Annotated in this window: 50 protein-coding genes and 1 pseudogene; 10 read left to right on the top strand and 41 right to left on the bottom strand. The window is 57.3% G+C overall.

Annotated features, from left to right (window positions below; translation table 11 throughout):
* The 14 genes and pseudogenes from BF99_RS20210 to BF99_RS0104665 form a co-directional block, all read right to left on the bottom strand.
* A pseudogene (locus tag BF99_RS20210) lies at positions 1-529 on the bottom strand (hypothetical protein); the annotation flags it as partial.
* The gene (gene nrfD, locus BF99_RS0104580) at positions 486-1,781 is read right to left on the bottom strand and encodes an NrfD/PsrC family molybdoenzyme membrane anchor subunit (protein ID WP_051482783.1); all 1,296 of its coding nucleotides are present in this window, start codon (positions 1,779-1,781) and stop codon (positions 486-488) included. The pseudogene BF99_RS20210 and the gene nrfD, both read right to left, overlap by 44 nt.
* Positions 1,782-1,961: 180 nt before the next feature.
* On the bottom strand, positions 1,962-2,864 hold the full coding sequence (dsrO, locus tag BF99_RS0104590) for a sulfate reduction electron transfer complex DsrMKJOP subunit DsrO (protein WP_025769947.1): 903 nt from the start codon (positions 2,862-2,864) through the stop codon (positions 1,962-1,964).
* Positions 2,827-3,405, bottom strand: a complete 579-nt coding sequence (locus BF99_RS22780; protein ID WP_025769948.1) for a hypothetical protein — start codon at positions 3,403-3,405, stop codon at positions 2,827-2,829. The genes dsrO and BF99_RS22780 overlap by 38 nt, the downstream gene beginning before the upstream one ends.
* Positions 3,406-3,453: 48 nt before the next feature.
* Positions 3,454-5,409 carry an NAD(P)-binding protein gene (locus tag BF99_RS0104600; protein ID WP_025769949.1) on the bottom strand — a complete coding sequence of 652 codons (1,956 nt, stop codon included), beginning with the start codon at positions 5,407-5,409 and terminating at the stop codon, positions 3,454-3,456.
* Positions 5,410-5,501: 92 nt separating this feature from the next.
* Positions 5,502-6,998 (bottom strand): sulfate reduction electron transfer complex DsrMKJOP subunit DsrK, encoded by a 1,497-nt coding sequence (dsrK, locus tag BF99_RS0104605; protein WP_025769950.1) that lies wholly within the window; start codon positions 6,996-6,998, stop codon positions 5,502-5,504.
* A complete protein-coding gene (locus tag BF99_RS0104610) occupies positions 6,995-7,777 on the bottom strand; it encodes a respiratory nitrate reductase subunit gamma (protein ID WP_025769951.1) in 783 nt (260 codons plus the stop codon). The genes dsrK and BF99_RS0104610 overlap by 4 nt, the downstream gene beginning before the upstream one ends.
* A gap of 291 nt (positions 7,778-8,068) precedes the next feature.
* Entirely contained in the window at positions 8,069-8,401 is a 333-nt protein-coding gene (locus BF99_RS0104625) for a TusE/DsrC/DsvC family sulfur relay protein (protein ID WP_025769952.1), read from the bottom strand.
* 105 nt (positions 8,402-8,506) lie between these two features.
* A complete protein-coding gene (gene tusB / locus BF99_RS0104630) occupies positions 8,507-8,815 on the bottom strand; it encodes a sulfurtransferase complex subunit TusB (RefSeq protein WP_025769953.1) in 309 nt (102 codons plus the stop codon).
* Positions 8,816-8,889: 74 nt separating this feature from the next.
* Positions 8,890-9,300, bottom strand: a complete 411-nt coding sequence (gene tusC / locus BF99_RS0104635) for a sulfurtransferase complex subunit TusC (protein ID WP_025769954.1) — start codon at positions 9,298-9,300, stop codon at positions 8,890-8,892.
* Positions 9,301-9,338: 38 nt separating this feature from the next.
* Positions 9,339-9,731, bottom strand: coding sequence for a sulfurtransferase complex subunit TusD (tusD, locus tag BF99_RS0104640; RefSeq protein WP_025769955.1), 393 nt, complete (start codon positions 9,729-9,731; stop codon positions 9,339-9,341).
* Between the two features lie 33 nt (positions 9,732-9,764).
* On the bottom strand, positions 9,765-10,838 hold the full coding sequence (gene dsrB, locus BF99_RS0104645) for a dissimilatory-type sulfite reductase subunit beta (RefSeq protein WP_025769956.1): 1,074 nt from the start codon (positions 10,836-10,838) through the stop codon (positions 9,765-9,767).
* 161 nt (positions 10,839-10,999) lie between these two features.
* The gene (dsrA, locus tag BF99_RS0104655; RefSeq protein WP_051482784.1) at positions 11,000-12,307 is read right to left on the bottom strand and encodes a dissimilatory-type sulfite reductase subunit alpha; all 1,308 of its coding nucleotides are present in this window, start codon (positions 12,305-12,307) and stop codon (positions 11,000-11,002) included.
* A gap of 433 nt (positions 12,308-12,740) precedes the next feature.
* Entirely contained in the window at positions 12,741-13,256 is a 516-nt protein-coding gene (locus BF99_RS0104665) for a hypothetical protein (protein ID WP_156013163.1), read from the bottom strand.
* A 377-nt stretch (positions 13,257-13,633) separates the two neighbouring features.
* Between BF99_RS0104665 and BF99_RS0104675 the strand changes: the two genes are divergently transcribed.
* Positions 13,634-13,855 (top strand): hypothetical protein, encoded by a 222-nt coding sequence (locus tag BF99_RS0104675; protein ID WP_025769961.1) that lies wholly within the window; start codon positions 13,634-13,636, stop codon positions 13,853-13,855.
* A 131-nt stretch (positions 13,856-13,986) separates the two neighbouring features.
* Here the strand turns inward: BF99_RS0104675 and BF99_RS0104680 are convergent, their stop codons facing one another.
* The 4 genes from BF99_RS0104680 to BF99_RS0104705 form a co-directional block, all read right to left on the bottom strand.
* Positions 13,987-14,352, bottom strand: coding sequence for a nitrile hydratase accessory protein (locus BF99_RS0104680; RefSeq protein WP_025769962.1), 366 nt, complete (start codon positions 14,350-14,352; stop codon positions 13,987-13,989).
* Between the two features lie 43 nt (positions 14,353-14,395).
* On the bottom strand, positions 14,396-15,073 hold the full coding sequence (nthB, locus tag BF99_RS0104685) for a nitrile hydratase subunit beta (protein ID WP_025769963.1): 678 nt from the start codon (positions 15,071-15,073) through the stop codon (positions 14,396-14,398).
* Positions 15,070-15,747, bottom strand: a complete 678-nt coding sequence (gene nthA / locus BF99_RS0104690; RefSeq protein WP_025769964.1) for a nitrile hydratase subunit alpha — start codon at positions 15,745-15,747, stop codon at positions 15,070-15,072. Before nthA ends, nthB begins: the two co-directional genes overlap by 4 nt.
* Positions 15,748-16,098: 351 nt before the next feature.
* Positions 16,099-17,103, bottom strand: coding sequence for a tetratricopeptide repeat protein (locus BF99_RS0104705; protein WP_156013164.1), 1,005 nt, complete (start codon positions 17,101-17,103; stop codon positions 16,099-16,101).
* 517 nt (positions 17,104-17,620) lie between these two features.
* Between BF99_RS0104705 and BF99_RS0104720 the strand changes: the two genes are divergently transcribed.
* Both BF99_RS0104720 and BF99_RS22380 read left to right on the top strand, forming a co-directional pair.
* Positions 17,621-18,139, top strand: a complete 519-nt coding sequence (locus BF99_RS0104720) for a glycine/sarcosine/betaine reductase selenoprotein B family protein (RefSeq protein ID WP_025769967.1) — start codon at positions 17,621-17,623, stop codon at positions 18,137-18,139.
* Positions 18,140-18,157: 18 nt separating this feature from the next.
* The gene (locus BF99_RS22380) at positions 18,158-18,577 is read left to right on the top strand and encodes a hypothetical protein (protein WP_025769968.1); all 420 of its coding nucleotides are present in this window, start codon (positions 18,158-18,160) and stop codon (positions 18,575-18,577) included.
* Positions 18,578-19,787: 1,210 nt separating this feature from the next.
* Here the strand turns inward: BF99_RS22380 and BF99_RS0104735 are convergent.
* From BF99_RS0104735 to BF99_RS0104745, 4 genes are all read right to left on the bottom strand, one after another.
* Positions 19,788-21,152, bottom strand: a complete 1,365-nt coding sequence (locus BF99_RS0104735) for an alpha/beta hydrolase (RefSeq protein ID WP_025769970.1) — start codon at positions 21,150-21,152, stop codon at positions 19,788-19,790.
* 186 nt (positions 21,153-21,338) lie between these two features.
* Entirely contained in the window at positions 21,339-21,752 is a 414-nt protein-coding gene (locus tag BF99_RS23985) for a DNA adenine methylase (RefSeq protein ID WP_197019042.1), read from the bottom strand.
* Positions 21,753-21,774: 22 nt separating this feature from the next.
* Positions 21,775-22,389 carry a DNA adenine methylase gene (locus BF99_RS23310; protein WP_197019043.1) on the bottom strand — a complete coding sequence of 205 codons (615 nt, stop codon included), beginning with the start codon at positions 22,387-22,389 and terminating at the stop codon, positions 21,775-21,777.
* Between the two features lie 190 nt (positions 22,390-22,579).
* Positions 22,580-24,100, bottom strand: a complete 1,521-nt coding sequence (locus BF99_RS0104745) for a CoA-acylating methylmalonate-semialdehyde dehydrogenase (RefSeq protein WP_025769971.1) — start codon at positions 24,098-24,100, stop codon at positions 22,580-22,582.
* Positions 24,101-24,381: 281 nt separating this feature from the next.
* Between BF99_RS0104745 and BF99_RS0104755 the strand changes: the two genes are divergently transcribed.
* On the top strand, positions 24,382-24,732 hold the full coding sequence (locus BF99_RS0104755) for a histidine triad nucleotide-binding protein (protein ID WP_025769972.1): 351 nt from the start codon (positions 24,382-24,384) through the stop codon (positions 24,730-24,732).
* 40 nt (positions 24,733-24,772) lie between these two features.
* Here the strand turns inward: BF99_RS0104755 and BF99_RS0104760 are convergent, their stop codons facing one another.
* Positions 24,773-25,876: an NAD(P)/FAD-dependent oxidoreductase gene (locus BF99_RS0104760; protein ID WP_025769973.1), complete on the bottom strand. Its 1,104-nt coding sequence runs from the start codon at positions 25,874-25,876 to the stop codon at positions 24,773-24,775.
* 558 nt (positions 25,877-26,434) lie between these two features.
* Between BF99_RS0104760 and BF99_RS22785 the strand changes: the two genes are divergently transcribed.
* Both BF99_RS22785 and BF99_RS0104795 read left to right on the top strand, forming a co-directional pair.
* Positions 26,435-26,632, top strand: a complete 198-nt coding sequence (locus tag BF99_RS22785) for a hypothetical protein (protein WP_156013165.1) — start codon at positions 26,435-26,437, stop codon at positions 26,630-26,632.
* 1,127 nt (positions 26,633-27,759) lie between these two features.
* A complete protein-coding gene (locus tag BF99_RS0104795; RefSeq protein WP_025769977.1) occupies positions 27,760-28,599 on the top strand; it encodes an ion transporter in 840 nt (279 codons plus the stop codon).
* A gap of 48 nt (positions 28,600-28,647) precedes the next feature.
* Here the strand turns inward: BF99_RS0104795 and BF99_RS0104800 are convergent, their stop codons facing one another.
* From BF99_RS0104800 to glmU, 3 genes are all read right to left on the bottom strand, one after another.
* Positions 28,648-29,151, bottom strand: a complete 504-nt coding sequence (locus BF99_RS0104800; RefSeq protein WP_025769978.1) for a DUF4411 family protein — start codon at positions 29,149-29,151, stop codon at positions 28,648-28,650.
* Positions 29,152-29,169: 18 nt separating this feature from the next.
* Complete coding sequence (locus BF99_RS0104805) at positions 29,170-30,390, bottom strand: XRE family transcriptional regulator (RefSeq protein WP_025769979.1); 1,221 nt, start codon at positions 30,388-30,390, stop codon at positions 29,170-29,172.
* 317 nt (positions 30,391-30,707) lie between these two features.
* Complete coding sequence (gene glmU / locus BF99_RS0104815; protein WP_025769981.1) at positions 30,708-32,159, bottom strand: bifunctional UDP-N-acetylglucosamine diphosphorylase/glucosamine-1-phosphate N-acetyltransferase GlmU; 1,452 nt, start codon at positions 32,157-32,159, stop codon at positions 30,708-30,710.
* A gap of 228 nt (positions 32,160-32,387) precedes the next feature.
* On the opposite strand from glmU, the gene BF99_RS0104825 reads away from it, so the two are divergent.
* Entirely contained in the window at positions 32,388-32,591 is a 204-nt protein-coding gene (locus BF99_RS0104825) for a hypothetical protein (RefSeq protein ID WP_156013168.1), read from the top strand.
* A gap of 15 nt (positions 32,592-32,606) precedes the next feature.
* Here BF99_RS0104825 and BF99_RS0104830 read toward each other — a convergent pair whose 3' ends face one another.
* The 10 genes from BF99_RS0104830 to BF99_RS21840 form a co-directional block, all read right to left on the bottom strand.
* Positions 32,607-33,026, bottom strand: a complete 420-nt coding sequence (locus tag BF99_RS0104830) for a F0F1 ATP synthase subunit epsilon (RefSeq protein ID WP_025769984.1) — start codon at positions 33,024-33,026, stop codon at positions 32,607-32,609.
* Positions 33,027-33,056: 30 nt separating this feature from the next.
* Positions 33,057-34,430: a F0F1 ATP synthase subunit beta gene (gene atpD / locus BF99_RS0104835; RefSeq protein ID WP_025769985.1), complete on the bottom strand. Its 1,374-nt coding sequence runs from the start codon at positions 34,428-34,430 to the stop codon at positions 33,057-33,059.
* Positions 34,431-34,569: 139 nt separating this feature from the next.
* Positions 34,570-35,106, bottom strand: a complete 537-nt coding sequence (locus BF99_RS0104840; RefSeq protein ID WP_025769986.1) for a hypothetical protein — start codon at positions 35,104-35,106, stop codon at positions 34,570-34,572.
* A gap of 22 nt (positions 35,107-35,128) precedes the next feature.
* On the bottom strand, positions 35,129-35,992 hold the full coding sequence (atpG, locus tag BF99_RS0104845) for a F0F1 ATP synthase subunit gamma (RefSeq protein WP_025769987.1): 864 nt from the start codon (positions 35,990-35,992) through the stop codon (positions 35,129-35,131).
* A gap of 36 nt (positions 35,993-36,028) precedes the next feature.
* Complete coding sequence (gene atpA / locus BF99_RS0104850) at positions 36,029-37,570, bottom strand: F0F1 ATP synthase subunit alpha (protein WP_025769988.1); 1,542 nt, start codon at positions 37,568-37,570, stop codon at positions 36,029-36,031.
* A 291-nt stretch (positions 37,571-37,861) separates the two neighbouring features.
* Positions 37,862-38,395, bottom strand: coding sequence for a F0F1 ATP synthase subunit delta (locus BF99_RS0104855; protein WP_025769989.1), 534 nt, complete (start codon positions 38,393-38,395; stop codon positions 37,862-37,864).
* Between the two features lie 39 nt (positions 38,396-38,434).
* A complete protein-coding gene (locus tag BF99_RS0104860; RefSeq protein WP_025769990.1) occupies positions 38,435-38,905 on the bottom strand; it encodes a F0F1 ATP synthase subunit B in 471 nt (156 codons plus the stop codon).
* A 24-nt stretch (positions 38,906-38,929) separates the two neighbouring features.
* Complete coding sequence (atpE, locus tag BF99_RS0104865; RefSeq protein WP_025769991.1) at positions 38,930-39,166, bottom strand: F0F1 ATP synthase subunit C; 237 nt, start codon at positions 39,164-39,166, stop codon at positions 38,930-38,932.
* A 78-nt stretch (positions 39,167-39,244) separates the two neighbouring features.
* On the bottom strand, positions 39,245-40,078 hold the full coding sequence (gene atpB, locus BF99_RS0104870; RefSeq protein WP_025769992.1) for a F0F1 ATP synthase subunit A: 834 nt from the start codon (positions 40,076-40,078) through the stop codon (positions 39,245-39,247).
* 131 nt (positions 40,079-40,209) lie between these two features.
* Entirely contained in the window at positions 40,210-40,620 is a 411-nt protein-coding gene (locus BF99_RS21840; RefSeq protein ID WP_156013169.1) for an ATP synthase subunit I, read from the bottom strand.
* 718 nt (positions 40,621-41,338) lie between these two features.
* Here BF99_RS21840 and BF99_RS0104890 point away from each other — a divergent pair.
* Both BF99_RS0104890 and BF99_RS22790 read left to right on the top strand, forming a co-directional pair.
* Positions 41,339-42,031, top strand: a complete 693-nt coding sequence (locus tag BF99_RS0104890) for a hypothetical protein (protein ID WP_156013170.1) — start codon at positions 41,339-41,341, stop codon at positions 42,029-42,031.
* A gap of 1,377 nt (positions 42,032-43,408) precedes the next feature.
* Complete coding sequence (locus BF99_RS22790; protein WP_156013171.1) at positions 43,409-43,696, top strand: hypothetical protein; 288 nt, start codon at positions 43,409-43,411, stop codon at positions 43,694-43,696.
* 90 nt (positions 43,697-43,786) lie between these two features.
* On the opposite strand, the gene BF99_RS0104910 is transcribed toward BF99_RS22790, so the two are convergent.
* The 4 genes from BF99_RS0104910 to rsmG form a co-directional block, all read right to left on the bottom strand.
* The gene (locus BF99_RS0104910) at positions 43,787-44,653 is read right to left on the bottom strand and encodes a DNA-methyltransferase (RefSeq protein ID WP_197019044.1); all 867 of its coding nucleotides are present in this window, start codon (positions 44,651-44,653) and stop codon (positions 43,787-43,789) included.
* A gap of 193 nt (positions 44,654-44,846) precedes the next feature.
* Positions 44,847-45,728, bottom strand: a complete 882-nt coding sequence (locus tag BF99_RS0104915; RefSeq protein ID WP_025770000.1) for a ParB/RepB/Spo0J family partition protein — start codon at positions 45,726-45,728, stop codon at positions 44,847-44,849.
* 19 nt (positions 45,729-45,747) lie between these two features.
* On the bottom strand, positions 45,748-46,545 hold the full coding sequence (locus tag BF99_RS0104920) for a ParA family protein (protein ID WP_025770001.1): 798 nt from the start codon (positions 46,543-46,545) through the stop codon (positions 45,748-45,750).
* 442 nt (positions 46,546-46,987) lie between these two features.
* Complete coding sequence (rsmG, locus tag BF99_RS20235; protein ID WP_231471307.1) at positions 46,988-47,677, bottom strand: 16S rRNA (guanine(527)-N(7))-methyltransferase RsmG; 690 nt, start codon at positions 47,675-47,677, stop codon at positions 46,988-46,990.
* 589 nt (positions 47,678-48,266) lie between these two features.
* On the opposite strand from rsmG, the gene BF99_RS0104940 reads away from it, so the two are divergent.
* Positions 48,267-48,641 carry a DUF2306 domain-containing protein gene (locus BF99_RS0104940; RefSeq protein WP_197019045.1) on the top strand — a complete coding sequence of 125 codons (375 nt, stop codon included), beginning with the start codon at positions 48,267-48,269 and terminating at the stop codon, positions 48,639-48,641.
* Between the two features lie 128 nt (positions 48,642-48,769).
* On the opposite strand, the gene BF99_RS23315 is transcribed toward BF99_RS0104940, so the two are convergent.
* The coding region (locus tag BF99_RS23315) for a hypothetical protein (protein WP_197019046.1) at positions 48,770-49,195 on the bottom strand (426 nt) is incomplete at its 5' end.

The following is a 49,195-nucleotide window of genomic DNA, read 5'->3' on the forward strand; positions in this document are numbered from 1 at the left end:
GATTGAGGATCCCCCCCGCCAGTTCGATCTCCGGATCGAACGCTCGATAGCCCAACAACAACGGGGCGATGCCGCGCGTGATCCCCCGGGTATCGATCACGAGCGTCACCGAGACTTCGAGGAGCTTGGCCAGCGCCGCATTGCTGTCGTGGCCGTCGATCGACACTCCGTCGTGCAAACCCTTGGTGCCCTCGATCAGACGAAGACCCGGTGGCTGCGAGCGGTGTCGTTGCCATTCGAAGCGGATCTCCGCCGGACTCATGGTATGGAAATCGAGGTTGCGACAAGGCCTTCCCGAGGCCGCGCCGAGCCACATCGGATCGATATAGTCAGGTCCTTTCTTGAAGGGCTGCACGAGCGTCCCCGACAAGCGCAAGGCGGCGGCGACCCCGACGGAGACGATGGTCTTGCCGGAGGACTTGCAAGCCGCGGAAAAATAAAGACCGGTCATCGTCGGGCATATCTCGCGCTCGGGGATTTGCACTTCATAGCCCGCTGCCCGAGGCTTCGGATACCTTCGGTACGGCATCCGTCTCATCGGCATCCCCCGAAAGGGACTTCGGCAAGATGCGCAGCAATCGAAGGGCGATCACGATGATCAGCAAGGCCGACGCCACCCCGCCGAGTCCCAGCAAGAATTCCGGGAGGGTGGGGGAATAGCCCACGGGGTTGCCGTCGATCAAATCGCCCTCGATGATCTCCTTGCCGGGAAAAATCTCGAGGGGCGCCGCCTGACCGCCGATGACGATGCCATGAAGCCAAGCAAAACCTCCGATAACGACCGCACCCGCCGCCAGGACGATCCTCTTCGCCGATGGCGGCTTTGCGATCAACCATGGAATGCCCAGCAGCAAGGCAAGCGGCGTCAAGGTCCCGAGCAGGATCTGTCCGATCCAGAAAATCGCCGGATGCAGCCCTCCGTCGATCAGCAAAAAGCGCTCTATCTCACCGTGCTCGGCGGCATAGAGATTGGTCAGGTGGCGCACGATCACGAAATACGAGGTCAGCGCCACGAAGATCCCCTGCAAGCGCGCCAACTGTCCGAGCGTTGCATCGAAGGCCGCTCCCGGTTGCGGCCGCTTCGCCCAATACGCCGTCGCACAAAGCACCAAGATGAATACCGCCATGCCCGAAGAAAGCGACATCGCCACGAACAAGGGGGCCATGATCGCCGCATCGTAGGCTTGACGGGCGACCAAAAAACCGAAGATGCAACCGGTGCCGGTGGTCAACGCCAGGCGCCACGACAAGGCGACGATGCCGATCCCGCTGACCCATCTCGCCCTTTTCGGATCGCCGGCATCCGGGGCGAGCAACACCCCCAAATAGATTCCGCTCACGGTGATGAAAACGCTGTAGAGCATGACATTCCAAGCGAAAACGGATACGGGGTTGTAATGCGTCAGGGCGATGATCAGTCGGTCCGGTCGTCCGAGATCGAGCACCAACACCATCAACCCTCCCGCCAGCAGGGCGATCGCCATCACCGCCGAGAGCCGCGCCAAGGGGGTATATCGCTTGCGCTTGAAGACGGAAGAAAGCGATGCGATGTTGAGGGCGCCGGAGGCGGCGACGATCAGGAAAATCGCGAAGACATGGGGTAGCCCCCAAACGATGCGATTGTTCATGCCGGTGATATGGTGGCCTTCGCTGTCCATCGTATGCGCCGCTGCAAGGCCGGCGACGATGACGAGCAGCAAAGCGACGATCAACGCGATGAAGGGCCCGCTGCCGCGTCCGATCGTGCGGTATTCGGCATAAGAGATCTCGTGCGAGCCCATCTTGCTATCGATCCTCCGGCCGGATCTTCATTCGATGGGGCGCTTGGCGAGCGTTTCGAGTCGGGCGACATCGCCGCGCAAGCGAACGATGCGGGCGCGCCGGCAGGTCCTCGATCGATCGGTCTTCGATGGGCAAATCGATGGTGCGCATGCTTTGTCCTCGATCTTCGCCGTCGCCTCTCACACTCCGCGATAGAGAACCTTGGTATCGAGGGCGAGATCGGGGCGCAACCCCTGGCCGCCCCTCTCGGCGATGGCTCTCGCCACCGGGTCTAGCGGATCGTTCAGATCGCCGAAGACCAATGCCCGATATCCCCTCGTGTCGCAGGCCTCGACGCAAGCGGGGCGCGCCCGACTCGCCGATCCCTCGCTTTCCTTGGACGCATCCAAGCGGTGCACGCAGAAATTGCATGATTCCACCGTGCCCTTGCCTCTGGGGGACCAAGGCTTGGGATCGGTGACCTCCTCGTGCACGAAGGATCGCGCCTGGAAAGGACATGCCATCACGCAATAGCGACAGCCGATGCAGATATGTTTATCCACCAGCACGATCCCGTCGGCGCGTTTGAACGATGCTCCCGTGGGGCAAACATCCACGCAAGGCGGCTCCTCGCAATGCTGGCACATCAACGGCAAGGTGCTGATCCGACCGCTGCGGCGATCGAGCAAGGTGACCTTGCGGATCCATTGCGGGTCGGTGGCGATACCGTGTTCGGGCTCCAATCCATGCTCTTCGTTGCAAGCGCGAACGCAAGCATCGCAGCCCCTTGCGCACCGATCCGCATCCACGAAAAGACCGTAGCGAATCTTCGCGCCGACCGGCTCGCCCGATGAACGCTCGTCGGCGATCGCCCGGGAGATGGCAAAGCCGCCGATACCCGAAACCGCCGCCAACGCCCCGATCCGTATCAGGAAATGCCTTCTGGCCTCGGTGGCCGGAGTCGATGGGTCGGCGGATTCTCGCTTGGCGAACAAGGCCTCGAAGGCCTCACCACTTTCGGAATCGCCACCGAGTCCTGCCCCCGAGGAGCCGAAAGACTCCTCCTTATCCCCCGGTGCCGGAAGGTCGTTCTCGCCCCTCATCGCCCCCCTCCTCCTCGAAAGCCACCTCGGGCAACGCCGAGTGGCAACCGAAGCAATCCGGCTCCACCGCCACATAAGCGTGGCAGCTCTCGCAAAACTGACCCGGGGCGTCGATCCGGATCCATTGCCCTCGGTCATCGCGCGCCGCATGGCAATCGATGCATCCGGCAAGGCTATGGCGCTCTCGGCGAATGCCCAGATAGACGGTGCGATCCCGTTGATGCTCGAGCAGTTGCGGATGCCGCCGACGAATGACGGGGATCGGCTCGACGCAATGCTCCCCCAAACCCGCTTCGATCAGCTGCGGCCGCGGCACTCGATCCGACAAAGCCGATCCGGCGCTTCGTCCCGATGGCGTCGGCGAGACGGGCAAAATCATCTCGCCTCGCTCCTCGGATACCCGCTCTTCGGATACGCCCTTGGCGGAGAGGATCGGCAATCCCGCCACCGACAGCACTGCAAGCAGCATCCCGAGAGCGACCCAAGGCGCAAGAGAAAGAAAAAGTCGGGCTTTTCGACCCCCGTGATTTTCTTTTTCCATCGCGATCGAACTTCGACGATCTCGTATCGAGACGCTTCGGGCGCCGAACTACTCGCCCATCCCCATATCGATATAGCCGCTCGGACAGACATCGGCGCAGATATGGCAGCCGATACATCGGGCATAGTCGGTATCGACATAACGCCCGGTGGTTCCCTGGTTTTTCTTGACCCGAAAGACCGCATCCTGGGGGCAGTAGATGACACAGTTATCGCATTCGAAACAAAGTCCGCAGCTCATGCAGCGACCCGCCTCGGCCACCGCTCGATCCTCGTCCAAGGGAACGATGCGCTCCTCGAAATGGCCGAGTACGGCGTCTCCTTGGGGCACTCGCTCGGCCCGCCGATGACGGGGGGTGTAGGTGAAATGCCCGAGAAAAAGCTCCTCGGCGGGAACGATTTCATGGGCCGATCGATCCTCGTAGTTATGGATCGCATAGTTCGAAAAGCAGGTGCCCCATTCTTGACGGCGCTCGTATTCCTCGGGCTCCAAGTGTTGCTCGCGCAGTTTTTCCAGCAAACTGAAATGGTGCACATCCACCCTCGGCCGCTTCCTCTGATCCCCCCCGGATAGATATCGATCGATACAACTCGCCGCGACCGAGGCCTGACCGATCGCGGTGGTCAGCAAATGGGGGCGAATGATGTCGCCGGCCACGAAATGCCCCTCGCGATCGGGCACGCGATAGAAGGCGTCGGCATCGATCAGGCCGCGTCCGTTATCGAATTCCTCCAATCCCTCGAGATTGCCGCCCTGGCCGATCGCGCTGACCACCAAATCCGCCTCGATATCGAATTCCGTCCCTTTACGCATCACCGGGCGACCGTCGATCAGATCGCACTTGGCCATTCGAAGGCTGCGGGCTCTGCCGTCCTCGCCGAGGATCACCTCCAAGGGCATCACCCCGTCGAAGATCCTCACCCCCTCTTGCATCGCATCCTCGACTTCGTTTTCCGCCGCGGTCATCTCTTGGCGTCCCAACAAGGAAGTCAAGGTGACATCGGCCCCGGTTCGTACCGCGGCCATCGCGGCGTCGTGAGCGACGAATCCGTGCACCGCCATCTCCGGCCGATCCTTGGGATTGGTGCGCTTGATGCGACCCAAACGTCGGGCGACGGAAACGACATCGATCGAGGTATCGCCGCCGCCGATGCATACGACCTTCTCCGCCGTGAACTTGAGTCGACCGTCGTTGAAAGCCTCCAAGAACTTCACGCCGCTGACGCAGTTCGGAGCGTCTCCGCCGGGAACCGGCAAGGGCCGACCGCTTTGACAGCCGATGGTCCACAGCACGGCATCGTATTCGCGCTCGAGATCCGCAACGCGCATATCCTTTCCTACCCGCACATTCAGCCGGGTCTCGATCCCGCCCAAGGCGAGGATGCGATCGATCTCGTGATCGAGGAAGCGACGGGGGGTGCGATAGCCGGGGATGCCGTAGCGCATCATGCCCCCCAAGGCTTCGTGATCGTCGTGGATCGTGCAGCGATGCCCTCGGCGACGAAGCTGGTAGGCGGCGGTCAATCCCGCCGGGCCGCCGCCGATGATCGCGATCCCTTTCCCGCTTTCGGTCTCGGGAACGGGAAAGGAAAAATCACAGCCGATCGCGGTATCGCCGATGTACTGCTCCACGGCATTGATGCCGACGAAATCCTCCACCTCGTTGCGATTGCAGCCATCCTCGCAAGGAGCCGGACAGACCCGACCCATCTGCGACGGAAAGGGGTTGGCCTCGCTGAGCCGTCGGAAAGCGTATTCCTGCCAGCTCATCCCTTGGGGCGGTTTTTCCAGCCCGCGGACGATCTGCAACCAGCCCCTGATATCCTCGCCCGAGGGACAACTGCCCTGGCACGGCGGCGTGCGCTGCACATAAGTCGGGCATTTATGGGAATGATCGGCATCGAAGATATTCGATTCCCAATTCGACCATCGATGCTCACCCTCCTTGAATTTACGGAAGGTGTGGTTGTCTTCCCGGTAGGTCTTGCTCCAAGGAGTCGCCATTTCGTTTCAATCTCTGAAAGGGTTTCGAAAAGGATGTCGGAAGGGTTTCGGTGCCCGATGTTTCGGTGCCCTGTGAAAAGTGCGAAGCGATTTCAACGCTCGCCCAGCACGATCGCATCGCCCACCAGCTGATGAAGACTGAGCACCTGATCCATCGTGAACCCGTAAAAGGGCAGGACTTTCGAAAACTGGCTCTTGCAAATCGCGCAGATCGCCACGAGATGGGAAACGCGATGACGCCGGACGATTTCTTTGAATGCCTGCATGCGAGGCAAAGAGCCCTTGACCCGCAGTTCGACGAGATCGTCGGTCAACAACCCGCCCCCGCCTCCACAACAAAATGTTCGTTCGCCGGTGGCATCGGGGTCCATCTCGAAAACATGATTGCAGACCGATCGCAGGACATCTCGGGGCAAAGCGAACTGACCGCCCGCCACCTCCCCCATCCTCGAGGCCCGCGCGATATTGCATGAATCATGGAAGGTGACCCGGCGCTCGTCGTTGGCGGACGGATCGAGGCGCAAAGCCCCGCGGGAAATCAGATCGTGGGTGACTTCGACGATATGCTGCGGCGCCGGATACTTCGGATCGAGGAAATCCAAAGGGCCGGCGAGGGTATCGAGAAAGTTATAGGCCACCCGCCAAGCATGGCCGCATTCTCCGAAGACGATTCGACGAGCGCCCAGATCCAAGGCCGCATCCCGGATACGCAAAGCGACCTTGCGCATATTTTCGTAGCTACCGATGAAAAGACCGAAGTTCGCAGCCTCCGAGGCCTTGGTGCTCAAAGTCCACCTGAGCCCCGCTTGGTGAAAGACCTTGGCATAGCCGATCAAGCCATCGACATGGGGCTCGGCGAAGAAATCCGCCGACGGCGTCACCAATAAAATATCGGAATCCGCTTGATCCAAAGGCAGTCGGACCCGAACTCCGGTCTCCTCTTCGATATCCTCCTCCAAGCCCTCGAGGGTATGGGCAAGCGCAGGCTGCGGAAGCCCTAAGTTATTTCCGATCCTGTGCACCTTGCCGATGATTTCATTGCTGTATTTTTGCCCCATGCCGATGCTTGCGAGGATCTCCCGCCCGGCCATCGAGACCTCCGCGGTATCGATGCCGTAAGGACAAAATACCGAACAACGTCGACATTGGGAGCATTGGTGAAAGTATCGATACCAATCGTCGAGCATCTCCTCGCTCAAGTCGGCGGCCCCGACCAGCTTCGGAAAAAACTTGCCCGCCAAGGTGAAATGACGTCGATAGACCTTGCGCAGCAGATCCTGTCTGCCGACCGGCATGTTTTTCGGATCCCCGGTGCCCAAAAAATAATGGCATTTATCGGTACACGCCCCGCATTTGACGCAAGCATCGAGAAAGACGCGAAATCCTCGATATCGATGCAGCAGATCCCCCATTTTTTCGATCGCCCGATCGTGCCAGTCATCGACCAACTCCCCGGGGAAACCCAAGGCTCGTTGATGTTCGGGCTCGGCCACAAAGGGACGGCTATGGCTCATCGCCCCTTCGACAAGCGCCGGAATCTGCGGCGCGGGCGGGATCGGAGGAGCCTCGAATGCCTTTTCCTTGCTCATCGAGAGTCCTTCGAAGGCTCGGCGGGTACATCGGGCATCGAAGCGCTCGCCGATCGATCCTCGATCGGGGTCCATCTCGGTAGATGGCGACGCTCTCGGGGATCGTCCGCTTGATTGCGGGTGGGGCTGAAAAAGAGCCCGGGGACATGGAGGAGTTTGCTGAACGGAAATATCGCCATCAGCGCCAGCGCCGAGACGATATGCAGCAAGAGGATCGCATCGACAGGGATGGTCTGCCAATCGAAACGAACGAGCCCCAAGGTGAAGATCTTGAGTTCGACGATATCGGTCGGCAAAAACAAGCGCATAAAAACCCCGCTACCGGCGATGATCACCAGCAATGCGAGCATCAAGTGATCCGACGGCGCCGATATATAACGCACCCGATCCACGAATATGCGGCGCGCCCATAATCCGCCGAGCCCGACGAGCATCGCCAACCCGACCCATAGTGCGATCCCTTGAACGAGGGCCGCAGGCCACCAAGCAGGCTCGGTGAAATACCGAAGATGCCCGATGAGGGCGACTACCAAAGCGGCATGAAAAATCCACCCGAAAAGCCAAGTCCACTTCGAGGCCTTGAACAGGCTTTCGAAATAAACGACTTCTCGAGCGAGCCGCAAGATCGTCCCCGAGCGGGTGGTGGGGGCGGGGGTGGTCGGGATTTTGAGCGGCGCCGGGGTGCGGGCGTACTGCAGGATCTTTCCCGCCACTCCCACCACCAAAATCAGTGCCGCAAGATAAAAAGCGATGGCGATGATCGAGGGCAGGACGAGCATCGGATACTCGCTGATCCCTTAGGGGCCTTGCATCGAAAGCGATCGACGGCTTGGTTCGTCTTCGCCCCGACATCGAATATCGAGCGCTTGCCATGGCTCGCACCGGATTGCGAACGACGATGCGATGACGCGGTCAATCGCATCGTCGGCCCTCATGCTTCTCATCGACATGTCCACAGCGGGCAATCCCGAGCCAAACGTTCCCGAAGGGCGGCGCTGCGAGGATGTCGATCCCGCAAGCGAGGTTCCAAAAAAAGAGGATCCGATCACGAGGATCGACGCCCGCTTTATTTAGACGCAGCCCGTAGGCTTGGGCAATCCGGCATAGCGGCAAGCCTGTTTGGCCGGACCATAAGGATAGAGCTGATAGAGGTATCGGCTATTGCCCTTGTCCTGTCCGAGTTTTTTGCCGATCGCCTTGGTCAGCACGCGCACCGCGGGGGCGATTTGATATTCCTCGTAGTACTCGCGAAGAAAGTTGATCACCTCCCAGTGATTGTCCGTCAGCTCGCATTCGTCGGCATCCGCCATCGCCTGCGCCACCTCCGGAACCCAATCGCCAAGATTCGAGAGATAACCCTCCTCGTCGGTATCCAAGGTCTTGCCATTGACTTCCAACGCCATGATTTCCTTCTCCTTACGTTCGTGGTTGCGCAGTTGCGCCGGGCGGCTCGATTTCAAAATGGGAGATCGACCTTCGAAACCCATGCCGAGATCGAGCCCGAGCACTCAAAGCCATGCCTGTACATTATCGTGCTCCACGACCAAGTCGACAAATCCGGCATCGTCCACCGAGCCCACTCCCTCGATCAGGGCATCTTCGGATATCCCGCGCGCTCGGCAATCGTTTTCCAAGACATGAATTCGAAGGCGCTTCAATGCCCTGCGAATGCGAGGCTCGATCGAACTCGCCCGCATCGCGGCATAGACCCCGTCTTCGATCAACAACAACGTGCTGCCATCGAGCGCATGGGACAGGCAACTATCGAGAGCGTTCTTCTCGAAGGGCGATTTATTGACGGTATGCAATACGGGCATCGAGGGTGTTCTCGTTTCATTGCGACCAAGCGGCGGACGGGGGCGGGGGGTGAATCCTCGGGGGTTTGGATGGGCTAGAAATTGAATACCACGTCCTGGGCGTCGATGAGCCGCCCGATCTCCTTGCGATCCACGATCACGATGGATGATTTTTCCGCCCAATCATCGTTTTCATCCTCGTATCGAAGCGGCATCAAGTCCTCTTCTCGAAGGCCCCGCTCATCCAAGGATTCGCGCTCGACATAGAGCCGGGTGACGTCGTAATCGCCCAGCGCCCGCCAAGCGGGCGAGAAATTCTTCATCCCGACGGCGGATGTATCCTGGCCCGCTTTGAGCTGATAGACCCCGTCATCGACGAACGCCATGCACACATCCTGATCGAAGGCGGCCCCGATCAGCACCACCTCCAATCCCTCCTGCGCATAGACCGTTCCATAAGGAGCGCGCCGATGGAGGTACATGATTTTTTTGCATTGCCCGGCCATCGATCCCCATCTCGTCCCTTGTCTCGCCCTTCGCTGCGTCAATCGCCGAAAGTGACCAGCCGATCGCATTCGATCGCGGCTTCCACCAACTGACCGAGCCCGGAAATCCGAAATCCCGGGGCGATGTTGTCGGCATCCTTGGCGTTTCTTTTGGCCTCGTCGGGATCGCATATACCGCGTCTTTGGGCGGCGGCCACGCACAGCACGAGATCCACACCGTGAGTCCTGGCCAATTCACTCCATCTTTGCTGAATATGCCGATCGTCTTGGGGCGGGGTCATCAAACGAGTGCCGTTGTTGACCCCGTCGTGATAGAAGAACACGCGAAAAATCTCATGCCCCTTGGCAAGGGCGGCGCAGGCGAAGCGATAGGCGCTATCCGCCGCCTGATGTTGGTAAGGGCCCTCGTTGACCAGCAATCCGATTTTCATCGTTCTTGGCATCCGCTTGATCGATACGAATCGTCAAAATCTCAGGTGCGCCGAGGCGTTGAGGCTCTTGCGCGAGCCCCGCCAGTTATCGATATGGAATTTCGTGAACGGCAACTCGGTCAACTCGAAAAAGCGCGGCCAGCCGATACGATCGATCCAATCGTTGATCCGCTCCCAATCGCGAGCGTCCTCTTTATAGGCGCGCAGGATATTTTTGACGACCGCCGTCGCCTCCGGCCATCTGGGGGGATTGTTCGGAATTCCGGCCGCGACCAACTTCTGAAACGAGGGCTTGCTGCGAGCGTTGGAATGATTGCCCCCCACCCATATCGCGAGTTTCGAGTGCTCGGGATCATTGATCTGCATCGGAGTGCAAGGGGGATAGCAGGCTCCGCAACATATACATTTCTTCTCGTCGACTTCCAAAGAGGGCTTGCCGTTGACCATTGCCGGACGGATGGCGGCGACCGGACAACGCGCCACCACCGAAGGGCGCTCGCAGATATTCGCCACCAAGTCGTGATTGATCTTCGGCGGCTTCGTATGCTGGATATTGATCGCGATATCCCCCTGACCGCCGCAGTTGATCTGGCAGCAGGAGGTGGTGATATGCACCCGATTGGGCATTTCGGCATTGCGAAACTCGTCGATCAGCTCGTCCATCATGGCCTTGACGACGCCGGAGGCGTCGGTGCCCGGGATATCGCAGTGGAGCCAGCCTTGGGTATGGGAAATGAAGGCGACGGTATTTTGAGTGCCGCCGACGACGAAACCCTCGGCTTCCAAGGCTTCGATCAAAGGATCGACCTTCTCTTGCCGATCGACCATATATTCGATATTGCTGCGAATGGTGAAGCGAACATGGCCATCTGCATAGCGATCACCTAAATCGCAAAGTTTTCGCAGCGTGAAAACATCCAGAATACGCTGGGTGCCGACCCGCACCGTCCAGACCTCGTCGCCGCTCTCGGCGACATGACAAAGCACTCCGGGGCGAGGGTGGGTGTGGTATTTCCACTGCCCGAAATTGCGCACCATCGTCGGGTGCATGTACTGAAATCCGTCGGGGCAGCCGGATTCGATCGGCATGCGATGTTTTTGCGCCATCTTCGATCTTCCCTCTTTATGCGTGTTTTTCGGGCCCTTGTTTCAAGGCCTTCTCGTCGATTCTCTATCGTCGGGAGCGGCAAGATGCGATACCGAAATCCGAGATTTCGTTTTCAATCGATACCGATATCGATATCGACCTCGATCCGGCTCCGACGACTCTAAGCCGCCGATTGATCGGATGCCTTCTCGCCCTTCGGCGACGCATCCTTGGTCTTTGCGGCAGTCTGACGGCGATCGAACCACTTCGCCGCCTCCTCGTCCCAATCATCGGTGCGCACATAAGAACTCTCGCGCGGATGAGCGATCATGTTGGGATCCGGCTCCAAGCCGATCCCTTCGAGGAAGTTGACCAACCCGATACGCTCGATCATCTCCCCGGTGCGTTCGTGCTCGAGGGCGTTCTCGGCGAAGAAATCGATCGTCTCCTCGGCGATCTCCACGATGCGGGCGTAATCCTCTTTGGTTTCGAGCCTCATGAAAGGCACGATCACGGTGCCGAAAAGATCGCCGATCTTGAGGGTGCGCTTGCCCCCGATCAGAATGGACACCCCCTTTTCATCCCCCGGGGAAAGGCATTTCGGCATCACGTTCAGGCAGTGCATGCAGCGCACGCAGTTGCGGTTATCGACCTCGAGGCTATCGTCATCGGCCAAGGACAGGGCATTGGTCGGGCAGCGGGTGATCACGTTGTCGATGAGATATTTACGTCCCTTGCGCTCGATATAGGCCTTCACCTCAGCCTGATCGACCTTCATATCGTCCCGCCACGTGCCGATCACCGCGAAATCCGCCCGCTCGATCGAATTCATGCAATCGTTCGGACAGCCCGAGACCTTGAATTTGAATTTATAAGGCAACGCCGGACGATGGACATCGTCGACGAAGTTATTGACCAAGGAACGATGGATGGCGTGCTCGTTACAACAGGATTGTTCGCAGCGAGCCGCCCCCACGCAGGATTGCGCGGTGCGCACGCAAGGGCCCGCCCCTCCCAAGTCGAATCCGTAATCGTTGATCTCGTCGAAGAAATGCTGGGTGTTTTCGGTATCGGCGCCGATAAACATGATATTGCCGGTCTGACCATGAAAGGTCACCAGCCCCGAACCCCATTTTTCCCACGAATCGGCGAGTTTGCGCAAGATATCGGTGGTGTAGTGATTGCCCGCCGGAGGTTGTACGCGCAGGGTATGGAATTCGCGCGATTTGGGATATTGATCGCCGACCTCGGAAAAACGGGGAATGATGCCCCCGCCATAGCCGTAGACGCTGACCGTTCCGCCTTTCCAATAGCCGCGCCGGGTCTCGTAGGAGTGCTCGAGCTGACCCAGGAGATCATTGGCCATTGCATTGATTCGGCCCTCTTCATGATCGTCCCGCAGGCGTTTGATGCCGGAGATGAAACTCGGCCATGGTCCTTGTTCGAGCTGATCCAGCATGGGAGTGTCGTGCTTTTTCATGGCGTTCATCGACCTCCTGATTGGAAAATCACGGGGATATTCGCATCATTCTAATCAGGCGCATATTCGTTTCAATACGCCCGATGGGAGGGTGATCATCGATTTTTTCTATTCCGATATGGATATATTCCTTCGAAAACGACCCTCTTTCGTCAGCATGCCCATCGACGGGTCAATCGATATGTCGATCGATAACGAACACCTCGATCGAGCGCCTCTTTTCCTCGACATTTTTCTTTCGCACCCGGCGTAGTCTTTTTCGCACCCTCATGGGAGCCTCGATTTCCAAGGAGATCGATGTGCACATCGGATTGGCGCTATCGAGCGATCGAAAAACCCTTTGACCTTTTCGCTCAAACCCCGATGATGAGTCCGGCGGATGGGCCGGGCGGTGATGAACGATATATCTTGAACCTTGCTTCTTGCGCCGACGATTACGCTTCTACTGCGCCCGCAAAGATTCGATGGCCTTGATCAACGCTTTTCGGACGAAGGCCTCTTTCGCCGCATCCTGCCGATCTCGGCTAACACCCAAGATATCGATGAGCTCCCGCTCGATGACGGCATATTCGGCTTCCCTTTGCGCCGAAGTGATCCCGTAGTCGATCGGCTTGTGCCGGAGGAAGCTTTCCCTCGCATCCCCCCTTTGCGCCTTTCGAGCGTTGATGGCGTCGATCGTCACTCGCCGGATGAAGGCCTCTTCCGCCTCGTCTCTATGGCCATCCGGGACATCGATGAAGTCGATGAGCCCTTGTCGGATGAAGGCATATTCCCTTTTCACCTGCACTGCGTGCATCTTGGCGAACGATGCCTCCTTCGGCCTTTCCATCGACTCTCGGCCACCGCTCCCTCCCCATATCTTTCCATCGATCCAGAACATGGCGATGATCGAAGCAAAGAAGGTCGGCGCCGCAAGGATACCCGCCAATATCCAACAAACGATACGCCCAAGTGTCATCGATATTCCACCGTTTTCGCCACCGCTCTCACCGAAGGCCGATCCTCGACGGCATCGACGAGACGATGCCTAAGATACCAAGACTCCAATCCAAGGCTCCAACCGATGTCCCTCGCCGATGACACATCCCCTCATCTTTTTTCACCGGGCTCAATATGGGATCGAGGAATCTCGTCGGGCTTTCGACTCGCCTTGGCCCTCGCTCGATGCGGTCTCATTCCACATCCCTCGGGCCACAAGACGCCAAATGGCATCGATCCGACAGTCGTTTCTTGTTCCCATCGGTCCGCCGGCGGTTTTTATTGACTAAACATTTATTTTATGCTTATATGAAAAAAGTTTTTCAAATTCAACATAACTACTCAAGGAGATGCGCCATGTCCGGTCCCGGCGAATACTTCGTGAACAAAAAACCCCAAGAAAACGGTGAACACGAGATTCATAACGGCTCCGATCCATGTCGTTGCTTCCCCGCACCGGAGAACTTGGTATCCCTCGGCCAATGCATCGACTGCCATAAAGCCGTCGCCATCGCAAGGAGGTATTACTCGAAGGTCGATGGCTGCAAGTACTGCGCCCTCGCTTGCCACAAAGGGTAAAGGCATCGACGGTGCGGAAAAAATCGCCGAATCCTCGCTACCGAAATCGACGAGCGATCGAAAACGGCGAGAGAAGAAGGGGAAGGCGATTGAAGGATAAGGGGCGTCGATGCCGGAGCTGAAAAGACGCTTTATCGCTTTTTCAAATCATCGAGCAAACGGATCGGCTCGCCGTGAGGGGAGGCGATCGCCGCCGCCTCCCATTGCGAGCGCCTAGCTTCTCGCTGCTCGAAAGATATCAACTCCACCTCGGCAAGAAGCCCCTCCAAGGCCGCAAGCCAGTGTTCGTAATAGCCTTTTGGCTTCGATGAGCCGTCGGCGGATGCGATCTCGCGGGCGAGGGCATCGGCCCACCGCTGCCATGTAAAAACCCCGCGTTCGTGCAAAGCCACGACCATCGCAAAGGCTTGGGCCTCCCATGGCGCTTGGAATAGCGGACCATCGTCATCGCGGGGAATCGCGGGCAAGGATTCAAGATCGGCAATCGCCGACGCCATCGGATTCGACGGCTCGATCGCCGATATCGCGGGGGGTTCGGGCTCAAACGGACTCAAGGTGAGGCTCCCAAAGATCGAGACGAACGACATCGCGGGCAACGGCCCCTTCGCCCCATAACTCCTCGGCCGTGAACTCCACGTTGTAGAGGTGTTCGCCCTCGCCCTTTCCCAAGCCCTGCGCATTGGTATCGGCAAAGATATGCGCCCCTCGGCATTCGCGTACGATGCCGCAACGACCGCGGGCGTAGCGCGGCAAGCGGGTGTGCCCGATCGGGTGGTGGTTGCGGGCGCGCACCCGATCGCCCAAACGAAAACGCGGCGATCGCTCGGTCGGCACGGAAACGGAAGACCCTTGCGCGAAGGCGGCGAGCACCTGATCGGCATTCATCGCCGCCGGGGCATCGGGCACCGGCGATGCGCGCGAAAGATCCCCTCGCATTCGAGCCTCGATCTCCTGCACACTTATCAATCCGCTTTCGACCAACAAGGTCTCCAATCCGTGCAGCCAGTGTTCGTAGTAGCCGGTGCTCAGGTATTCATCGGGCTTCATCCGCTCCCGGGCATGGCGCGACATATCGAGATTCCAACGCTTGGTAAACGCGGCGGCGAGGGTGATGGCGAAGCATCGGCGCTCCCACTCATGGGCGAAGATCGGCTCGTTTGGATCGGGATCGATCGGGCCGAATCCGTGCATGCCTCCCAAGTCGTGGGCACCGTTCATCGTCCATCTCCTTGGCCTCGCCTTGCGGCTTCGGGGGGATTCGGGGATTCGACGATCCCCACCCCGATCATCGCATCGCGGGTGACCAGCGCCGCCAGCGCCTCCTCGTCGAGATCCTCGGTACCGGCCGGACGACGCGGCAAAACGAGGTAGCGCATCTCCGCGGTGCTGTCCCAAACCCGGATTTCGACCTCATCTGGGATCCGCAATCCGAATTCCTTCAGCACCCCTCGAGGATCGGATACCGCGCGGGCGCGATAAGGGGCCGATTTATACCAAGTCGGGGGCAAACCGAGCGTGGGCCACGGATAGCAGGAACAAAGGGTGCAGACCACGAGGTTATGCACCCGCTCGTCATTGACCACCACCTGCGTATGCTCGCCTTGGCGCCCTTGGAAACCGAGCTCCGCGATGGCCGAGGTGGCATCTTCGAGCAACCGCTGTCGGTATTGCGGGTCGGTCCAAGCCTTTGCGACCACCCTCGCCCCGTTGCGCGGCCCGACCCGGGTCTCGTAGTTCTCGATGATCGCATCGAGCGCCGCCGGATCCACCAAACCCTTCTCGACGAGCAAGGATTCCAAGGCCCGCACCCGAAGTTCCGTATCGCAAAGGCGGGGCTCGTCGTGCGATCCCGAATCGTGATGATGGTGATGGTGATGATGGTCACTGCTCATCCGCGCGATGCTCCCGCAGGTTTTGACCGCCACGTCGATCCTTGGCCTCGGGCCTTGCCTGTCCATTCGAATTCTGGGCAACGGAAACGTCCGAGATGATCCGCACCCATCGATTTTCGGCGAACTCCATCAGGCTTCGATCCGAAGGCGCTGCCAAAGGGGAATGGATTTCCCCCGAGGGTCGAAGCGGATCGAGTCCGGCGGCACGACGACCGGATCGCCATGATCGCTCGGTGCCGATGGCAAGACCCTCGATGCGCTCGAGGGCCTTGATGGATCCTCAGAAACCTACCCGCGTGGGTATAGACGCACCGCCCTTGACCTACTCTTCGAACCCAAGCCTTGGCCAAATCAGTAATGCCAATGCGGGATAGGCTCCGGCCGCGGGCCCGCCCATTCGGAAAAGACCGCCCAAAGATGGTAGCGAATCCGATGCGCCGCATCCTGATCGATGCTCTCCACCGCGGGCATCAATTCCAATGCGGCTCGGAACTCTCCCTCGTCGACGAGCAAGATGGCGGCCCCTTCCAAAGCGTAGGCCGCCTGCGCCCACTGCTGCATCCGCCACAGAACATTGCCCATCTCGCCCCAAACCACGTGGCTTTCGGGATCGATATCGGCCGCCACGCGATAGTGCGCAAGGGCATCGGACAATCGCCCTTCCCATGCCGCCTTGCGAGCGGCTTCCATCGACAGATCGAAGTCCATCGCCACCACCGATGGCGGGCGCGGCCATTGCGGCCACGAGGGGGGCCAAGCGGGATGAGTCCGATGAGTGTCCGTTCGCGGCATTCGAGGCGGGGGGAAAAACGAACGCGATCGTTGCATCGGCGGGGGATCGAAACCATCCGGTGCCGGTCGATCCCCGAAATTGCCCGCCTCGGGGGGATCGACATGAACCCCTGCGTGCATCTCGCCGGAAGGCGCAGGCGCACGAGAGGGCGGCGGGATCGATGCCACATCCTCGCTTGCACCTTGCGCCGACGAGGTGGAAGGCAAAGCGGGCGCCATCGTCTCTTGCGACGAGCCGGAGGCGGACATCGACTCCACCGAGGCTTCGGCGCTCGGTTCGGGCCGAGGTTCGGGTTCGGGTTCGGGTTCTGGCTCAGGCTGGGATACGGGCTCGGGGATTCGAGAGTCTTCGGATTCCCCCACCGAAGACTCAGGCAAGGAGGGCTCGGTGGTCGATGCGTCGGCGATGGCAATATCGGGCTCCGATGTCCCCTCTTCGTGGATCGGCTCTTTCGGGGGATCACCGAAAACCCACACCGCCAGCGCCCATATCAAAATGCTCGCGATCAGAACCCTAAAGCCGGTCAGCTGTTGCATGGTTTTATGGTCTTCATTGGTTGGCATCTTTTCGATGAGCGATCTTCGAAGCGTGCATCCGAAGATCGATGATTGGCGGGAATACGATCGAGGCGATGTCAATCATACCCATTTTGCACACGATAACTATAATGAAAAATTCGAGCGGGCAAGACGATCGTACCGAAAGAGACAACGATGCTTCATCGATCCCATGAATCCAAGGGATATCTTCGAAGGAGATCGGCATGAATCGTCTACCGACGATACCCGCCTGATCCGATCCTCGGCATCCGCCGCTCGAGTCCACGATGCGATGACGCCATGAATCCACCGCCACTCGCCGCCATTGCCCACCATCCGAATCATCCGATAAAAGCCGAATAAGCGGCAAGGCACCTTGGCTTCTAGCAAGACAATGCGAACATGGCTCGGATCGCCTCGATAGCAGGCGAGACGGCCTCGACGCCTAAGATCCCTCGTTCCATGCCCCGAAAGATTCGCACCCTCATCGGCAAAAGGGACAATCCCGACCACCGCCTTCGCCACCTACGGAGATCTCCCGATGAAAGACCCCTCATCGACAACGCGCCCATCCGGATCGAAACCGGTCGATTACATCCGCCGCACCAAGGAACGATACGATGCCTTGGGCTACCCCCCTTATCGCTGGGTGCATAACGAAGACCCGCCACCCTTTTCGCCCTTTTCCAAAGCGCTCCCCGAGGCGCGCATCGGATTGATCGCATCGGGCGGGATCTACCTCGAAGGGCAGATCGCCTTCCATCACCGGGACGATGCAAGTTTCAGACTGATCCCCGAAAACACCGCCGGTAACGACCTTCGCATCACGCATTTCGCCTACGACACCGGCGATGCCCGCATCGATCCCGGGGTCGTCTTCCCCCTCGCCCGACTGCGCGATCTGGCACGAGAGGGCGTGATCGGAGGGCTCGCCGCCAACGCCTGCACCTTCATGGGGGGCATCTATTCCTCCCGCAAGGTGAGAGATGCGCTGGCACCGGCGCTTGCGGATCGCATGCAAGCCGAATCCGTCGATGCCGTGATGCTGGTTCCGGCCTGACCCGTCTGCCATCAGTCCGTGGGATTGATCGCACGCGAGATCGAGGCCCGAGGGATCCCGACCCTTTGCTTTTCGAGCGCCCGCTCCATCACCGAGGCGGTCCACCCGCCCCGAGCCGTCTTCCTTGATTTTCCGCTCGGGCACACCACCGGCAAAGCGGGGGATCCGAGCCTGCAGCGCGATATCATGCTCGCAGCATTGGAGGCGCTGACCACCATCGACACCCCGGGGACCATTCTCGACCTACCTTGGAGATGGGACGAAGACGATGCTTGGAAAAAAGACGCCGAGAACGAGGGCGACCTGCGCAGCGAACGCACCGACGAGCCGCAGTACCAACACGAATCGGATCGCATCGCCGCCCAAGCCATGCTCGAACGAGAGGGCTGCGCCGTCGGCTGCGTCTTTCCCGAAGCCGGGACCGCGAGGGGAACATGAGGAGCACGGAAGAAGGGATGCAACGACCTGAATCGCTTGATGCCCGCAGAACTGACGGGGAGTCGACAAGGTTCTTGCGGATCTGCCTTGGATTGCGAGAGACTCGAAAAAAAAAAGCCGGAGCGGGGGGAACCCGCTCCGGCAAAACGCCATCAAGATAAGAGGAGGAAAGAGAAGAATCATCCCAAGGGATGACAAAGGAGATTATGGACCAAAATTGTGCAGTGCGTCAATACCCGATCCGCAAAATAATCACAAAACTTTCTTATGAATCCATTTAGAAAATCTAAGGGTAAGTCTTTCATTCATCGCATTTTCACCGAATCGATAACCATTCAAAGATGAGATATTTTCCTCTCTCGATAAATAACGCCGAGAAATCTGGTTCATTGTTTTGTTGCGATGCAATATCAATTCTAGAGCAATTTCGAAGATCCGAGCGACCGGAGCCCACCCAGCCCCGACTCAACGACAAGCGATTGTAATCGCTTTTCTAACCCAGACCGAGCCTTCCGGATCCCCGGCATCGAGCCGCCCGAATCCAAGACCATCTCCGATCCCTAAACACCCGCTTTCAGGTGCCAGCAGATCCCGACGATCCGAGTCACCCTCGAGCGGCACATCGCTCGAACCGCAAAGCCACCTCCCGACCAAAGCCGGTCGCTCGGGATACCTCCCTCATCCGATAAAAGGGATCCCCAGCAACGCAGCAACCGCCAAGCACCGACCCCGGCACCCGCTTTTTCTCCGGAGATTTCCTTTTCTCCTCTTGCCTGCCCACCTTCCTCTGTGCCATCGCCACCTGTACCACCCCTGTTTTTCGTGCCTGCTGCGCTTTCCGCTCATGAACCATCCGTGTACTCGGGAACTCCGCCATCCTTGCCTCCGAGCACACTTACTTGCAGGCTTTGAATTGCACATTTGCCCAAAGACACTCCTTCGTCACGCTTGTTACCATTATCAAAACCGGATTCGCACCCTCTCCTGACGACAGAGCACCCTTTTTTGAACGGCGAGGGCGTCTTCCTGCTTTGAATCGCACTTTCAGATGCTCGGTCTTCATTCAATTTTCCCTACTGCCGGTAGCTTCTTGAAGACACTTCTAATCCGTCGGATGCGACGCAAGATACCCCCACCAGCAACCACGTAAGCCGAACGAGCGTCTCGATTATCCTAAGACACTACATCAATTCACTTTATCCATCGTCGTTTATCTCGTTTGACGCTTCGGCGCTCTGCGAGAAACGGCAGAAACCAAAGACCGATTTCGTTCGGCACTTTGCCTGTAGATGGCGTCGATGTCGCGCCGTATATCGCTCAGCGCTTTATAGATGCCGGACATTTCTTTACGCAGCTGCACAGCGACAGCATCGGAAATTTCCCGCTTGAGGGTGTTTGCCAACTTCTCGACCGATGCGAGTATTTCCATGCGAGACTCTAATCGCTCTTTTGTCCGCAAAGAGATACTTACGCCCCGGTTTTCTCGATCCAAAGTCTCTCTCCACCCAGCTGGGTAAAGCTGCTTACGAGTAGTTTTTCCTTGGGTAACCAATGGGCGATCCGGGTTCTTGATATCTATATCTCTTTCCTTTCTTTTCAAGATACTTACCCCTTGCTCTCGATCCAAAGCCTCCCTCCACCCGGCTGGATAAAACTGCCTACGAATAGTTTTTTCTTGTCTTTGCAAAGCGATTACCCCTCGTTCTCGATCCAAAGCCTCCCTCCACCCAGCTGGGTAAAACTGCCTACGAATAGTTTTTCCACGGATAATCGGTGATCGATCTGCCCTCCCTACATCTACTTTCCTTGTCACCTCTTGCCATTTCGGTATGGACAGATTTGCTTTTTCGACTAGATCAGCAAAATGATTTTCGTATTCCAAATGTCCAAATTTGAAATCCTTACCCACATCCACTGCTGTCAACCTCGGATAATACCTTTCGGGACCAATCACCCCTAGCGCTTTCTTTCTACAGGAGACAAGCCAGAAGAATACCCTGAGGATCCAGTCATTTTTTGTATGGCAAAGCCATGTATGATCCCGGGACAACCTTCCCAAGATATCTTTTTCATCATCCTCGCATATAGCAGGCGCAAGAAGAATCAACGACGACGGGCGATCACTTAAGGGAAGGCTTGCGGTAGCACGGACGGCGAGCAAACAACCCAAAGAATGCGCCACCACCCTCACATTTTCGTACCTTGAACTCAGATCTTTAATTTGGATGGCCAGATCCGGAGCCCCATCAATTGCTTCTTTTTTTGCACGCACGTAGGCTTTTTTTAGCTCTTCGAGAGCCAACCAAGCTCCCAAAGGCAAGCTGATGGGATGTGGCACAAAAAGTCGAGCAGCAAAAAAACCACACATGAAGCCTAGGAGGCTTCTAGGGATCACTTTCCAGAAATCTCCTGATTTCCATAGATATCCATAAACATCATCGGGGAGCCAAATTCCGCGACGTCTAAGTTTGATGTGCTGCTCATAGAAAGGACGGAAAAAATCTTTAGAGTCTTTGGGGTTGGATGAATCGCTCTCATTCAAAAATCCCTTTATGTATAAGGTTGCGGTAGACAACCCCCTTGTCCTTTCGATGGGTAAGCATCTCGTCATCTCATCACCGCCTCTTTTTGAAATGTTATGGATTGAAGACGATGCACTCGGTTGATACCTTGCGCAGGAACAACGTTTTTATCGTAACCGCTTTTCAAAGGAAAAATCGACCGATCTCCCGCCTCAAAGGATATACTTTTTCTGGCAAATTCATTTTTTTGATCCTCTAAAGATCAGAATCTCATGAGAATCTTTCACGTTATTAAATGTCCCATTATTAATACGATTCTTTCCGATTCTCGTCTCGCCTTGTCCCATCGTATATTGCCACTCAACCCGACGAATGTCACAAGATGAGTACCATTCTCGGATGACATCACAATCGTTATAGGACATCAAGAAACCACCTTCATGATCCAAAAGTAGATCGCGTAATGCTCGATGATCGAATCCATCATGATGAACCGGGAAATTCCTCTGAGGATAAATACCTCGAAACATCTTGCTGTTTCCATGCAGATAGTAGGGAGGATCGCAATATAGAAAATCACCTTTGTGCTGTGGCAATGACTTTTCGAACGATCCTTGCCTAACCTTTAGACTCTTCGCATCGAAGTGACGCACTTTATCAACGAGACGCTTATATCTATTGGGACATTCGTATATTTTTGATATCCAGCCCAGAAAACCCGGGCCATAAGATAGGCCAATAGTGAGCCGCCAAGAGAGTCTTGTCCTTTATCTTACACTCTCCTCGCCAGTGCGACTTAAGGCGATCTTTTACTTCCTTGTAAGTATCTTGGCTCGGCTGCCACTGCATGAGCGTATCCGCCAACTCTTCCGGCTTACTGATCTGCACCTGCCAATACTGGCAGAGAATCGCAAAGATATCATATGAGATCACCGGCAACCCCAGTTCACGCGCAAGAGCGATCTCAACCGATCCGCCTCCCATAAAAGGTGATACGACCATTTCTATGTTAGCAGGTATTGATTCTACGATAAGGCCAACGGCAAGACTTTTGCCGCCCGCATAGCGCAAAGGAGACTGGGTATATCTCTTATAGGGATTCTTGCCGGTACTGGCCAACCGAGAGAGAAACAAGTCACGCCTGCATTGCCGTGTGTTCCACTCGGGGGCTTCACACATGATATCGATCAACGCACTGTACGGCCGAGCACCATGAGAGAAGTGTTTTCTGATCGGCCTTGCAAGATCTGTCATCTGTCCATCATCCTCGGCAGATTTCTCAAGAGTCATCACGCATTCCTTCGTGTGATTTTACATATAAAGTCCATGCATTGGGAATGGACAGTCTCTCTTCGGGCGATCATCCGCACCCATCTCGTCACCGAATCTCACCTCCCGCCTCAAAAAATCCGTTAGGCCGGGGCGATGGATATTACTAGCGAAGATACAAGTGCATATCATGTATCCGCTTCTTGCGCCGTCAAGCCTCCGTGCTGCGTTTGAAGTTGAAGACCGCGCCTTCTCGGATGCCGGAGGGCCAGCGGGAGGTCACGGTCTTCAAGCGGGTGAAGAAGCGTACGCCCTCGGGGCCGTGCATCGAGTGGTCGCCGAAGAGGGAGCGCTTCCAGCCCCCGAAGCTGTAATAGGCGGTCGGCACCGGGATGGGGACGTTGACTCCGACCATGCCGATTTCCACGCGATGGGTGAAGTCTCGGGCGGCATCGCCGTCGCGGGTGAAGATCGCCGCTCCGTTCCCCAGTTCGTGCTCGTTGACCAGTCGCACCGCCTCTTCGTAGTCCTTGGCTCGCACCACGCTCAGCACCGGTCCGAAGATTTCTTCTTTGTACACCTTCATCTGCGGGGTGACGCGATCGAGAATGCAGCCGCCGATGAAAAAGCCCTCTTCGTGCCCGGGCACTTTCACTTGGCGTCCGTCAACTACCAGATCCGCACCCTCGGCGACGCCGCTATCGACATAGCCTTTGACCTTGTCCCGATGCTCTTTGGTTACCAAAGGCCCCATTTCCACCCCTTCGCCGTCGAAAGGTCCGATCTTCAAGGATTCGACTCGGGGTTTGAGCCGATCGATCAGCGCATCGGCGGTATCCTCGCCGACGGCGACCGCGACCGAGACCGCCATGCAGCGCTCTCCCGCCGATCCGTAAGCGGCTCCGATCAAGGCGTCGGTGACCTGTTCCATATCGGCATCGGGCATCACCACCAGATGGTTTTTCGCCCCGCCCAGCGCTTGCACTCGCTTGCCCGCGGCGGTCCCGGTTCGGTGGACATACTCGGCAATCGGAGTGGATCCGACGAAACTCACCGCGGCCACATCCGGATGATTCAGCAAGGCATCGACGGTCTCCTTGTCGCCGTTGACGACATTGAGCACGCCCGCAGGGATCCCGGCCTCGACCGCCAGTTCCGCCAATCGCAGACCGCAGGAGGGATCCTTTTCCGAGGGCTTCAAAACGAAGGTATTGCCGCAAGCCAGCGCGATCGGATACATCCACATCGGCACCATCGCCGGGAAGTTGAAGGGGGTGATGCCGACGCACACCCCGAGCGGTTGGCGAAGGCTATAGCTGTCGACCCCGCCGGCGACGTTCTCGTTGATCTCCCCCTTGAGCAGCTGCGGGATCCCGCAAGCGAATTCGACGATCTCGATGCCTCGAGTGACGGAGCCGCGGGCATCGTCCAAGGTCTTGCCGTGCTCGGATGCGCAAAGACGCGCCAACTCGTCGCGATGGGATTCCAGCAGATCGCGATAGCGAAAAAGGATGCGCGCTCGCTGCGAGGGCGGGGTTCGAGACCATGCGGGAAGGGCGGTGCTCGCCGCTTGCACCGCGGCGTCGACCTCGGCGGGAGTGGCAAAGGGAACATGGGCTTGCACTTGCCCGCCGGCGGGGTCGTGGATATCGCCGAAGCGGTTGCCCGCCCCCGCCGTCCGCTTGCCGTCGATGAAATGGTCGAGGATGGGAAGTTTTCCGGTATCGGACATGGCTCGTCTCCATCTGTTATCGGTTTTTCAAAAGAAAGAAGGAATGCGAAGGGGCCGGCCGCACTTCATGTCGCAATATCGCATCCGATGAATCGCATCGACCCGATCGCGCGCTTTTCCCGGCTCATGCCGCTTTTACCGGCACGAAAAAGATCGCAGGATATGATCTCCCGTGAATCGTCATGGATTGCCATGGATCGCCGCCTGCGGGTTTTTTTCGGGGAAGGTCTTTTTCCGATGCCCGCTTCATCGACTGAACATCCACCGAAGAGAGCAAGCGCATGTCCACGATTTTCTCGAAGATCATCGAAGGTTCCTTGCCCGCCGATATCGTCTATCAGGACGATCATCTCACCGCATTTCGCGATATCAATCCGGCTGCGCCCACCCATATTCTGATCGTACCGAACAGGGAGATCCCCACCGTCAACGATCTCGAGGACGGCGACGAGGCCTTGGCCGGCAAAATGCTGCTCGCCGCTCGCGATATCGCGAAACGCGAAGGCATCGCCGAAAGCGGGTATCGGCTGATTATCAACTGCAACAAGGACGGGAACCAAGAAGTCTTCCATCTGCATTTGCATCTGATCGGCGGTCGCAGCCTCGGCAACATGGTCAAACCGGCAAAATGAAGGGTGCCGATGGCGTGGCATGCCGATGGTCGGGGAGGAATCACGCCCCGACTCGATCCGCCACCTCTTCGGCAAGCGCAAGCGACGAGGTCAACCCCGGGGATTCGATTCCGAACAGGTTCACCAGCCCGTCGATTCCGTGGGTGTCGACGCACTGGACCATGAAATCCGCGGCCTGTTGGCCGGGGCCGTAGATCTTGGGGCGGATACCGGTGTAGTCGGGTTGGAGCGCATCGTCGCCGAGCGCCGGGTAATAGCGCCGGATCGAGGCCGCGAAATTTCCCGCTTCGGCGATATCCACGTCGTAATCGATATTGTCGACCCAGTGCAAATCCGGCCCGAAGCGACATCGGTTGCCGAGATCCAGCCCGACATGCACCCCGAGCCACGCTCCCGAGGGCATGGGATAGATCAGATGCGAAAAGGGGGAGGGACCCGTCAAAGAGAAATAATTCCCTTTCGCGTAGTGAAGGGGCGGGATATGCGCAAAATCCAGTCCCTCGATATTGCGCGCGACCTCTTGGGCACCCAAGCCCGCAGCGTTGACCACGATTTGCGCGACCAGACTCGCAGGATCACGCCCGCCGATGTCGATACGAATTCCCCCATCGGTGACCGCGCCGCCGAGACAAGGGCTCTCCAGCGCCACCAAAGCGCCTAAGGATTGCGCCTCTCCCTCGAGGGCGAGCATGTACTCGTGCACATCCACGATCCCGGTCGAGGGCGACAGGAAGGCTCCCCGACAAACAAGAAGGGGCTCGAGGGCGCACGCCTCTTGGGGGTCGAGACGCTCGAGATCGTCGACACCGTTGCCGCGAGCACGCTCGATCAGGGCATCCAAGGGCTCGAGCTGATCCTCCTCGGTCGCCACCACCAGTTTGCCGACCTTGGCATGGGATACCCCGTGCGATGCGCAAAAATCATAGAGCGCGTGTCGACCGGCAACGCAAAATCGCGCCCGCAGGCTATCTGCGGGATAGTAAAGACCGGCGTGGATCACCCCTGAATTGCGCGAACTCGTCTCCGAGCCGATCACCGCATGCCGCTCGAGGACGACCACCTCCTTGCCGCGGCGAGCCAGAGCCCGCGCCACCGCAAGGCCGATCACCCCGCCCCCGATCACGATGCATTCGACGCGATCCATTATCGACACGATCCTTTGCGACAAGGAGTTCTTCCAAGCAGTGGCTCATCGATCCCACTGCGGATCTCGATCCCGAAAAAAGCGAATCGCCGAAGCGGACGAGCGCCGGCGGCGATTACATCGATGCCTCGATCTCGCTTGCCCTCGATCCTATCCGGGAATTGTACCCATCGCCCCCCAAACCCCAAACCTGAAAGGCGCAAGGCCGTGCGAGCACAGCCGCACTTCCCGAAGAGTCGGGGAATTCGATCTTCGATCCCTCTCAGGGGGCACGATATCGAAGAGCGTAAAATCGCCGCCCCCTCGATTCGGGTAAAACCCAGCCGGCACTGAGGGATGCGCTATCGAAACGCTCGACTCGATCGCCTCATCGTCGGCACCATATCGTCGGCACCTCACCGCTCTATCCGTCTTGATCGCAAAGCGAGCAGGCGCTTTCGGCATCGGTTTCTCCGACGATGCGAGCAAGGAGGAAGCGATCTCATCGGACTCCGTCAGGGGCGATGGGGATGGCGATTTCATCCCGTGCCCTTGCGGACGAGGGGTTTCGATAAAAAAGTGAGCGCTCGCTCCGCTTGGATCGAATGCTCCCATAGCACCCTCGACGGTGAAACGACCTCGAGAACGCCCGCATCGACGACTGCGGCGAAGGGCTCGATGATGGGCTCCGCTTCAAGATTCGATTCATCCACCGACTCAGGTACTGATTCCGAGCGGGATCTCAGGGATTCCCGCTTCGGCTACCGCCCGGCGTGACCATTAGGGAGGAGGCGATATCCTCGGACTCGATCGGGCTCTGTCGGGCTCGATATCGAGATAGGCGCCGAGGCAGCTTCGGCTTGCGTCGTGGTGAGCGTCGGCTCCGACAACGTAGAAGTGAGCGCTCGCTACGCTCGTGTCGAATCCGTTCGATCCTTCGTCGGTGGAGCCGCCCCCGGCACCTTTGCACTCTCGGCGGTATTATCGATAGCGGCGATGAGCACCGTTGCGGGCTCCGAATCGATCCTCGCTTTTCGACACGCCATCGTCTTGCGCTTCGATGGTGAAGCGATCGGACTTTCTTCACGAGACCGACGAGCAAAAGGCGGGCTCCTCGGGCTTGATCGGGATCGATGTCGGTACGAGCGTCAAGGCAATTTCGGCTTGTGCGGGTAGTCAAGCGCAGGCTTCGACGAAGAAGAAGTGAGCGTTCGCTCCACTCGTGTCGAGTCCGATCGACCCTTAGGTCGCGGAACGCTTTCGTCACCCCTGCGCTCCACGCCGGTGTTATCGACAGCGGCGATATGCAGATCCATCGCAGGCACCGCTTGGGACCCTCGTTTTCCGCCGCCGACTCGAACGCTAGCTCCTTAGATGCTTTCAAAAACCGCACATCGGCTGTCACCCCGCTTTGCGATCCCCTTTTGCTCTCCTCGCCCGGCGATCGAGCCGGATAGACCATCGCTTCGGGGCTGACAGAAGCGATCCGCTCATTGACCGGCAAGGATCACCGTACCGATGGTCGCCTAACCCCGCTCAAAGGCGGGAACCTCGACGAGCATTCGAAGCCTCGGCCCATCCCTCGCCCCACATCACCCAAGAGATCGTCTTTCACCTTGACCCCGGTCGATGCGATCGGAATGCGTGATCGGAAAAAGGAATTAATATTCCCGAAATGCCTTGCATCGATAGGATCATCGCCAAGTCCGACATTCTTTCGATGCACAATCCCTGCTTTCGGCACAATTGCCGCACCGCCACGGGATCGAAAGCGCACTCCAAATCGCCGATCTCGAGGCTGGCGAAGGGGCAGTAGCACACCCCTTGGCACCGTGAAAAGCAGGCTGCTCCCCACCGGGAGTCATCGAAGAACCCCACCAACCCCATCGACGGAAGCCCCCAGCATGAATACGAAAGATCATCGATCGAGCGTGCCCTACGCCAACCCACCTTGGCGGGAAAAGCTGAAAACGCAGTTGGATTCCAATTCGATGAATCACTTCGTTATCGGCATCATCGCCATCAATTTGGTGATTTTGGGGATTCAGGCGACGCCCGCGGGGAAAGATGAGGGCGTATCGGGGTTATTGGATATCGCAAATGGAATCTGCATCGGAATCTTCGTGATCGAACTCATACTAAAAGGATTGGCCCGGGGCTCGGAGATGTTCAAAAGGGGTTGGGATATCTTCGATATCGTGGTGGTTGCCATAGCCCTCTTGGCCTCGAGCGGGCCGGCCTCGGCTCTGCGTGGCTTACGCGCATTGCACCTCTTCCGAGTGATTTCCGCCCTTCCTTCATTGCGCCGAGTCGTGAGGGCTTTTCTGCGCGCTCTACCCGGTGTCGGAGCGATCGGCCTTTTGATGATATTCTTCCTTTATATCTCCGCAGTCATGGCCACCGGGTTTTTCGGCTTGATCCACCCCGAATTATTCGGACACTTGGGCAATTCGATCTACTCCCTCTTCCAGATCATGACCTTGGACGATTGGTCCAATGAAATCGTCGGACCGGTCATGAAAACCCACCCATGGGCACTGGCTTTTTTCATGTCCTTCATCATCTTCGGGGCCTTCACCATCCTCAATCTATTCATCGGCATCATCGTCTCCGCCATGCAGGAACTCGATATCCTCGATCGCCAAAACAGCAGCGAAAAGAAAGAAGCCCTCGAAGTGGTGGAACGCTTGGAACGAGACCTTGCCGACTTGCGTCGACGACTCAATGAATCGCCGGGGAAATGACCACGAGGGCTGGGCTATATTCGATAACGAACTCTAGCGAAAGCATCGTCACCGCTTGTCGAAATCGGTGCGAAAATCGAGAGATTCAATCAAATCCCATTGTTCGCAACACTGAACGCCCAAGGTCTTGCATACATCGGGAATTTTGCGATTGGCACGTATTGTCTTGGACCTTGAGGCTTCGCTAGTTACTACGGTACGATCTTTTTTATTTACCAAAGCATGTGCAATTAAAAAAGGATCTCCACCTATCTTTTTATATTCTTGCAACCTCAAATCAGGAGCGTAACCCTTATCTATTACTTCGTCGAATTCCTTATCGGGTAAGGGTTCTCTCAAAAGAAGAATTCCCTCATTTCGCTTTGCCCATACGACAAGAGGGTCATCTTCGTCCGGTTTTTCGGCGATTTCCTCGAATATCCTCCGAGGAACTTTAACTCTCCCCTCAGTCGCTTGGATTTCAAGCCATCTCCAGTATTCAGGTACCCGGTCAACCTGATAATACCGATCCTTGGCATCTATAAAAATAGATGAGTCTACAAGATAAAGCATCACCTCAATCTCCCTATTTCAAGAAATAGATCTCGCCTGAGATTCTCTGATCAGCCTTCGTACTTTAAGTGCCTTGACACCCAAGACAATTGCCGCTTTATTAACCGAGAGACTCTCCTCACCCATCATGCGATCGACGAGATCGATCAAATTCGATCCCAAGCGCTGCTTGGTCAATACATAGTAACTCGGTCCTCCTTCTTTTCTCTCCCCGCTTCTCTCTCTCTTCTTGCCCTCAAGAAACATTCTTTTGAATTCGCCGGCGAGTTTTCGATAGACCTGCACTTTGATCGAATCGCTGCGATAGAGCCTCAACGCCACCATCGTGCGACTGATTTTTCTTTCCGTGGCGAACTTATCGATCTTCTCCTTGACCTCATCGAAGGGAGTATTGATGGTAAGTTCCAGTTCGTCTATTTCGGGCTGAGAAACCAGAAATTCGCTCGCCACCTCGTTGCAAAATCTCTCGATACCTTCGTTGCCTTCCATCGCACCTGCGCTGATACCGTGCGATCCGATCCAAAGATGAGCCAGCTCATGCACCAAGGTAAACGATTGAGCGCTCGGGGAATCGTTGGCATTGATCACCACCAAGGGGGCAACCGAATCGGCGATGACGAATCCGCGAAAGAGTTCGACATCGAGGGCGGTATGCCAACTCCCGAGATTGGCGATCAAGATCACGAAAATCCCGGCCTCCTCGGCTCTTTCGCGCAAATAGGCAAAGCCTTCTTTGGCATTCGCTTTCGAGCGAAAACGCTTTTGGTCAAAGGCGAGGGTCTTGCGAATCGAATCGGCGACACGCTCGATATCTTTTCGATGACCGCTTCGAAACGCTTTCACCGATCCGATGAAGGGAAGAGGTTCGGCCTCGTCGATATCTTCCAAAGATGTGCGCAAAATACTTTGTCTGGCGTGCATATCGCGCACGGCGGCGTCGATCAGCCCTTGGGCCTTTCGATCCGGCTTCTTCGGCAGGGCGCGAAAATCCTCGCCACAATCACCGGGCGGCGGGATATCGGATAGATAGAAAACCACCAGCGGAAGATGATAAGCCTTCGACATTTTGGAGATCATGGCCCAAGTGGGCTTTTCTTTGGCGCACTCGAGATCTTCCATCCTCTCGATCGCCGATCGTCCGCGGGCGCTCTTTACCCCGAGTTTTTTCGCCGCCTCCTCGCGCGTCAACCCAGCTGTTTCACGAGCCCAGACGAGAATCTTCGGATTGACACTCCGCATGACTTGAGTCCGATGCTTTTTCAATGATCCGGTATTACTATCCAGCGCTTCGATGGAAGGGTCGACCGTTATCGGCGAGTTTGAATACCGGGATCAGATCTTGGATCGGGTTCGGATTCAAAATCGACCGCGTACTACCCTTGATTGCGAGTTTTTTCGCCGCCTCATCTAGCGTAAGACCGGCTGTTTCCCGAGCCCAGACGAGGATTTTCGGATTGACGCTTGGCATGACCTAAAATCCGATGCTTTTCGAATGACCCGATATTATCACCGAGCGTTGCAATGAAGTAAACGATGTCGGGGAGAGATAAGGAGGTCTAAGAGCCGGAATCGGGGCCGGATCTGGAATCGGGATCGGAAAAACCCTCGGGCAAAGACGGATCGCCCTTTTCGGGCGGGGCTTTGCGCCGCCAACTCTTGAGGCTCCTTTGGGGAGCGCGGGAGAGGGTGAGGGTATCGGGCGGGGCGTCTTTGGTGATGGTCGATCCCGCACCGATGGTCGCACCTCGGTGGACGGTGATCGGTGCCACCAACATCACCCCCGACCCGACGAAGGCTCCGTCCCCGATCACCGTCGGATGTTTATTCGCACCATCGTAGTTGCAGGTAATGCTCCCGGCGCCGATATTGGCTCTCGCCCCTATCCGGGCGTCTCCGAGATAACTCAGGTGGTTCGCCTTCGCCCCCCGCCCCAGCACGCCGTTCTTGATCTCGACGAAATTCCCGATTCGAGCCTCGTGCGAAATCCTGGAATTCGGGCGCAGACGAGCGAAAGGGCCGATCCGGCACGAGGCGCCGATCTCGGCCCCTTCGATGACGCTATGGGCGAAGATCTCGGTCTCATAGCCGATCGTCGCATCTTTAATCACGCAGCCAGGACCGATGCGAACACCGTCTTCGAGCACGACCTCGCCTTCGAATACGGTATCGATATCGATGAAGACATCGATACCGGTGCGAAGCCTCCCTCTGATATCGATACGAGCCGGGTCGGCGATTCCCGTCCCGTCCCGCATCAGAGATTCGGCGATACGCATCTGCTCGAACCTTTCCAGCCGGGCCAGTTGCACCCGATCGTTGACTCCGAGCACCTCCTCGGTCGTCTTCGGGGAAACGGTACGCACAAGGTATCCGTCGGCGGCCGCGCGGGCGAGGATATCGGTGAGATAACACTCGCCTTGGGCGTTGGGATAAGCGGAATCGCCTTGCAATCGGGGGCGCAAAATACCGGCACTGGCGGTGAGAATCCCGGTATTGATCTCGCGGATACCGCGCTGTTCCTCGTTGGCATCCACCTCCTCGATCACCTTGATCAGCCGCCCGCGATCGTCGCGCAAAATACGCCCGTAGCCGTGTGGATCGTCCACTTTCAAGGTAACCAAGGCGATGCCGCGAGCGCCGTCGATGTCGCGAGCGGCCATCGCCTTGCGCAAGGTGGAAGGGCTGATCAGCGGCACATCGCCGTAGAGCACCATGACGAGGGCTTCGTCGGGGATCGAGGGCAAGGCCTGCGCGAGGGCGTGTCCGGTGCCGAGCTGCTCTTTTTGCTCGACCCACTCGATATCGCTATCGCCCAAGGCCTTGCGCAGAAGATCTCCGCGGTGGCCGTGGACGACGTGAATTCGGGTCGGATCGATCTCGCAAGCGGCGGCGACTACGTGCGACAGCAAGGGGCGACCGGCCAAGAGGTGAAGCACCTTCGGCAGATTCGATCGCATCCGCCGCCCCTTGCCAGCGGCAAGGATGACGACATGCAGCGGCGTCTTCATGACCAAAACCTTGCCTTTCAAGAGCCCGATGCGAATCCCGAAACAGCCATGCCGGACTTCGAAGATCGTTGGCGTCGGGGCGAGGGAAGAAAAAAGGGAGAGGAAAAAAGGGGATCGCCGCTGCACTTGGCTTCGAGCTTCGCAGCGCGATTCGTATCGAGCCGATCGCTTGTATCACACGGCGTCGGCTCGAAGCCGATCCGATGGCGGGCTTGAAATATGCCCAAGGTGGCAATCTCGATCGGGCGTCATCCTTCACCGAGACTCGCCAATATCCGCTGCGGGAAGAAGCATCCGGCATCGCCCGCCGTCAAAGGGCAAGATCAAAGCCCCGGTTGTCGGGCTTTGGCGCAAGACTCGGCGGCGGATCGAAAGCGGGTCGAGGCGAACGCGAGTGCGGCGCTTGCCGCTGCGCCCACCACCCGACTTTGAAAGCGAACGAGATTCCTAACGGCGATTGCGCAAACGCCGAATCGCTTGCAGCTGGGCGGCGGCTTGGGCGAGCTCGGCTCTGGCCCTCGCCTCGTCGATATCGGAGCCTCGATCCGCAAGCATTCGCTCGGCCTGTTCTTGGGCCGCCAGCGCCGCGGCTTCGTCCAGATCCTCGGCTCTATTACCGGTATCGGAGAGAATCGTGACCACATGCGGCTGCACTTCCAAAATCCCCCCGGAGATGTAGAAGGTCTCCTCACCCCCCTGGGGCAGCTCGGCTCGCACCTCCCCCGGCTTTAGGCGAGTAACCAACGGGGAATGGCGCGGCATGATACCGAGCTCGCCCATGACCCCGGGGGCGATGACCATCGCGCACTCCCCGGAGAAGAGTTCGCGTTCGGTACTGACGATATCGAGACGGATCGTGGATGGCATGGGAGGGCTCCGAGAAGGCGGCGAAGAGGATCAGATTTCCTTCGCCTTTTCCTTGACTTCCTCGATATTGCCGACCATGTAGAAGGCCTGCTCCGGATATTCGTCCATCTCGCCGTCGGCGATCGCCTTGAAGCCCGCGATGGTGTCCTTGAGCGAGACATACTTTCCGGGGGAGCCGGTGAAAACCTCGGCCACGAAGAAGGGCTGGGAGAGAAAGCGCTGGATTTTGCGCGCCCGCGCCACCACTTGCTTGTCCTCGTCGGAGAGTTCGTCCATGCCGAGGATGGCGATGATATCGCGCAGCTCCTTGTATCGCTGCAAGATCCCCTGCACTCGTCTGGCAACCTCGTAATGCTCGGCGCCGACCACCAAAGGATCCAACTGGCGGCTGGTGGAATCGAGGGGATCGACCGCAGGATAGATACCGAGCTCCGCGATCTGACGCGAAAGCACCAAGGTCGCATCGAGATGGGCGAAAGTGGTTGCGGGGGAAGGGTCGGTCAGATCGTCCGCCGGCACGTAGACCGCTTGGATCGATGTGATCGAGCCGGTCTTGGTGGATGTGATGCGCTCTTGCAGCACTCCCATCTCCTCGGCCAAGGTCGGCTGGTATCCGACGGCCGATGGCATGCGTCCCAACAAAGCGGAGCATTCGGTGCCGGCGAGGGTATAGCGGTAGATATTGTCCACGAAGAAGAGAACGTCCCGGCCCTCGTCGCGAAAGAACTCGGCCATCGTCAGTCCGGTCAATCCCACCCGCAGTCGGTTGCCCGGGGGCTCGTTCATCTGGCCGTAGACCAAGGCGACCTTGTCGAGCACCCCGGAATCCTTCATCTCGTGATAGAAGTCGTTGCCCTCGCGGGTGCGCTCTCCGACCCCGGCGAAAACGGAATAGCCGGAGTGCTCGATGGCGATATTGCGGATGAGTTCCATCAAGGTCACCGTCTTGCCCACGCCCGCACCGCCGAAGAGGCCGATCTTGCCACCCTTGTTGAAGGGGCAGATCAGATCGATGACCTTGATCCCGGTTTCGAGGATCTCCACCGCCGCCGCCTGATCGACATAGCTCGGGGCTTTGCGATGGATCGCCCAACTCTCCTCGGCGCCGACCTCGCCTGCGCCGTCCACCGGGGTGCCCAGGACATCCATGATGCGCCCGAGGGTCTTCGTGCCCACCGGTACCGAAATCGGGGCGCCGGTATTCTCGGCTCCGATCCCGCGCTGCAATCCGTCGGTGGATCCCATCGCGATGGTACGCACCACGCCATCCCCGATCTGCTGCTGCACCTCCAAGGTCAAACCGTTTTCGACCTTGAGGGCGTCGTAGACCTTGGGCACCGCATTGCGCGGAAATTGCACGTCGACGACGGCACCGATGACTTCAACGATATTTCCGGAACTCATGCTTTATCTCCTTGATGCGCCGAAGGCGCGCCCCGTCATCTCGTCCGGTTTTCCGCCGATCGATACCCGCTTCGGCGAAGAAGGAATTCCATTGTTTCGAACCATCGTGTCTCGACCCGATCGTGTCTCGGCATCGGCATCACTTCGCTCTGATCGGAATCACGTAACTGCTCGGATAATCCCGATGCTTGTCAGTGATGGCGTCGATGATTCCCAAACTGAAAAATACGGCGCCGGCGACGATTTTCGTGTTGATCGTGCTCGGGATCGAGCCCATCGCGCGGCGGCTGTCCTGTGTTTCGCATCGGTACTTGAGGACATCGTCGGATCTTCTGATCGACACATTGGCCGGAATCTCCGCTTCCCAAAGCCCTCTCTTGTTCTCGAAAGCGCACCGTCCGCTCGATCCGTCGCTGAAGGAAAAGGCGACCGGCATCATCGCGTCGGTGGTCAAAGTCGCGCAACCTCCCAAAAGAAGCGCCCCCGATACAACGCCAATCTTTTTGCTGATCATCTCGTCTCCGTTGCCCACCCTCAGGTGGTAAAAGCCCGTTTCACCGGTTTCGCCTGCGACCATCTTCTCGCCTGCGGCCATCAAAACATCGTCATTCCATCCATCTCGCACGATGCAGAGGCATTCCTTGGCATCGCTCCTTGCATCGCCCGAAGGCGCCATCGCCGCCGATATCGCTTCCGCTTCAGAGCGCCGCCGCCCCGCCGACGATCTCGGATAGTTCCTGGGTGATCGACGCCTGCCGCGCCTTGTTGTATTGCAGCTGCAGATCGTCGATCAAGCCCCCGGCATTGTCGGAAGCCGCCTTCATCGCCACCATCCGAGCCGCCTGCTCGGAGGCGATATTCTCGACCACCCCTTGGTATACCAACGATTCGATATAGCGGTTGAGAAGGTGATCGAGCACATCCCTCGCATCGGGTTCGTAAAGATAATCCCAGCGATGCCGCACCTCGTCCTCATCGGAAGGCAGGCGAGGCAGAAGCTGCTCGACCACCGGACTTTGGGTCATCGAGTTGACGAATTTGTTGTAGATGAAAAAGACTCTATCCACCCGCCCTTCGCTATAAGCATCGAGCATCACCTTGACCGTACCGACCAAGGCATCGACCGTGGGAGCATCCCCGACATGGGCCGTGCTGGCGAGCAGATTGACTCCCAAGCGCCGGAAGAAAACTCCGCCCTTGTTGCCGATCACGCAAAAATCGCTCTCGACCTTTTCCGATCGCCAACGATCCAGTTCGCGCACCGCTTGCCGGAAAAGATTGTTGTTGAGCCCCCCGCAAAGACCGCGATCCGAAGAGACGATGATGAACCCGACCCGCTTGACCTCATCTCGTGCAACGAGAAAGGGGTGACGGTATTCGGAGTTGGCGGCGCTGACATGCGCGATCACGCTGCGCATTCGCTCGGCATAAGGGCGAGCCTCACGCATCCGCTCCTGCGCTTTGCGCATCTTGCTCGCAGCGACCATCTCCATCGCGCGAGTGATCTTCTGCGTGTTTTGCACGCTCTTGATTTTGGTGCGGATTTCCTTGGCGCCGGCCATGTCTTTCGCTCCGTCGGGCGGTCTTTATTCCAAGCCCTACCAGGCGTGATTCGCCTTGAAATCCTCGACCGCCTCTTTGAAGCGGGATTCGACGCTATCGTCCCATTTCGGGTCGGCGTTGACCGCGCTTACGAGGTCGGCGCGATTCGAGTCCATGTAGGAGATCAAGGCATTGGAGAAGGCCCCGGCCCGCTCGAGTTCGACATCGTCGAGGTAGCCCCGATCCACCGCATAGAGCGTCATCGCTTGGTGGGCCACGGAAAGGGGAGCGTATTGCGGCTGCTTCATCACTTCCATGATGCGTTGACCGCGCTCGAGCTGACGGCGAGTGGCGTCATCCAGATCGGATGCGAACTGCGCGAAAGCGGCCAACTCCCGATACTGGGCGAGCGCCAATCGCACCCCGCCGCCCAGGCGCTTGATGATATCGGTCTGAGCGGCACCCCCGACTCGGGAAACCGAGAGACCGGCGTTGATCGCCGGGCGGAAGTTGGAGTTGAAAAGATCGCTCTCCAAGAAGATCTGGCCGTCGGTGATCGAGATGACGTTCGTCGGAACAAAGGCGGAGACGTCACCGGCCTGGGTTTCGATGATGGGCAAGGCGGTCAACGATCCGGTGCGACCCTTCACCTCGCCTTTGGTAGCCTCCTCGACATATTTCTCGTTGACCCGAGCCGCCCGCTCGAGCAACCGAGAATGGAGATAGAAAACATCGCCGGGATAGGCCTCTCGTCCCGGAGGCCGGCGCAGCAACAAGGAAACTTGCCGGTAGGCCCAAGCCTGCTTGGTGAGATCGTCGTAGATGATCAGCGCGTCCTCACCGCGATCCCGGAAATACTCGCCCATGGTGCAGCCGGAATAGGGGGCGATGTACTGCAAGGCCGCGGATTCCGATGCGGCAGCGGCGACCACGATGGTATGTTCCATCGCGCCGTGCTCTTCGAGTTTGCGCACGACCCCGGAGATCGACGAATTCTTCTGCCCGATCGCGACATAGATACACTTGATGCCGCTGCCCTTCTGGTTGATGATGGCATCGATGGCGACCGCGGTCTTGCCGGTTTGCCGATCCCCGATGATCAGCTCGCGCTGACCGCGGCCGATCGGCACCATCGCATCGATCGATTTCAAACCGGTCTGCACCGGCTGGTTCACCGATTGGCGAGTGATGACCCCGGGGGCCACTTTCTCGATGGGGGAGGTTCCATCGGATTCGATCGCCCCCTTGCCGTCGATCGGCTGACCCAAGGAGTTGACCACGCGTCCCAACAGGGCTTCGCCCACCGGGACTTCGAGGATGCGCCCGGTGCATTTGACGGTGTCGCCCTCGGCGATATGACCGTAGTCGCCCATCACCACCACCCCGACCGAATCCCGCTCGAGGTTGAGGGCGAGGCCGAATGTATTTCCGGGAAACTCGACCATCTCGCCTTGCATGACATCGGAGAGCCCGTGGATGCGGGCGATGCCGTCAGTGAGGGAGACGATGGTCCCTTGCGTGCGCGCCTCGACGCCGACCTCGAAACTCTCGATCTTCTTCTTGATGAGATCGCTGACTTCCGCCGCGGTCAGTTGCATGACTCAAAACCTCTATGTGTAGGTGCGAATGGACGGCTCAAGTTCGAAGGGCCGTCGGGGCAAGCCCGAAAAAAATATCTCTTTCGCTGCGCGAGGGTCTTTTTCGATCGCGCTTCGACTCGTCGTTCGCTCGTCACTGCGCCTTGCTTTCAAGTACTCGAAACCGATGAACCGGACTTAAACCCCCCGGATCTCGATGAATCCGAAAGAAGTTCTTGGCCATTGCGATCGTCGGTTTTGCTCTTGGGCCTTCTACCGGCGAATCGGAGTTTCGGTCGATCGCAGCACCGCTCACACCAACGACTGGGCCAACTGCCCCAAACGCCCTCTGATCGAGGCATCGATCACGAGGTCTCCGGCGCGAATCACGACCCCGCCGATCAAACCGGGATCCAAGTCGAAAACCAAGCTCACCTTCTTGCCGAGATGCTTTTCCATCACTTGGATGATCTCGGCGCGCTGCGCTTCGTCGAGTTCGAAGGCACCGGTGACATGCACCTCGCTCCTTCCCTCGTGGGCCGCCCGCTCCCGTTCGAAAAGCCGCGCGATCTCCGGCAAGAGGGCGAAACGCCCGTAATGCCCGATCACCCGAACGAAATTGCATCCGGTCGCGGATAAATGCTCGCCGCCGACCTCGATGAAGAGATCGACCAAGCGGGCGCGATCGATCCGAGGATTCGCGATCAAGGCATGAACGGAAGGATCGCAGGCGATGGTTGCCAGCAAATCCAGCATCCGGCCCCACTCACCCAAAGCGGACTCATCCTGCGCTTGCCGAAAAGCGGCGATCGCATAAGGTCGCGCCAATCCCGCCGATTCCGCCATTTCCGCCTCCGCTTCCCTTTTACCGATGGATCCGACGAATCAAAGTCGCGATGCCAGACTCTCGAGAGCCTTGGCATGGGCGGCGGCATCGACTTCCCGACCGAGAACCTGCTCGGCTCCCGCCAGCGCCAGATTCACGACCTCGCCGCGCAGAACCTCGCGGGCTTGGTGGGTCTGCTGATCGATCTCCGCCTGCGCGGCCTCGATGATCCGGGCACTCTCGACCCGAGCATCGGCTTTGGCCTCATCGACGATCTCTCCCGCACGACGCTGAGCGTTGGCGATGATCTCGCGGGCCTGCTCTTTGGCCCCCGAGACTTCCTGCTCGATCCGCACCTGCGCTTGGGCCTTCGCCCTCTGTCCGGCTTCGGCAGCGGCGAGACCATCGGCGATCTTCGTGCGTCGCTCTTCCAACGCATTGAGGATCGGGGGCCAAACATATTTGAGGCAGAACCACACGAACACCCCGAACGCGATGCTCTGACCGATCAGCGTCATATTGATGTTCATGATATCGATTCCTCTGGTGGCGGATCAGCCGCCCACCACCGCAAAGAGCACATAGAGACCGATGGCGATCGCGATGATCGGCAAAGCGTCCACCAAACCCATCATGATGAAAAACTGGGTGCGGAGCATGCCCAGCATCTCGGGCTGACGGGCGATGCCCTCGATGAAGCGGGCCGCCAAGATGCCGATCCCGACCGCGGCCCCGGCCGCACCGATCCCGAGCATGAGGCCGCCGGCGATATAAAGCAGAGCTGTTTCCATCTCTTTAATCTCCTGTCGAGATTGTCACGATCTTCGGGCGATGCCCGAAACAAGGTCGAAAGTACGAAGCGTTGATGATCAGTGATGCGAATGCGCCATATCCAGATAGACGATCGTCAAGATCATGAAAATGAAGGCCTGCAAGGTCACGATCAAGAGGTGGAAGACCGCCCACCCCCATTGCAGCGCCCCTCCTGCGAGCCCCCAAAATAGGCCACCGCTGTAAAGCAGTGCGATGAGAATGAAGATCATCTCGCCCGCATAGAGGTTTCCGAACAGGCGCAATGCCAGCGAAACCGGCTTGGATATCAGCGAGATCCCTTCCAAGAAGAGATTCACGGGAAAGAGAAATTTGGGGAAGGGCTGGAAGGCCAGCTCGCCGAAAAAGCCCTTGGCGCCTTTCACCTTGATGCTGTAATAGATGGTGAGCGCGAATATCGAAAGGGAAAGGCCGAAGGTCGCATTCGGATCCGTGGTCGGCACCACCTTCATATAAGGAACGCCCAGGACGTATGCCAAATGAGGGATCCAATCCACCGGCACCAGATCCATGGTATTCATCAGCAGGATCCAGACGAAGAGGGTCAGGGCTATCGGTGCCACGAGATCGTTCTTGGCCGTGAAGGTGCCGCGGACATTCTGATCGACGAATTCGATCACCGTCTCGACGAAATTCAAGAAGGGCGTGGGCACCCCGCTCGTCGCTTTGAGCGCCGCCTTGCGGAAAATCCACAGAAAAAGCGCGCCTAGCCCCACCGACCAGAGCATGGTATCGACATGAATCGCCCAAAAGCCCATCTCCCTCGCCTCGGCGGCGCTTTGGGCGAAGCCGAAGCCATTCTCGGGGTGAACCCCGAGCGCGAGGTTTTGCAGATGGTGCTGGATATATTCGGTGGAGGTCTGAGCGGCCATCGGGTTCTTCGCTTCGAATCCAAAAACTTGAGGAGCGGCAAAGGGCTCCGTGAACCATGCGCAAATTTCGGAAATTATCTGCGCTCTTTCTCAATCAGTGCTTCATTCAAGTCTGCAAGCGGTGATTCAAGTCATCGGATTCTCGATGTGGACGAGAACACGATGGAGGCGATGACCCCTCCGATATGCACCGTGATGAAGCCGGCAAAAAGCGCCGGTACGTTCAAATCCTTCAACAACAAGAAAGTGGCGAGAAAAAGCCCGCAGATGATCGCGATCTTCCCCACCTCCGCCCTGAGCCATTGTCCGAGGGCGTTCGCACTTCCTCCTTCGGATCGCAAGACCTTGTGCGCGAAGTAGACGCTGGGAACGAGGCTATTGAAGGCCCCGACCAATGCCGAAAAAAGCGCACCTTGCGGACCCCACAGATAAGCCCCCAAACCCACCGTCACCAAGAGCAGGCCCTGCACCTGCACCACCCGAAGGCCCAAGGAAGACGACTTCATCACATCGCCGCTTCCCGATGCTCGATGATCGGACACGGATGCCTTCAATCACCAACGAAGGCTTGCCGTACGCTTCGAGTGCTCGACGACTCGGATTTTGCGCAGCGCATTATAAGGCAATCTGCGCTTTTGGATCAAACGAAAACGAGAGTCGGGAATCGCACCCTCTTGGGAGCCTCCTCCATCCGCCCGGTACCGGATCGCCCGTGATCGAGCCCTCATCGCGCCCGAAATCGGTCGATGAAGGCGATTTCGAGCCCAAGCGGATGCCGCTTGCATCGAAGATGTGCGAGAAAAGACCGCCTCTCATCGGGGACAAGCCAAAGACCGGAATCGGCGCTCGTCATACGGAGTTTGTCGACGAATCCGGCATCGATACCGAGAAATCCCCATCATCGATCCACCTGAAACCCGAGCACCGGGGGCATCGTTCGCACCCTCCCGCCCCCGACGATATCGCCCCGTCATGGCTTCGATCGCGAATGTCGAGTGCCGTGGGAGCCACCTTCTTTTCGCATGAGGCTACCGATATCGTCATCGCCCGAACGACGAATCAGCATCCTTTTTACACCACAGCATCGGCTTGATCTGCGCCCATACGGAAAAGCGCCAAGCACTCGAAGGGCAAAAATCGGATAATACGCCCATCGTCTTCCTGGCCGGGATCATCGATCGACCTTGTCATCGCGCCGCTCACGAACACCGGCTATCGATTTCCATTCAAGGATCGATCGTTTGCACGGAGAAAATACCGATGGAAAAATTATCGATAATGGTCCCTTTGGATCTTGAACGGATAAAAGAGATCGAGCGCCGCGTCGAGGCCGGCGAGTATGAAACCGTCAGGTCGCTCGAATATAAAAGCCCCTTCTTGGATAGCCTCTATCATGTTCGGCATGCGGTGCAGCTGGTGGCCGAGCGTCGCATCGACGTCGGTGATTATCAAGGCGCATTGAACATCGCAAAAAACATGCGATTCAATCATATCAACCTCCTTCGGAGATCGATGCAACAAGAATCGGAGCGCCTCGTCGATGCCGGTGAGTGTAACTATGCGATCAATGTCGCAGATGAAATGGGTTTCGATCTCGCCATCATGGCCGAGGGGATTTGCTGGGCTTGCGGAGGAGATCTCGCCGACGGGGGTCACTACCCCGATATCTGCCTTCGAAGAGAGTGCGACGAAGCTTATAGAGAGCGGATCGGACGGCGACTGAAATACGGGATGCCCCGCAGCGCAAGGCGAAAGATCATCCTAAGAGTTCGTAGGATCGATGAAGCGCTTCTTAAACAATATGTACAAGAAGTAGTGGATCGTCTCCATGCTGTCGGAGACATCAAATCCTCTATATTTGCGCGCAATCTTGCGGATAAATCGGGATATACCTTACGCTGGGGAAAAAAATCCGCTTCTCTACAAGCCCCTCGATATCATGAAGAACCTTGATATCGAGGGGGCGGCGATCGATATATTCGCTCCCATCGGCCAAACGAACGATCTATGCAATCAAAAACATCGGCCGATGATGCGACAAGCGATATAGGAACCGATGTCGAAGTCGGTTAGTGATGAAATCCATCTAACTTGAAAGCCATATCCTTTATAAAAACCGATGAGAGTGTATTTTATAAAATTAACTACCGAGATCGATACGCTCTAAGGAAAGACAATCTTCGGAAAGACGATTCTCGAAAGATAAAAAACATGGTACTTACATGGGAGCATATTCTCCAATGGTTTTAATGGCTTGGTTAGCCAAACCATCCAAGCGGAGATGATCCCATGAACGACTCGGAAGACAAGCCTGTCGTCCCTAGTGTACAACAGATTTTCGAATGATTTCTAGACAAAGCCTCCAATCAAGATTCCATTGAGATGCTGCTTTGGAAAGATGGAGAGCCCTCATGTCTGAAATGCTCGAGCGAATACCACAGCATCCGGAAGACCAGAAAATAATATTCTCAGTGCAAGGACTGCCGGAAAATCTATTCGGTGAAATACAGTATCATCTTTGAAAGAAGCGAAGTGCCTCTGCGCAAGTGGCTGTATTTCTTCTACCTGCAGCATGTTTCTTGCAAAAGCATCTATTTGGATAGCAGCCAGCAAAGGATCTGGATATCACACGGCCATCGACATAGCATCTGCATCATCGCGGGCGCAAAGCGTGCTCCGGCCAGTTGGCTAATCTCTCGGGTGAGATCGAAATGGATGTAATATATATCGGCGGAAAAGAGAGGAACAAGCAAACCGAAAAAATGAGATGGGCTGCAGACCTACCGAAAAAACAACTCATTCTTGACATCAGAGACCGTAAGATAAGCGAGATGAAAGCCATTTTGGTCAACTCTGAGAGCGGACCAACGGTGTATATCGATCTGCTAGACACAGTCGAACCAAGAACAAAGAACTCGCTGATGACGACTTGGCTTATCGGCATATTAACAAATTGCCTTATCTACATAAAAGCGTCAGACACTGCCATAGATAAATCAACATCATCATTCTCATGAACAAAAAATCGATCGAATTCGGCACTATCAATTTTATCAGTACACTGTGCAAATGCACTGTTAAATAACGGCTGACTTACGTCTCCTTAATTAATGAATACTCAATGATGCTATCCCTTGACATCAAAGAGCAATGTCTGCGTTGCGACCAAAGCAATTGAGTGAACATCTTGGTTGCTTCGGTGACGTTAGCGGCGACAGCCGTCAGCATTTGGAATCCGAAAAAAGGCTTTGGTACGATACTCTCTTTTTCAAAAGTGGATCTATTAGTATATAATTTCATTGAATTATAAGACTCTACTGCAATAGTCTTATGAAAAGTGAAAAATTTATCCAAACGAAAAATGTACATAACATTAACCCAGATGCGAAGCCAAACCAAAATGATATTCGCTTGGAAGAAATGAGTAATTCTTCCATTCTGTCTTTTGGGGGATCATCATCTTTGGTTTCAATGTACCAAATAAATTTCACAACAAATGCAGCGACAACGATCGACAGAATAAAAGTCCTTTCTTGTTCGTTCGGTGTGATGGTGAATGTTGCTGCAATCGCCCCTAGAGTACCTAGTACATACTTTATCATGATCGATTTTCCTTGAAAAAATTACCTTGTCTCACTCAACGATTTTCCTCATTAATTTTACACCCTTTTCAAATTAAATTCATTTATTTTATCAAACTGCTTAAGCCTAAGCATGAATCCATTTTCGATCTTCCAAATAGAATTCGCTCGTTTTGGAAAATTCTTCATAAGCAGCTCGGGTGGATTTCCTCGGCTCAATTTCCAATCGCTTCTCGGCGATGGCGACATAGTCGGGATTGATCTCGATTCCGATGCCGAATCGATTCGTTCTTTGCGCAGCAAGGCAGGTGGTACCCGAACCGAGGAAGGGATCCAATATCGTTTGCCCTTCGCAGGAAAACACTTTGATCAAGTGTTCGCATATCTTGAGGGGCTTTGGCGTCAAATGGCAGTTATATCGATCCTTTGTCGGTTTCTCCGCGCTCATGACCGTTGACGGGACATTTCCCGTCAGGCTTTGCCTCGAATCGATCAAGCCCGTTCGGTGTCGTCTCCAGTTATCCACGAACGTGCCCTCTCGAGGTTTTTGGGCGCAGAGAATCGATTCGAATTGAGGTCGAAGCTGCGGGGTTTTACGACCATCCATCTCCTCGGTCAAACGCTTTCGTTCTTGATCGGAGATATCGACTCTCTTTTTCAAGAAATGCGTCATGCCGAAGGCTTTGAACTGCGCCCTTTGCGTGAACTGCCAAATATATTGATCCCGAATCTCGAATCGGCAGTCTTCGGCCGCAATCGCCATCCGGTGATAGAGCCTGGGGGCGGAGAACACCAACATGAATCCGCCGGGCTTCAAAATACGAATCAGTTGCTCGAATACCGGCTCCAAGAATGCCTGCAACCTCTTTCCTTGTTCGCTGTCGAACTTCATACCGATCGGCAAGCCCCCGACCGAACCCGTTCCTCGCTTGCCGCGCTTTCCTTTTTTCCAATCCGCATCCAAGCCGTCCAGAAAATACGGTGGATCGGTCACGACCGAATGGACCGATTCATCGGGAAGATCGGGCAAGATATCGAGACAATTTCCGAGGTGGATATCGGGAATCGCCATGTCAAGGTCTTTCTTTCGATCAGGAGTCGATCGCTTGGATTTAACGGTCCGATTCAGCATCGTTTTGGCTCATCGATTCCACCTTGGATGTTCGAGATATTAGCACGCCCAATCGCTAGCGAATCCGTTCGAGGATGCCGTCGAGGGCATCGAGGCCCGCATAGTGGATGACCAGCCGACCGGCGCCGCTTTTCTTGTGATCGATGCGCACCTGCGTTCCCAAGCGCTCTCCGAGATCGTTCTCCATCCGTTGTAGATCCGCATCCCGACGAGTCGATGTCCCGTCGCCTTCGGTTGCGCGCTTGCCCGGGGCTTTCGAGCGCACCAAACGTTCGGTCTCGCCGGTCGAGAGCCCTCGGCGCACCACCTCCTTCGCCGTTGTGCTTTGCGCTGTGCCTTTGATCCCCAGCAACGCGCGGGCATGGCCCATTTGCAGATCCCCTCGCTGCACCAGCGTGCGAACGTCGGGGTTGAGATCGAGCAGGCGCAGCGCATTCGATATCGAGGGGCGCGAACGCCCCACCGCCTCGGCGAGTTGTCCGTGGGTCAGGCCGAATTCCTCGGCGAGGGTACGAAAACCCTCGGCCTCCTCGATCGGATTGAGATCTTCGCGTTGAATATTCTCGATGAGGGCGATCGCCGCCGCCTCTTCATCCGGACAATCGCGCACGATCGCGGGCACCGTATGCAGCTCGGCGGCTTGCGCCGCCCGCCAGCGCCGCTCGCCTGCGATGATCTCGAACTCCTTGCCTTCGATAGGCCGCACCACGATCGGCTGCACGATGCCGCGCACCCGAATCGAGCGCGCGAGATCGTCGATCGACGATTGATCCACGCTTCGCCGCGGCTGATAGCGGCCGGGACGGATGAGATCGACGGGCATGGAACGAAGGTCGCTGCCCATGTCCGCGGCGCTCTCTCCCATCACCTCCGGGGAGATATCGCCGAGCAGCGCATCGAGACCGCGTCCGAGACCGCGCCTGCGTTTTTTGGCCACTAGCGACGCGGCTCGCCTTTCAGCGAGCCCCCTCCCGGCGCCGATCCCCGCGTTGACCATCGCGTTGGATGATTTCGTTCGCAAGTTCGATATAGGCCAGCGAGCCGCTGCTCTCGCGGTCATAGAGCAAGATGGGCAGGCCGTGACTCGGGGCTTCGGCCAGCCGAACATTGCGCGGAATGACGGTATCGAAGGTCTTGCCGCCGAAGAGCCGGGTCAGCTGCGCCGAGACCTGACCGGATAGGTTGTTGCGAGAATCGAACATGGTGCGCAAAAGCCCCTCGATGCGAAGACCGCGATTGATGCGGCGTTGAATCTTCTCGATGGTCTCGAGCAAAGCGGAAAGACCCTCGAGCGCGTAATACTCGCATTGCACCGGAATGACCACGGAATCCGCGGCGACCAGCGCATTGACCGTCAAAATGCTCAGCGAAGGCGGGCAATCGATCAATATGCTGTCATAGCCCTCGCGCACCGCCTCCAACGCTTGCCGCAATCGGAATTCGCGCCCGATCTCGTCGAGCAGCCCGACCTCCGCACCGGTCAGGTCGGCATTGCCGGGAAGCAGGTGATAGCCGCTATCTGCCAGCATGACCACCGCCGACGATAGCGGAGCCTCGCTCATCAAGACATCGTAGCCCGAACGCTCAAGAGCGGTCTTGTCCACCCCGCTGCCCATCGTCGCATTCCCTTGGGGATCGAGATCGACCAATAAAACCCGCCGCCCCGCAGCGGCGAGAGAGGCGCTGAGGTTGATGCTCGTGGTCGTCTTGCCGACCCCGCCCTTTTGGTTCGCCACCGCGATGATCTTCCCCATGCCGGCTTCTTCCCGATTGAATGCGCCGCTCCACGGCGAAGCAAGAATGACCTTTTCGAACGACAACGGTGCCGAATTGCGTTTTCCGCACGGTTCGCTCACGCCGAACGATGCCGCAAGAACCGAAGCGGCCGATCATGGCCCTCGGTGGCAGCCGGGAACGGGCCGAGTTCGCAGGCAAAGCGAGACCCGAGATGCCTTGTCAAAGAAAGCGGCTCGCTGGGGGGTATTCGAGCGGCGATTGAATCACGTCACGATCCTTATCATAAACCCCCGTATCGTCGACCATGTCGCCGATCCCCTGACATCGGTGTCGATATCACTAAGACAAGGCATCGTCGCTCGAATTCGACGTTATTGCGGCCACCACCTCCCGATAAGTCATATCGACGGATATTCTTTTTCTTCTTCGATCCTTTTATCGGATCGAAAAATCGAAGATTCATCGGCCATCGATCACCGAACCGGGATCGACTCCGAAAGAAGAAACGATCCCGTCGACGATATCGATCGAAACCAGCGTCGTCGGCGGGCAGCCTTCGCTTCGTCGCACATCCTCGATCCGGATCGACAACCCCTCCCCTTCGATGGCATCCAACTCCGGCAAGGGCCGAGGCCCTTTCATCGCGACGATCCGGCCCGGGGGCTCGATCAACGGCTTCGACCCCGCCAACAACTCCGCCACCGACATCGCCGCTCGACTGATGACGGTGGAATAGGAGCGAGCGGGCCGATGGTCGGCAAGACGCTCCGTTGCAACCTCCACGTTCCGAAGCCCGAGTTCCAACACCGCTTGGGCACAAAAGCGAGTCTTCTTACCCACCGAATCGAGCAATGTGCAGTGGATATCGGGGCGCATGATCGCCAACACGATTCCGGGCAATCCGGCACCGGTGCCGACATCCAAAAGACGAGCTCCATAAACGGATTCGAGCGCGGTCAAGGAATCGAGCACATGCCGTTCGATCATCGAGAAGGGATCTCTGACCGAGGTGAGATTGCTCGCCCGATTCCACTTTGCCAATAGCAGCACATAGCGCGCCAGCAAAAGCCGAGCCGAAGTCGGGATTTTATATCCCGAACGCATCGCCTGCGCTTCGAGGCAAGATTCAAGCGCATCGAGCGATGGCAAGGTCGCTCGAGATCCGGCGAAGGAAGGGTCTTGGGGGGATCGTTTTTGCAACGTTAAAGTGTCTTCGATGGCTCGCAATCATCGGTATCGAGGATCGAGCGGATCGATTTTCCGAGGACGCAAATAACGGATGGATTCGATCCTTCGATAGTGTTCAACATGGTGATCGGCAACGCACCCAAGAGGATCGAGATCAACAAGTCGAGCGAAATTATCTCACGATCGAATTGCGGCGCATCGAAGAATAAACGAGGCCTTAGCGCCTATCGGCGGCGAAAGAGCGCGAATGCCACCGCTCTTACCGGCCCGCAATGCCCCGGCTTACGATGACCGACCGGTAGCCGAGCCCGAAAAGCCGCCACCCTCTTCGCAATCGATCCTACAAGAGACAAGGAATCTCTCCCGCCCGACCATCACCGATGAAGAGGCGGAAGGCGGAAGGCGGCGAGCCCGAAAGCGCCAAAGCCTTGACCCGAGCCTCTTTGCGACCGAAGAGATTCGCTCATAATCCGGCGGTATTCGAGCCCCCCGACATCGCTTTGCATCGTTCGAATACCCAACCGCCCGCTCATTGGGAATGCCAATCGATATGAACGATATCATCTGGATTTGGCTACATCTTTCCTTCGCCCTTGCCGCTCTTGCGCTCGGAGCGATCAACCTTGCCGGTGCCAAAGGCACCTTGCGCCATGTCATCATCGGATGGACTTGGGTGGGGCTGATGTCGGCGGTGGCTCTGGGCTCCTTTCAAATCCGCGAACTCGAGGACGGACGCTTGAGCTGGATTCACTTGCTCTCGGTCTTCACCTTGCTATCGATGGCGCTGGCAATCCACGCCATTCGCTTTCGCCGCGATGTGAACCGGCACCGCCGAGCGATGATCGGCACCATGATCGGTGCGATCACCGCCGGAGTCTTCGCCCTCTTGCCCGGACGCTATCTCCCCGGACTCTTGGGCTTTTAGATCATCGATCGATCCAATCGAAGATAGCCTCGAAAGAACATTTCTCTATCGATAAAAAGGGCGGCTCGTCCTTTGGGGAGAAGCCGCCCTTGATCGAAGCATCCAACTTCGAAGGCGAATACCGAAGGCTAGTTCTCGAGCACCCCGGTGGCGCTGTTGTTGACCAGCGCTCCGCCGCCACCGGTGCGGGTCATCACCTGTACCGTGAAGGGTTGATCGGAGTGCAACTCGCATGACAGCCCCATCTCCTCCCAACGATGGTCGATGAGCGATGCCAACTCGCTGGTTTGCAAGTGCCTGACCGTCAGCCGGTCGAGGCGACCCAACGCTCCCTCGTGCAGCATTCCGTCGTCGGTGTAACAGGTGAACGCCGTTCTCGTGCAGTGCTGGCCCTCGGGGGCGAGGCATCGGATGCGAAGGTTCGTCTGTTCGTCCCCATCGGGGCCGGGGATGGATTCGATATCCACCCGGCGATAGCCGTGGCTGGCATCCAAGACGCTTTCGAGCACGGCGCTGTTGTTGACCAGCACTCCGTCGCCGGAGCGGGTCCATAC

The sequence above is a fragment of the Thioalkalivibrio sp. HK1 genome (genome assembly GCA_000583135.1).
Taxonomy (GTDB): Bacteria; Pseudomonadota; Gammaproteobacteria; order HK1; family HK1; genus HK1.

Bases quoted from the DNA above. Each gene is read 5' to 3' on its own strand.
- nrfD (WP_051482783.1), bottom strand. From the start codon at position 1,781: ATGGGCTCGCACGAGATCTCTTATGCCGAATACCGCACGATCGGACGC.
- dsrO (WP_025769947.1), bottom strand. From the start codon at position 2,864: ATGAGGGGCGAGAACGACCTTCCGGCACCGGGGGATAAGGAGGAGTCT.
- BF99_RS22780 (WP_025769948.1), bottom strand. From the start codon at position 3,405: ATGGAAAAAGAAAATCACGGGGGTCGAAAAGCCCGACTTTTTCTTTCT.
- BF99_RS0104600 (WP_025769949.1), bottom strand. From the start codon at position 5,409: ATGGCGACTCCTTGGAGCAAGACCTACCGGGAAGACAACCACACCTTC.
- dsrK (WP_025769950.1), bottom strand. From the start codon at position 6,998: ATGAGCAAGGAAAAGGCATTCGAGGCTCCTCCGATCCCGCCCGCGCCG.
- BF99_RS0104610 (WP_025769951.1), bottom strand. From the start codon at position 7,777: ATGCTCGTCCTGCCCTCGATCATCGCCATCGCTTTTTATCTTGCGGCA.
- BF99_RS0104625 (WP_025769952.1), bottom strand. From the start codon at position 8,401: ATGGCGTTGGAAGTCAATGGCAAGACCTTGGATACCGACGAGGAGGGT.
- tusB (WP_025769953.1), bottom strand. From the start codon at position 8,815: ATGCCCGTATTGCATACCGTCAATAAATCGCCCTTCGAGAAGAACGCT.
- tusC (WP_025769954.1), bottom strand. From the start codon at position 9,300: ATGGCCGGGCAATGCAAAAAAATCATGTACCTCCATCGGCGCGCTCCT.
- tusD (WP_025769955.1), bottom strand. From the start codon at position 9,731: ATGAAAATCGGATTGCTGGTCAACGAGGGCCCTTACCAACATCAGGCG.
- dsrB (WP_025769956.1), bottom strand. From the start codon at position 10,838: ATGGCGCAAAAACATCGCATGCCGATCGAATCCGGCTGCCCCGACGGA.
- dsrA (WP_051482784.1), bottom strand. From the start codon at position 12,307: ATGAACGCCATGAAAAAGCACGACACTCCCATGCTGGATCAGCTCGAA.
- BF99_RS0104665 (WP_156013163.1), bottom strand. From the start codon at position 13,256: ATGACACTTGGGCGTATCGTTTGTTGGATATTGGCGGGTATCCTTGCG.
- BF99_RS0104675 (WP_025769961.1), top strand. From the start codon at position 13,634: ATGTCCGGTCCCGGCGAATACTTCGTGAACAAAAAACCCCAAGAAAAC.
- BF99_RS0104680 (WP_025769962.1), bottom strand. From the start codon at position 14,352: ATGGCGTCGGCGATTGCCGATCTTGAATCCTTGCCCGCGATTCCCCGC.
- nthB (WP_025769963.1), bottom strand. From the start codon at position 15,073: ATGAACGGTGCCCACGACTTGGGAGGCATGCACGGATTCGGCCCGATC.
- nthA (WP_025769964.1), bottom strand. From the start codon at position 15,747: ATGAGCAGTGACCATCATCACCATCACCATCATCACGATTCGGGATCG.
- BF99_RS0104705 (WP_156013164.1), bottom strand. From the start codon at position 17,103: ATGCCAACCAATGAAGACCATAAAACCATGCAACAGCTGACCGGCTTT.
- BF99_RS0104720 (WP_025769967.1), top strand. From the start codon at position 17,621: ATGAAAGACCCCTCATCGACAACGCGCCCATCCGGATCGAAACCGGTC.
- BF99_RS23310 (WP_197019043.1), bottom strand. From the start codon at position 22,389: ATGACTCTTGAGAAATCTGCCGAGGATGATGGACAGATGACAGATCTT.
- BF99_RS0104745 (WP_025769971.1), bottom strand. From the start codon at position 24,100: ATGTCCGATACCGGAAAACTTCCCATCCTCGACCATTTCATCGACGGC.
- BF99_RS0104755 (WP_025769972.1), top strand. From the start codon at position 24,382: ATGTCCACGATTTTCTCGAAGATCATCGAAGGTTCCTTGCCCGCCGAT.
- BF99_RS0104760 (WP_025769973.1), bottom strand. From the start codon at position 25,876: ATGGATCGCGTCGAATGCATCGTGATCGGGGGCGGGGTGATCGGCCTT.
- BF99_RS0104795 (WP_025769977.1), top strand. From the start codon at position 27,760: ATGAATACGAAAGATCATCGATCGAGCGTGCCCTACGCCAACCCACCT.
- BF99_RS0104800 (WP_025769978.1), bottom strand. From the start codon at position 29,151: ATGCTTTATCTTGTAGACTCATCTATTTTTATAGATGCCAAGGATCGG.
- BF99_RS0104805 (WP_025769979.1), bottom strand. From the start codon at position 30,390: ATGCGGAGTGTCAATCCGAAGATTCTCGTCTGGGCTCGTGAAACAGCT.
- glmU (WP_025769981.1), bottom strand. From the start codon at position 32,159: ATGAAGACGCCGCTGCATGTCGTCATCCTTGCCGCTGGCAAGGGGCGG.
- BF99_RS0104830 (WP_025769984.1), bottom strand. From the start codon at position 33,026: ATGCCATCCACGATCCGTCTCGATATCGTCAGTACCGAACGCGAACTC.
- atpD (WP_025769985.1), bottom strand. From the start codon at position 34,430: ATGAGTTCCGGAAATATCGTTGAAGTCATCGGTGCCGTCGTCGACGTG.
- BF99_RS0104840 (WP_025769986.1), bottom strand. From the start codon at position 35,106: ATGGCGCCTTCGGGCGATGCAAGGAGCGATGCCAAGGAATGCCTCTGC.
- atpG (WP_025769987.1), bottom strand. From the start codon at position 35,992: ATGGCCGGCGCCAAGGAAATCCGCACCAAAATCAAGAGCGTGCAAAAC.
- atpA (WP_025769988.1), bottom strand. From the start codon at position 37,570: ATGCAACTGACCGCGGCGGAAGTCAGCGATCTCATCAAGAAGAAGATC.
- BF99_RS0104855 (WP_025769989.1), bottom strand. From the start codon at position 38,395: ATGGCGGAATCGGCGGGATTGGCGCGACCTTATGCGATCGCCGCTTTT.
- BF99_RS0104860 (WP_025769990.1), bottom strand. From the start codon at position 38,905: ATGAACATCAATATGACGCTGATCGGTCAGAGCATCGCGTTCGGGGTG.
- atpE (WP_025769991.1), bottom strand. From the start codon at position 39,166: ATGGAAACAGCTCTGCTTTATATCGCCGGCGGCCTCATGCTCGGGATC.
- atpB (WP_025769992.1), bottom strand. From the start codon at position 40,078: ATGGCCGCTCAGACCTCCACCGAATATATCCAGCACCATCTGCAAAAC.
- BF99_RS0104890 (WP_156013170.1), top strand. From the start codon at position 41,339: ATGGAAAAATTATCGATAATGGTCCCTTTGGATCTTGAACGGATAAAA.
- BF99_RS22790 (WP_156013171.1), top strand. From the start codon at position 43,409: ATGAAAAGTGAAAAATTTATCCAAACGAAAAATGTACATAACATTAAC.
- BF99_RS0104920 (WP_025770001.1), bottom strand. From the start codon at position 46,545: ATGGGGAAGATCATCGCGGTGGCGAACCAAAAGGGCGGGGTCGGCAAG.
- BF99_RS0104940 (WP_197019045.1), top strand. From the start codon at position 48,267: ATGAACGATATCATCTGGATTTGGCTACATCTTTCCTTCGCCCTTGCC.